Raw genomic sequence first — 57,671 nt, forward strand, 5'->3', positions numbered from 1 at the left:
ACCACCACCAATATGTCGGCCGAAGAAATTCATGCCATAGGACTGAAAGAAGTGAAACGAATTCAGGAAGAGATGGAAAAAACCAAAAAGTCGGTGGGCTTTTCTGGCGACCTAAAAGCATTCTTCCATTTTATAGAAAATGACCGACAATTTATGCCTTTCAAAACAGAAGCTGAGGTGATTGAAGGCTATTATGCCATTTATCGAAGAATGGAAAACAAGGTAAAAGGAATGTTTGGGGTAATCCCTAAATCTCAATTTGAGGTAAGAGCCACGGAAGCTTTTCGTGCTGCCAGTGCCGCTGCTCAATATAACCCGGGTTTAGCGGATGGTTCAAGACCGGGTATTTTTTATGTGCCTATTTTGGATGCGAGCAAATTCAACAACACTGGAATGGAAAGTTTATTCCTGCATGAAGCTATTCCAGGCCACCATTATCAAGTGAGTTTGCAAAGAGAAAATGCTAGCATCCCTGCCTTTCGCAGATTTGGCTTCAATGCAGCCTATGGTGAAGGATGGGGTTTATATGCCGAAAGCTTAGGCAAAGACTTAGGTTTATATACGGATCCATATCAATATATGGGTGCTTTAGGACACGAAATTCATCGTGCCATTCGTTTAGTCGTAGATACAGGACTACATTCCCAAAATATGAGTCGAGAAGAAGCCATCGAATACATGATGGCCAATGAACCGATTAGTCTTCAAAAAGCCACTGCCGAAATTGAGCGCTATATGACCTATACAGGACAAGCCCTTTCCTACAAGATCGGTGAATTGAAAATCAAAGAAATTAGAGCACGTCTGGAGAAAAAACTAGGCCAAAAATTCAACCTAAGCCAATTCCATGATGAAATTCTAAAAGATGGACGTTTACCTTTAGACCTCCTGTCTGAAAAAATGGATCGTTGGGCCAATAAACAATAAATTAATCACAAAAAAATAAACCATTATTCTATGAAAAAATTAATCATTATGTTGGCCTTGTTCCTATTTTGGGGCTGCCAAAACAAAGAAAATACGGCAACGATGCCCAGCCATGATGCCCTTGGAAAATTAGTTGATACATACTATGAAGATCAATTAAAACTAAACCCCGTTAACGCCACGGTAAACGGCGACAATCGTTACAATGATCAATTAACTTTTGATTTCACGGACAGTCACCGTGCCAAACTAAAAGACCTTTATCAAAAAACATTAGTACAACTGGAGGGAATTGATCGTGAAACATTGAATGATAATGATCAACTCACCTTTAATATTCTGAAACGAGAATTAAACCTAAACTTGAAGGGATTGGGCTTTAAAGATAACTACATACCACTAAATCAATTTTATAGCTTCCATTTAATTTTCGCACAATTAGGCAGCGGCTCTGTCATACAGCCGTTCAAGAACGTGAAAGATTATGATAATTGGCTGAAAAGAATGGAATTAGGCGCTGTTTATTTAGATAGCACTCAAACCTATTTTAGAAAGGGAATGGCCAACAAATTTGTATTGCCTAAAATTTTAGTGGAAAAAATGATTGGTCAATTGGAATCATTTACGACCAAAGACATCACTAAAAGTACCTTTTATGGACCTATTACCAATCTTCCCAAAAACTTCTCAGCTGAAGATAAAAAAAGGTTAACGGCAGCTTATACCTTAGTCATTCAAAATCAAGTAATTCCCGCTTACGAAAGAATAGCAGCATTCTTAAAAAAGGAATATTTGCCTGTAGCTCGAACAAGCGCTGGGATCAGTGAAGTGCCAGACGGGCAAGCTTATTATACCTATTTGATTGAAACAATGACCACAACAAAAAAACCTGCGGAAGAAATCTACCAAATGGGTTTGAAGGAAGTCAAACGTATTCAATCTGAAATGATTCGAATCAAAAACACCGTTGGGTTCAAAGGCGATTTACCTGCATTTTTTGAGTACATGAAAAATGATCCAAAATTTTATCCATACCAAAAACCAGAAGAAGTATTGGCTGCCTTCCATGCTATTCATAAAAAAATGGAGCCTAAATTGATGGAAATGTTTGCTAACAAACCTAAGACGCCCTTTGAAATCAGGCAAACTGAAGCATTCAGAGCCGCCAGCGCTAGTGCCGAATATTTCGCAGGTTCAGAAGATGGGACTCGTCCAGGTATCTTTTATGTTCCCATATTAGATGCCAAAAATTTCAACTACTCCAGTGGGATGGAAAGCTTATTTTTACACGAAGCCATTCCTGGTCATCACTATCAAATTAGTTTACAACAAGAAAATAAATCAATCCCTAAATACCGAAGATTTGGGGGCAATTCAGCTTATGCAGAAGGATGGGCCTTGTATACCGAAAGTCTAGGGAAAGAATTAGGCCTTTATACAGACCCTTATCAATACATGGGTGCTTTAGGCGATGAAATGCACCGGGCTATTCGGCTTGTGGTAGATGTTGGTATTCATGTTAAGAAAATGACCCGAGAAGAGGCGATTGATTACATGATGGCGAATGAACAAATCAGTTTGCAAGGTGCAACAGCTGAAATAGAGCGTTATATGGTCATTCCTGCTCAAGCTTTAAGTTATAAAATTGGCGCCTTAAAAATCCGAGAAATTAGAGAAAAGGTTAAAACTCAATTGGCTGATAAATTTAACCTAGCGAAATTTCATGATGAAATACTAAAAGATGGAAATATGCCCTTGGAGGTACTAGAGGCTAAAATGGATCGTTGGGCAAAAAAGCAATAAACATTCATGCAGTTTACTACTACTTTTACCATTCCAGAATCTTTCCAAAAAATAGAGCCTTCTTCTCATGTTCTCAGTATAGGTTCATGCTTTGCTGAAAACATGGGAAAGAGGATGGAAAATTTACCCTTAAATACCATCAACCAGCCATTTGGAACATTATTTCATCCCAATGCGATCTTAAAAGCCCTGCAAACAGACAAGCTTTCTCCGATAGAATTAGTGAATCAGCAGGGTATTTGGCTGCACCCAGATTACCATTCTAGTCTATGTGCCTCTGACCCCTCTGATTTGATGGAACTGATTCAGCAGCGCCAACAAAAGGTCAAAAAAAGCCTGGGACAAAGTCAGTTTTTGCTCATCACGTGGGGAACAGCTTATTATTATTGGGATAAAAAACTGAAAAGACCCATTGCCAATTGCCATAAACAAGCAGCCAATTCTTTTGAAAAAAGACTTTCCACTTTGGATGAAATCTTCTTGCCTTATCAAGAATTTATTCAAAAAATAAACAAGAAAAACCCAAATCTTCGCATTATTTTGACGGTTTCACCTGTCCGACATACCAAAGACGGTATTCCAGAAAATGCCGTATCTAAAGCCATTCTTCGTTTAGCCGCTGAAACTTTGAAAAACAAGTTTCCTCAAGTAGACTATTTTCCTGCTTATGAAATCATGCTGGACGAGTTACGCGATTATCGATTTTATACCTCTGATATGATTCATCCCAATGATACAGCAGAAGAATATATTTGGCAAAAGTTCACGGAATGTTATTTCAGTAAGGACTTAGTAAACATGGAGAAAAAATGGAAAGCTGCATACCAAACGCTTCATCATCAATTTCACCCAGCTAAAAAAACACTCTATTTACAAAGTTTAGAACAATGTAAAGCCGAATTTTCAAGCACTTCCCTTGGCTATGATACCAGCAAAATTCTACAAGCCATTCAAGCTCGAATTTTATCAATAAGTTAATTTTGAAAGGCTAACAAAGGTGAAAATACCTTATATTTGAGGTTTGATAGAGATAAAGCATTCATGGGAGAATTAAGTGTAAGTAAAGAAATCATTTTAGGTGCCTTAAGTACCGTTCAAGAACCTGATCTTAAAAAAGATTTGGTCACCTTAGGCATGATTAAAGATGTGGAATTAGGCGTAGGTGAAGTTCGTTTCACCGTCGTATTAACGACTCCAGCCTGCCCATTAAAAGAAAAAATCAGACAAGATTGCGAGGAAGCTATCCACCGTTTGGTGCATCCTGACCTAAAAATATCCATCAACATGACGGCAGAAGTAACTAGTTTAGCTTCTTCCGACCCATTGATCCCCGGGGTAAAAAATGTGATTGCTGTGGCTTCCGGTAAAGGAGGCGTAGGTAAATCAACCGTTACAGCTAACTTAGCCATGGCTTTAAAACAAAGCGGTGCTAAAGTCGGGATTTTAGATGCGGATATTTCAGGCCCTTCCATCCCTGTGATGTTTGGTGCGGAGGAATTACAGCCTTTGGTTCAAGAAGTCAATGGCAAAAACCGCATTCAACCCATCATGCAATATGGTATTAAGATGATTTCCATGGGCTTTTTAGCACCAAGTGATAGTCCTGTACCTTGGAGAGGTCCTATGATGACGCAAGCCTTGCGCCAGTTTTTTGGCGATACCAATTGGGATGAATTGGATTACTTACTCATTGACCTCCCTCCTGGAACCTCTGATATCCACCTAACCTTGGTGCAATTGATTAAATTGACTGGTGCGGTCATTGTTACCACACCACAAAAAGTAGCTTTATCAGATGCTACCAAAGGTTTGCAGTTCTTCAACCAAGCGGGTATCAATGTGCCCATTTTAGGTTTAGTAGAAAATATGGCCTATTTTACACCTGCGGAATTACCTGATAATAAGTATTATTTGTTTGGTAAAGATGGCGGCAAAAAATTGGCAGAAAAATATAAAGTACCATTTTTAGGTGAAGTTCCATTAATTCAAGCCATCCGGGAAGCGGGTGATGAAGGAAAACCTATTGCTGCCACAGAAGGACCAAGTGCCACGGCATTTGCGACTATTGCCGCTAATTTAGCCCAACAAATTGCTATTAGAAACGCATCTACTCCACGTCAATAATCCATGGAAAACCATCCTCTATACTCGAAAGTACAAGCAGCGCTTGATTCTATAAGGCCTTACCTCATTGCTGACGGTGGAAATGTGGAAATCATTGAAATAACAGAAGACAATCGTCTGAAGCTGAATCTATTAGGCGCCTGCAAGTCATGCAACATGTCCGCAATGACCTTTAAAGCCGGTGTCGAAGAGGCCATTCGCCGCGAAGTTCCCGAAATCACATTCGTAGAAGAGTTAAGTCAAACCGTACAATCTTAAGTGGCATGATGCGTATTGGAATATTTTTTGGGGGGCCAGCTCGTGAACGTGAAATTAGTTTTGCTGGTGGCAAAACAGCCATGGCACATATCAACAAAGCCCTTTTTCAGCCTGTGCCCGTTTTTGTAGATAGCTTGGGAAATTTTATTTTGATCCAAGAAGATCTCATTCATGCCAGCTCCATTCGTGATTTTTTTCCTCCCAAAAGATTTCAAGACGATATTTTTTCGGTATACATTGAATCGTTAAAAGATTTAACGGAGCAAGAATACCAACAAATCATTTCAGAGATTGGACAGATTATTCAGCCCCATGAATTCGCCCAACACTTCGAATTTGTATTTTTAGCCATGCATGGGCCAGCAGCTGAAGATGGCAGCATTCAAGGCTTATTGGAATGGTTTAACATGCCCTATTCTGGACCTGGTTTATTGGGTTCCTCCATTGGCATAGATAAAGCTAAGCAAAACGAATGGTTAAAAAAGAGTGTAGGTTTGGACAAAAAATTCTTTGTTCTTCAACGACAAGACTACGAGAAATACGGAAGAGAAACGCTTTTTGAACAAGTAAAAAAAGAAATTGGTATTCCATTCGTGGCAAAAGCACCCCACCAAGGATCATCCATTGGTTTAGCCTTTGTGAAGAAAGACTCCTTGGAGGACTTCGACAATGCCATCAAGAAATGCTTATTTATCCAAGAAATTTACCGAGAAGACTGGTTGAATTTGACGGAAGAAGATAAATTAGTTTTATTACAAAAAATGGTGAATCTCGACGAAGGAATTGGTTTCCCCGTTCGATTTAATCATCAAAATTATCAACACCCAGCCGACTTACTGGATACTTTGCAGGAATATTTCAAGCTCAGTGTCACCAAAGCTAGCATTCATTCCGTCCATTCGGAAGATGCTATATTATTGGAATCATTTGTCAATGGAAATGAGTTTAGCTGTGGCGTGATTCAAAGCCCAAAAAGCAAGACTGTTGCCCTACCTCCTACTGAAATAGTCATTGATGAGTCTGTAGAAGTATTTGATTTCAATGCCAAATACAAATCAAAAGCAACACGTAAGCGCATCCCGATGGATGCTAGTCTAGCCAACTTACAGCTCATTCAAAAGATGGTTTGTCAAGCCTTCGATGATTTAGGCTTTGGTGTTTGTACCCGAATTGATGGCTTCTTGTCGGAAGGTGGCGTAGTGGTTTTACATGACCCCAATACCATTCCAGGCATGTCTCCAAGTTCCTTGATTTTCAAACAAATGGCCGAAATAGGCTTAACGATAACTGATTCTATTACCTATTTCATTCGTCAATCCCTACGGGAGAGAATGCGTACTGGCAAAAACTACCATGCCATTCGCAAGCAATTGGAAGCATTGGATTCGGCCATCAAAATTGAACTAGAAGCTCAAAGACAACAAGAGAAAATTATCCTAGAGATAAGAGGTGCTAATTCAGATGAATTAGAAGCTAGTTTTGAAGCGATTAAAAAACAAGCACATGCTTTATCAGCTACAGGTAAGCAAGCATTTACTGTTCAAACGCCCATGCTGTTAGAAGAGGGTGAAATATTGATTACGGTCAATATTGCTCAATGGAACAAAGATTCTGCCGCAGAAATGCTGGAATCTATTTCCAAAGGAGTTCATCCATTGATTGCCCAAACCCATCAATTAGCACAGGAAATTACGGAGTTTTATACCAACATTAAAACGGCTTAATCTTATGGAAATCAACCCATTGCAATATCCCGTTGGCAAGTTTTCAGCACCTGAAAACATCACACCAGAACATAGAACAGCTTGGATTCAGACATTAGCTGACTTTCCAGAAAAACTAAAACAAGCTGTTGCAGGCATGTCGGATGAAACCTTAGGGAAACATTACCGTCCAGGTGGTTGGACTGCCCGTCAGGTCATTCACCACGTTAACGACAGCCACATGAATTCATTCATTCGTTTCAAAATGGCCTTGACGGAAGAAAATCCAATCATCAAACCATATTCAGAAGCAGATTGGGCGAATTTACCCGATGGCAATGAAGCTCCTATTGAATGGTCTTTGGAAGGCATTCAATATGTTCACTTACGTTGGGTGTATTTGTTGAACACCTTACAAGAAGCTGATTGGAAAAAGGCTTATATCAATCCTGAAAGAGGTATTACATATCCTTTAGATCGAGCCTTGGGTATTTATGCTTGGCATTGCGACCATCATTTGGCCCATGTTTTATCCGTTAAATAGCAAAAAGAAAGAGAGAATTAACTCTCTTTCTTTTTGTTTTGTTTGATGGTTTGCAGCTGGTTGACACTCATCATTTGCTGCATGGTTCTTTGCATATTATCGGCTGAACCATCTAAGAAAATCACGTTTCCGTTCGACTGCTCTCCAAATTGTTTGATGGCTTCCGTCCACATGGAAAACAAAATCACCGAAGTATCCAAATTAGCTTGTTGCATTTCTCGGGCGGCATCCGTCATCCCTTTGGCTACTTCTTGACGGAAAAGGGCAACACCTTGACCACGCAATTGAGCTGCTTCACGCTCCGCATTGGCAGAAATTTTGATGGCATTTCCTTCTGCCTCGGCAGCTTTAGTTTTGGTAATTAATAAAGCCTGACCTTCATTTTCAGCTGCGGCTTTTAAGTTATTGGACGCAACGACTTGGCTCATGGATTTTAGAATGACCTCGTCAAAAGTGATGTCATTCAATTGTAAATCTTGTAAGTGATAGCCCCATTCTTCCATCACTTGATCGATTTGGTCTTTTACATAAGAAACAATTTCCTTGCGTAAACTTAAGATTTCGCTTTGACGTTTGGTGGCCACAAAGGAACGAATGGAGCCCTCTACTGTTCTAACCAAAGTTTGCATGAGGCTTTGGGCATCGATGAATTTATAGGCCACATTTTTGATGGTTTCTTCTTCTTGGTTGATGACCGAATACAGCAACATGGATTTAAAGTACACATTGGCTTGATCAATGGTGATCGCCTGAAATTCCAATTCGATGGAGCGATTTTGGATAGAAATAACTTTGTAGACACTTTCTATCAGCGGAATTTTAAAGTTCAAACCTGGGTGCAGGATGCGCTGGTACTTTCCAAACATAGAAATAACGGCAATATTGCCTTGCTGGACTGTCACTAAACTAAAGAATATCAGCACGATGCCAATGATTCCAAAAATGAGTAAAGTAGTCATGGTTATTAGGGGGATTATAATTTACAAAAACAGCTTAAACTAGGGATTTTCCCCGATGATACTGGGCAATAAATGATGAGTGGTATTAGGGTTGGGGAAATGGGTTGAAAGTGAAACTAACTTAACTGAATACAATTATATATTTCAAATTGGTGCTCAATATATAATTATATTTGATAGCTATTTCATTTGAACCAATGTCTTAGATTTGAATTCAAATATTTTGTCTGCATTTGAAATCACAGATCCCCTATGTGTCACCATTAAAATTGCCATTTCACTTTTCAATTTCCCCAAAACATCAAATACAAATTTCTCTGTTTTTTCATCCAGTGAAGAGGTAGGTTCGTCCAACAATAATATTTTAGGCCTTCGATAAAGAGCCCTCACCAATCCCACTAATTGTTTTTGCCCTCCTGAAAGCTGAACACCATTTTCTCCTACAATAGTCATATAAGAATTTGGAAGTTTTTTAAAAAACATATCAAATCCCCAATATTCACAAAACTTAATTACATTTTCATGTTCACTCAACACATCATCTAAAATAATATTTTCTATTATTGTTGAACTGAAAATTTTAATTTCTTGTCCTACAATTCCTATTTGATTTCGCCAAAAAATACTATCTATTTGCCTTAACTCTTTATTATCAATTAAAATTGAACCAGAATCATAATTATAGATTTTTTGTAAAATTTGAAGTAAGATACTTTTACCAGACCCTATTTCTCCCAAAACTATTAGTAATTCTCCATTCTTTAGCTCTAAATTAATATGAGAAAAGAGCTCCAATCTCCCAGAGAACCTAAAAGATAAATTATTGATTTTCAATGATTCAAACTTAAATTCTGAACTTATTAATTCATTACTTTTTCCCCCATCAGTATTCATTAAATCATTAGAACTAAATTCATGCATTCGCTCTAATGCAATTGTAGCTTCTTGTAATCTTATATTACTATTAGTTAAACGAGAAACTGCATTTATTAAATTGGCGCCAATTGCAACAATTGCCATCATTTCTCCAAGTTTAATTTGATTATTCAAAACTGCAAGTGAGCAAAAACCAAGAATTATTGATATTATAATATTTGAAGCAAATTCACTCCATAACCCAAATGTATTGGCTATAAAACCTAAATTGAATACTTTATTTTGAAAATTTTGATAAAATTGTTTACCTCTTGCAATAAAGAAATTCTCTTTGTTTACAGCTTTAATGGAATGTATTCCAGAAATAACATCGACAAAGTGACTTTCAGCCATAGCAGAAGAACTCATTACTTCTTTTTGAGAATCAATAATTTGCCTATGAAAAATCGACATTAAACATATAAATAATGGAACTGTAAATAATGATATAAACCCAATAAAACTAGAATAATAAAATATGAAAATAACTGATGTGAATACTACTAATAAATCAATAATCAAGCTTCCAAATAAATAGCTTATTAATTCTTGAATACGTCTTGTATCATTGATACGAGTAATAATTTCACCAGTTTTTCTGGATATAAAAAAATCACTTGGCAATTGAAATAATTTCCCATAAAAATCATCCATGATTCTTATATTAAATTCACGAGCTTGACGAATTAGAAAAACACCTCTCAAATATCCAATTCCAGATTTAGCTAATCCAATCAATACAAATAGAAATAATCCCAAGTACAATTTTTTGAATTGAAATTCCGGTAGTATATGGTCTAATAAATTTTGAGTAAAAATTGCTGTAGACATTCCTAAAGCTGCTATAATAATTCCCATCACAGAAGCTATTATCAATAAATGAATATCATTTTTGATCAAATTCCTCATTAAAATTACCTTACTGAAACGAGTTTGAGGAGAATAAACAAAATGTTTGTTTGGCCTTAGGAATAATACAACACGAGACTTCCAATGGGATAGTATTTTTTCTTCAGTCCATTCTCGAAATCCAAAAGCAGGATCTCCAATAAGATAAAAATCAGATTTAGAAGTCGGAATTTTATAACAGATTACATAATGTTCCATATTACCTTCCATTAACAAATGAATAATACATGGCAAATCCGCTTTCATTTTAAATAAGTCAACATCTTCAATTTCATAAGCCTCAGCATCCATTCCAAGTTTCTCAGAAGCTTGCTTTAAGCCCAGCATACTTGTTCCCTGTAAAGTAGTTCCACTCAACTGCCTTAAATTCTCTATTTTATTATTTCCTCCAAAATATCTGAGAATAGAAAGTAAACATGCTACACCACAGTCGGAGGTCCCCTGTTGTTGAACGATAATAGGTTTTTTCATTAATGGGTTAGGTACTATTAAAAAATCAACTCGATAAAATCAAAAAATAAATTACTTAATATATTGAATTAAAGCCTCTATCTTAGTTTCACCTTTAAATTCTTTTATCAATAATTTTTCATTGTTATAAATGTAAATATGAGGTATTGTTACGTTACCAAAAATATTTGACAATTTATCAATTGGGATAAATCCAATACTCATTTGATCGATATTTCCTGGTAAATATTTGTTCTTAAAAGTTAGTATCTCGGTTTTCTTAGCATAAGAAATCCACCAAAAATTAACTCTAGAAAACTTCTCTCTATTTTTAAATATTTCAGTTGCTTCATACTTACAATAATCACAATCAGGATGAAATATGAGCACAATCAAAAAAAATTTATAATTTTCTCTTAAAGGTTTATTTTGAATCCAAATAATATTTTTAGACGTAGGTAGACCTCTTTGACCCCTTAATTCAACATACTTAAAATAAACTAGTAGTAAAATAAATATAATTAAGAATCCAATTGATACCATAAAAACAAAACTTCGTTTTTCGATCATTTTAAGCGATAATTAATAGCATAAAGGCAACAATTACAAGCCACAAAAGAAAAAAAGGAATATAACTAGATGATATTATTTTCAACCCTTCATCAAAATCTAATTTACAAGCTTGACTTATTTTCTTGCTTAAAATAATAACATATGCTATTTCAAATAGGTTAATTGATTGTAGTATATAAATAATCCCTTCTTCTAATATTTCGGGTTGAAAAACTTCTAATAATGAAAAAGGGGGGAAGTATTTAACATCATATATTCCATAATTTTTCTTAAATATGAGAAACCATAATAAGGTTATAATTGGTGATATTAAAAAAACATATTCAGACCAAATTATTGCTCTAAGAACTTGTTTGATACCTACTTTAATATCATATAAGTATAAGCCTATTTGAATAATCATATACACGCAAAAGATTTTTAACAATAGCAAAAAAGGTACTATAAAATCAATGTATGATTTAATCCAATTTATCTTTTCTAAAATCTGTAAAACTGTATTTTCTGAATATTGATTTAAGAGATAACCTTTATAAATCTCATCTGTCAAAATATACTTATTGGTTAAGATATACAGATAATAATCAAGAAAAAGCAATATTAATAGTGATAATCGAGTTTTTACCATTGTAGTATAATTCCATTTTTTGGTATTAAAAATTCTACTGTTTTCTAAATTTCTGATAAAAAGTTATTCCAGTTCTAAAAAATATCCCTTTACTCATGAAAGGCTCTTCAGGTTCAAATCCTTCAGTTTTGGCATGTAACGCGGCATCAATAGAAAATTTACCCTCTGTAAATTTTGGCATCCATTTGCAAAGAATATCAAAACTACCACCTGCGTTAAATTGCTTTGTTTTAAAACTAAATCCCGAAGGTTGACTCCAATAATTGGCTGCTAGATTTACATTCAAATTATTCGAAATTTTCTTATCAAATATGGAAATACCAAAACCAAAGGATTGATAATATTTATTCTGATACACTCTCAAGTCTGTTTGGAGTTTTAGCGTATTTTTTTTGATGTATATATTTTGTTCAAACATATCCCCAAATGGAGTTAGCAAATAACTTCCCCCTAACGATACTTTTGAACCTCTGACTGAAAACTTCACTTTGCCTGGCCCTAACAAATTCAATAATGAACTAATTGCTATTCTATTTAATTGGGCTCTTTCATCAGCTGTTAATTCATCAAACTGAATATATCGATGAAATGGGGCATCGGGCCGATTAATGTGTTTAATATACCCCCAAATATCATGACCAACAATATCATTATTAAGCTGATCTTCGCTTTCTTGAATTGAATATAGTTTAATAGCGCTTGAAGAAAGATAAAAAAATGAAGCCCAGATTCTTGTGGAATATTCTGGCCCTATATCCTTAACATTCGCGCCATTGAAAGCTATATCTGTCTTAATTTTGCGAATTATACCATAATCTGCTTCTAATCCACCAGTATGTAACCTGATATATGCTGGCAAATTTCTATCTCGAAGATTAATAAGAGTATTATCCATTACTCCTCCGACAATGGCTAATCCTGATGTATTCCATGTTGGAGTAATATAACTACCTATTCCCTCAGATAATAAAACATTTTGATGTCCAGCTTCATGTGTATAAACCATGCCAAATAGATGCCCAAAAACGAAAAACAATCTAGGTAATGTACCTTCTGGCTTATGATCCCACAAATAATTATGAATTGATAAATAGTTTTGATTAACCAATTGCATATTGTAAGCCTTATTATACGTATCAAAAAATAAAAATGGATAAGACTTAACTGTTGTGGAATCCCCCTGAGAAATACTTGATGTTAATTTTAAAAAACAACATATCGTACATATCAAAAATTTCCTGCTCATATTACTTGCTTTCTTTGAAAAAATAAAAAAGGGTCGAAATTTACCATTCGACCCTTTAATACATCCTATTTATGACATGGAGTTGATAACCAGTCAATATCAAATATTGCATCTGCTACGCAAGCTGTGGCAAATACCGCTGCAAATACTAACCAAAATGGCATTCCACCTTGAATAGAAACAATTTGATTGTCGTTTAACTTTTTCATTTTATAATAGTAGTTAGGTTGCCTTACAAAATCGTAAGATGATGCAATATTATCAACCTTCAATGAACTATTATTTCAGTTTTTGACAAACATCATTTTTATAAATAAACTGGATAAATTATACAATTCCCCCTCCCTGAAATTTGTAATTGAGAAGCTTCGGATAGTTTCTTGAATCCCATTTCCAACCTTCCTACTTCCGTATATATATAGCTATTGGAATGCTTACAATACTTAATGGGTACCTTTAAATCATTTACTAACTCATCACGAAAAAGATACCAAGCTCTTTCTGTAATACCCAATTTCTTTGCTAATTCTTTTGGACTTCCCGTTGACCGGGTCTGTATTAAATGATCTAGGTATTCCAACCTTTGGTAGATTTTCCAAAGCATAACTCTTATTAATGGTTAGTTTACAATATTTTACGAATGTAAACTTTTGCAAATTTACAGTCTCGAAATAAATGATGAGTGGTTTTAGGGTTGGGAAAATGGGCGAATTTCGATTAATCAGGATGAACTTTGAACTATTGAAGATTTGTCAACTGAAGATTTGTCAACTTTTAAAAAGTTGACAAATCTAAGCAACACCCTTCACTAATCCCTAATAACTAATCACCTCCCCTTTTCCACCTTCTTCTTATTCCAAGGTGCTGTGGTATTTTTAGCCATATCAATCGCTAAAGCCACCATCAATAAGGTGAACAAGATGAGTATCCAACGAAATATTTTTTGATTTTTATTCATTATACTACCTGTGGATTAAAATTAAAAACTAAATCTCCAGCACCCTTACTTAATTCCGAGGGCGAGTCGGCATACTGAAAACGTAAATAACAACAGCCGCCCGTTTCCATCTGAATTAATGTTCCTGAATAATAGGAAGCCACATAAGATATCGATGGATTATGCGCTACCAAATATATCACAGGCCTACTCTGCTTTTCAATCATCTTGACATAATCTGGACCTGAAGCCTGGTACCAGCAAGCATCTAAGTTTATAGGGCCCACAATTCCTAACTCACTTCGCAAAGCGGTGGCTGTTTCCGTGGTTCTATTGGCATCCGAACATAGCCATAATCCAGAAGGCAAATGAACCGATTTTAGCTTTTGAGCCAATAGGATCATCTCTTCCATCCCTTGTAAAGATAACTGCCGCTCTTTATCGGGTTGATCATAGGGCCCAGAATGAGCATGGCGTATTAATATGAGATCAATCATGATTCAAAATCGGCTTGAGTAATCAATGGGTATTCTCCTTGGGCATGTATTTCCCCCATTTTAATGTAATGAGATGGGCCATATTTTAATCGCTCTATCTGCGATTCATTCAGTGTTTTGACCACTTTGGCGGGTGTACCCAAAACCAAAGAATAATCAGGTATTTCCATCCCTTCCGTCACCAAGGCATGTGCCCCAATCAAACAATATTTACCAATTTTAGCCCGATTTAATACGGTGGCATGCATGCCAATCAAACTCCCCTCTCCCACCTCTGCGCCATGCACAATAGCAGAATGCCCAACGGTCACAAATTTCCCAATGATGGTTTTATCACCTTCATCAGCATGCAATACGGCATTATCTTGCACATTACAGCCTTCGCCCAAATGAATTTCTTCCACATCTGCTCGGATAACGGCTCCATACCAAATGGACACATCAGGTGAAATAAAAACACGGCCCATCACGGAGGCAGTTGGTGCAATGAAAATCGCCATAGGAGATTATGTAGGTTTAAATATAGCTACTTCCGAAAATTACTGATTAATTTCTGTCTTTCCATTTCCTTTAGTATTTTCTGTTATTTGAAAATAGGAAAAACCCTTTAGGTCGTCTAACGATTGAGATTCTGCCTTGTCCTAATATAGGTTGACAGTTTTTAGGAAGACTCAGCTGGTAGTTATCGAACATTAATATTTTGGATTTTCCGATATGTAATTATTGAATAAATACATGCTCTTTTATATCGCAGTCTACTTTAATGCCAATACTTAGGTATTTCTTTTTTTTAAAAAAAAAGAAACAAAAAAAACAGATGATTACGGTTAATCCTAAGACGAATTCCGCTACGCGGAACCGATGTTCACTCCGCATTCGGCAGTTAGAATGTAGAATGCTACATCCATTTATAATTTATAATTCATCATTTCCTTCCCGCCTACCGCTTCGCTCATGCTACGTTCCCATCTTTCGTTGGGATTAACCTCATCAGTTGTCTTTATTAGATTTTAGTTTTTACAATGAAATTTGTGATTTTTTGATAGAAAATACCGTCGGTCAGCAAGAGCGAAAGATGATGAACGCAGCGGTAGACGAGGTTTTGACCTTAGCAAAGGCGATGCGTGTCGGCGTCAAAAATATAGGCGATAGCGTAGTGAATCACGGTTTCGCGAAGCGAAATTCGCCTTTGCTGAGCGACAAGAAAAAAAGTTTTTTTGTTTCTTTTTTTTCAAAAAAAGAAATACTGTAAAACTGGATATAAAGTGATGTTATTTATGGGCTGATTCAAATTACAATAATCACACCATTTACCATGGCCTTTACTTTATATAAAATGAAAGACTTTAGAGGTTTTGAAACTGCTAAATTTATATTTACAAAGAATAATTAATGAACCCAAAGTCAACCTATATCAGGACAAGACATTTTACATTCTTCATTCTACATTTTCCATCAACACTAACAACAATTTTTCCTTTCTTTGACGCATGAAACAATTGCTCGAGCATTTTTCTTGGAAGCCATCTGACACCATACTCTCCTTAGGTTGTGGATCAGCCTGGTGGGAAGTGAATCTGCTACTGCATCGGCCTTGTCGGGATATCATTCTTGTTGACCCCAATACCCAAATATTGAGCATGGAAGCGGTACAAGAAAGCATTGATTACTTTGAAAAGAAACTAAGCTTAACTTTTTCCGCTCAGGTACAAATGTATCATTCACCCATGGCACAAGTCCCTATTGCCGCCCAAAGCGTAGATGGCCTTTTCGTTTTCAATGCTTGGCATGAATTAGCTCCCATAGAAGAAATTCTTCCAGCTTTGAAACGTATCATAAAACCCGGCGGCTGGATTTTACTAGAAGAAGAATTGTCGATAGATCATCGTCGTATCCATGAAGGCTGTGCCCAAGAGCTGTATTTTCAAGAAGAAATAGACCGTCAAATGGCAAGTATTAATTTTCAGTTCAATCAAAAACTAGTTAAAGAAATGCAGACCTTTTACTTAAAATATGTGAATTACTGAAAACATGTGTTTTTTTGAGGTATAATTAAATGCTTTTCGCAAATTTGTATTCGAATACGCAACATCAATGACCCCAATCAACGAAAGACCCTACATCATCGGAATCACCGGTGGAAGTGCCTCTGGAAAAACACTGTTTTTGCAAAGACTCATGGCCCAGTTCCCTTCCGAAGAAATTTGTCTTTTATCTCAAGATAATTACTACCGTCCCAAGCAGCATCAAACCAAAGACGAAAATGGGATTGAGAATTTTGATTTACCAGGTGCTATTGATGATGAAGCTTTTGCCAAAGATGTAGAAAAATTACGTTCAGGAGAAATTGTAACTCGAGAAGAATATACCTTCAATAACTCGACTAAGATTCCCAATATCCTACATTTTTACCCCCGCAAAATTTTGGTAGTAGAAGGGATTTTTGTTTTCCATTTTCCAGAAGTAGCCAAACTGCTAGATTTAAAAATATTCATTGACGCACAAAACAAAATCAAATTGAAGCGTCGCATCAAGCGGGATAACGAGGAACGAGGTTATGATTTACAGGATGTGATGTACCGCTGGAAATACCACGTAAAACCTACTTACGAGGAATTCATTCGTCCACACAAAAAAAGCTGTGACATTGTTATTCCGAACAACATCCATTTTGAAAAAGGGCTGGAAGTGATTGTTCACTACCTCAAATCACGCATTAAGTAAATCCAAATTGTAGTGCAAGCCCTTATTTTCCCTTTGTGCACGCGCATGCTTAATGATCAAATAAGCCACATTAATCATGTTTCTTAATTCACACAAAGGCACCGTGATTTTAGATTGTTTGTACAATTCTTCGTGCTCCAAATAAATCAACTCCAAACGATCATAGGCCCGTTTTAATCGTCGATCCGTACGTACGATTCCCACATAATTACTCATGATTGACTCCAATTCACGCGTCATCTCTGTCACCAATACCATTTCTTCAGGATTTCGAGTACCCTCATCATTCCAATGTGGAATACCGGCTGGTATAGTTTGTGTTCCAAATTCCCCAATGGATTTTTCAAAAGCACGGTGGGCATATACGATGGCTTCCAACAATGAATTGGAGGCCAAACGATTGGCGCCATGTAAACCTGTATGCGAACATTCACCAGCGGCATATAAATGCTCGATATTGGTTTGGCTGTATTCATTCACAATGATTCCTCCACACAAATAATGTTGGCATGGAACCACAGGAATCATTTCTTGCGACATATCTATTCCCAACTGGTCCAGACAATACTGGTAGATCATAGGGAAATGCGCCATGATTTCTTCCTTGGGAATATGTCGGGTGTCTAGGTAGACATGATCCGTACCATTTTTCTTCATTTCTGAATCGATGGCTCTGGCTACAATATCGCGAGGAGCCAAAGAAAGGCGCTCGTCATACTTTTCCATAAAGGTCGACCCATCCAAATTCTTCAGAATTCCTCCATGTCCACGCACCGCTTCTGAAATCAAGAAATTAGGTTTTTTGCCGGGCTGGTAGAGAGCTGTAGGATGGAACTGTATGAATTGCATCCCTTTAACAAAACCTTTGGCACGGTAAGCCATGGCAATTCCATCTCCAGTGGCAATGGTCGGGTTGGTAGTAGATTGATATACTTGACCAATCCCTCCAGTAGCCAATAAGGTCGTTTTCCCAATAAAGGTTTCTACTTTTTTGGTTTTCTTGTTTAAGACATATACTCCAAAACATTTTTTATGGGGGGTATCTTTAGTCACCTTATCCCCTAAATGATGTTGGGTAATAAGATCAACAGCAAAATAATGCGTGAAAAAATCCACTGAATCAAATGACTTGACTTTTTCTAACAATGCCCGCTCGATTTCATTTCCCGTGGAGTCTTTATAATGTAAAATGCGTTTATCTGAATGCCCTCCTTCTTTGACTAAATCAAAACTTCCATCTGATTTACGGTCAAAGTCGGTCCCGTATGAAATCAATTCCTTTAACCGCTCTGGAGCTTCTTTTACCACTAATTCCACCACCTTAGGGTCGCTCTCAAAGTCGCCAGCTACCAAGGTATCTTGCATGTGTTTCTCAAAGGAATCTTGATTATCCCAAACGGCAGCAATTCCGCCTTGAGCATATTTGGTATTGGTTTCTTCCGCAACCGTTTTGGTAATTAAAGCAATTTTGATGGGGATCTGTTTATCCTGGAAATATTGCGCTACCTTAACAGTATATGATAAACCAGCGATTCCAGAACCCACCACAATAAAGTCATACGTAGGCATATTCATGTCTTTCAGAGGCGCAAATTAACCAAAAGCCTATTTAAAAGAAAATATTGAATATTAATGTTAAATTTGCGAGGAATTAAACCCTTAAATAAACATTTGAACCCAATGGAAACATCCAACAACACCTCAAAGATTGCCTTGATTGTATTGGCTGTATTAACAGCAGTATTAGGCGTCTTGTATTTTCGTTCGAACCAATTGACCAAAGAACAAGCCGTCAATATTGAAGAAAAAGCCACTGAATTAGCAAATACGCGCATGAAATTGGATTCCATTTCTACGCAATTAGATGCTAAGATTGAGGAAATTAAAGCCTTGGGTGGACAAGTAAATGATTTAGAAGCATTGAAAGTGCAATTGGAACAAGATAAAAGCTCCTTGAAAAAAGCTAATCATGCGACTATTGCTTCATATGAGGCAAAAATCAAAGAATATGATTTAGTATTGACTCAGAAAGATGCGGACATTGTTGAATTGAAAAAGCAAAATGGTATTTTGACGGAAAACAACCAAGTGTTGACTACGCAAAATCAATCCTTGAATTCGGAGAATACAGGTCTAAAAACGGAGAACAAAACCTTAGTTGACACTTTATCTGAAGTAACAGCCAAGAACAAGGAATTAGCCAGAAAGGTGAGCATTGCAGCAGCTTTGAAAGCGCAAAGTTTACGTGTTTTATCTGTTAGCAGCAAAGGAAAAGAAGCAGAGAAATCTCGTTTTAATGGCAAGAAAATTGAGAAGTTGAAAATCACATTCAACTTAGCTAGCAACCCAATTACTAAATTAGAAAACAAAACCATCTTTGTACGTATGCTAGATGCTGATGGAGCTATCGTTTCAGACGAAGCTGCAGGTTCAGGTAAGTTTACTCAAGATGGCAAAGAAATGGTGTATACGTCTAAGCAAGTGGTGACCTATTCCAACAATAACCAGGCGGTAGATGTATTTTATTCTCGTGGTGGAGTGGCTTACAAACCAGGTAAATATACCATTGAATTATATTCAGAAGGCTTCGCGATTGGAACGGGTGGATTTGAGGTAAAATAAGAAAATAGGTTTTAGTTATTAGGTATTAGTGATTAGAAGGAACTGCGAAAGTGGTTCCTTTTTTAATGTAGAATGAAAAGTGTAAAATGTAGAATGAGGGCTTATAACTTTCCATAATGCTTCTCATAAAACACCAAGATGATTCCTAAGAATGGTGCGTTTAGGACAAGTACAATACGAATCAATTTATCAATGGGGGAATAATACCTTGATTTTAACGTGATAAATATGGAGATGACTAGGGCAATCAAATAAATAACAACAAAGAAAATTAATAGTCCTTCGAAAGGTCCTAAAAAACGGGGAAAAGAAATGCTCATAAGAATAAAAAATGTATGGTCGTGGGAATTAAATTCCAACTAGCATGGATTAAAAATGTTAAAATAAAAGCCTTGTTAGCATCAAATTCCTTTTTAGTGAAATAATATACCAGAGCCAATACTAGACCTGAATCAAATACCAAAAAGGGATAATAAGGATCATTGAAATAATGAGCTGCAGCAAACAAGATGCTGGAAATACCAATGGATAATATTCCAGATATACGTTCAGAGAATGTGGAAAATATACGTTGACAAACGTTAATAATTAACCATTGAGATAGCCAGGTTTCAAAAAAAGGCGCGATTAATACACAATGCAAAAACAAAAAAGAGTCAAGTTTATACTCATCGAAAACACCAACAATTCGATGTTGTAAGGTACGTTGGACATATAATGTTATAGTTCCAGTAAATAATAGATGAGGCAGAAAATAATACTTAATGATGAACCAAAGCCTAGGCCCATACAATGGCTTACCTTGATATATTTCCACCCATTGATACAATTTATTCTTCAACATATAACCTAAATCTGGCTTAAATATTGACTATTTATTTTTAAAAAAACTTGCGAAAACTCAAGAAATTTGTGCTTGAAAAATATCACTAGTTAAAAATAATACCCCTTCCAAAGGAAGGAATATCAATTCCTAAGGCTTTTCTTTGAAGCTATTCGACATGTTCTAAAAGGCATGTCGTAATGTTGATAAAAAGAATCTTCGATTCGCTTTCATCAGAGTATATAGGATGTTCTATGTTACAATTGGTGGGATTGTAGAACCCGTTGATTTGTAGTTCGACATAGCATATGTCGAACAGCGGTTCAAAAAACGATACATCACATTTTCTACATTCTACATTGAACGGTTAATCCTAACGAAAGATTAGAACGAAGCGGCAAGGAAATTATAAATGATGAATTATAAAGTATAAATGGTAGTGGCTCATTCTACATTTTTCATTCTACATTCTAACAGTCATAAGCGAAGAGACAATCGGTTCTGAGAAGCAGAATTCGTCTTAGGATTAACCATATTTCCTCTGTTTTTTTTGTTTCTTTTTTTATGAAAAAAAAGAAATACCATATGAATTAAATCTTCGGTAAAGCTATTTTGTAGGACTCTTTCTTGTTGTTTCAAAATAACACTTCGTTTCAGAATATACTTAGGCCTTTCTTTTTTTAAAAAAAAAGAAACAAAAAAACTTCTTTTTTTGTCGTTCAGCAAAGGCGGAAAGGAAATTGTAAATGATGAATTATAAATGATAAATGGATACGGCCATTTTACATTCTCCATTCTACATTAATCTCACTTCCCAAACAGCTTATTAAAGCTTCGGTTATACAACAAACTAGCTCCCATGGTTTGGTTAATTTGGTAGGAGTTTAAAGACCCCAGAAGGGTGGTTTGAACGTTACGATTGTACGTTTTCAAACGAAGAGAACCATCTCGTTTCACAAAATATTCCAAGGCCCAGTCGCCCAGTAAGATCAAAGGACTCGTCTGATTTCGAGCATCGGTAAAGCCCCCACTACGAGTAATCCGTAAGCGGTCATTCACATTATACGAGGCCCGTAATTGTAAATTGGATAAGATATCTTGATTCAAATTTCCTCCGCCTAAATACACATCAATGTTCAAATCCTTGTTGATTTGAGAAGCCAAATTACTCAATTGATTGGAAAGCATCTCGGTAAAATTACCCACTAAACTACCCAAGGCAATTCCACTTCCACCAAAGGGAGAAACCAATTGACCAAACAATAGGACATTGGAAACTTGTCGGGTTAACTCCTGCTCATCCGTCTTAATGCGATTGGTAAAGGCCGTAACGGCTCCATTCAGGTGAACATCTTTGGGATAATCACGGATACCAATATCAAAGGAAATATTAGGTGACAACAAGCGATTTTGCAGGTTGATGGTCACGTCCACGGGATAGCGTCTTTTGAATTCTGGCAAGTTGGATTTATTGGTCGTATCCAACAAAATAGGGAACAAGGAAGCGTACTGGGTATAGATCGCTTTGATATTGACATTGGCCTCCAAAGGATCGCCTGTCCAAGAAATCTTAGAGCCTCGCTGAATGGCAAATCGCTTATTGATTAAATTTTGCAGGGTAAAAGTATAGTCCCCTTGGTCAATGGCATAGTCGCCAATCATTCTAAACTGCCCCTTTTTGTCCAAGGTCATATTGATATTTCCCGTACCATAAATCCGCATCAAATCCCCCTTCTTTTTATCGATTTGCACCTCGCCATAGGCTTCAGGAGTAAATGCCAAATCCAAGTCTAAACTGATACCACCTTCCTTTAATTTGGATGTCAATTGTTGGTTCACTGCATTGATATCCACTTGCAAGGACTTACTAAAAAACTCATAATCCTCTTCATTTTCGGTACTACTTTCACGGTCTAAAGGAATATACAATCGGGTTCCTTTTTCACTTTTCAAGTCCGCGGTAATCAGTAAATCATGCAATGCACCACGGATGGAAATTGGTCCTGAGGTATAACCTGTCCCATAATAAAAGGACGTAGGGTCACGCTGGGTATTCAATAATTTAAACCGATTTAAGTTCGCCTCAATGTTCATCTCAAAGGGACTTCCAATGGGAAAAATAAAGTTGGCATTCAACTTTGCTGTATTACCTTCTGGGTCTGAAATTTTCCAATTTCGACCAATGATTTGTCGAGATTTAAACTCGACGGTATCCGAAAAAGCCAAGCTAGTTTTCAAGTAATCAAAGAATAATTTGGCCTTTTGAAGTGCTATTTTTCCTTCGATATCTGGATCGTTTAGGGTTCCTCTTACTTTCAATTTGCCCGATGCATCTCCTGCTAATCCAGAAAATACGCCTTGGGTAAAGGGTTCCAAGATACTCAGATTGGTCTTATTTAACTCCGCTGTAATATCCAGTTTATTCCTAGTTTCAAAAGGTTTATAGGTGCCATCAACTTCTACCACAGATTCCCCCAATCGGTTTAAATGGTAGTTTAAATCCATCGTTTTTAAATCCGCATTATAGGTTCCAACTCCTTGTAAATTACCGATGTAAAACGTATTCAAATGTAGTGAATCCACCAGTAGCCATGTGTCTAAACGGGTATGCTGATACCAATCTTGAATGTTGATTTCAGCATTTAATTCCCCTTGTACTTTCAAAGAAAACAAAGGAGCTAAGGTACCTAACTGAAACTTATTGGCTCGAAGGCGTAAGGTCTCCGTGGAGTCCATGGATAAGCTCCCTTGCAGGGCTATCGACTGTTTTTGATTCGAAATCAAAAAGTGTTCCGCATGCAATTCCTTGCCTTGAATGGATATTTTATTCTCGGGATCTACCGCCCAATCTTGTCCCAAAATACGCAAATAAGTATCCTTGAAACGAAGCGACAATCCATCTTTTTCAAAGCGCCAAATCCCTCCTAAATGGGCAGAATTATCATCCCCTTGCTGCTTAAAGTCCAATTCAAAATTGATTCGATCTTGATCCCAAAGCCCATCCAATTTAAGGTTTTCAGTTGGAGTTAGAAAATTCAAATGCTGTCTTCTGGATTGAAAAACCAAGCTACTAGAAACTTCGGGACCACCTAAAAACTTAGAACTTTGGAAGGAGAAAATGGACTGATAAAATTTATAACCACCCAATACCAAGGTGTCAGGATATGACTCCAAACTCAAAGAAACGGATCTCCCTTTATTGACACTTCCAGAAAAAACGGTATTCTTTGCTAAGTCGATAGTGGGAAACCAACGCGTTAAAATGGGTTTGGCATCATGGCAAATGACGGTAAAATCGGAGACATATTTCCGACTCGTCTCATGGGTTTTGGCAGCATAGTAAGCCGCTCTTTCACTCTCGTTTTTAGTAAAATACAAGGTGTATTCCTCCCACAATTGACCTAAATCTTTTTGCAATTGCGAAGGAACAAAATCCCCCTCTGCTTCCACAGATATCAAATCAGAATTTAATCGATAGTGACGTTTGGCTCCCTTTAAATCCGAACTAAAAGTCAATAAATGTATGGGCAAATCCAACTTCTTGGGCGTTCCCAAAATGGCTTCAGAAAAGGTGGCTTTCCCCTCTAAATCGTCCAAATCATTCATGGCGATATTGACTTGAAAATCACTAACTAGCTGCATCGGTGTATCCGTAATCCGCAACCTTCCCAAATCAACATGGTCAATACGTCCTTCCAAATTATAGACAGGTTTTTCCTGCCTTAAATTAATTTCACCGGACATTTGAGCCAACAAATTACTATCCTTAACTGAAACTAATCCTTTGAATAATTGACGTTGCAAATTCCCTTTCAAACTAACTCGTCGATAAGCATAGCGTTTGATATTGATTTCTGAAACTTGTCCATCAAAATCCACTTTGGCCGAATTACTCGAAAAACCTGATCCCTTTACTTGAGCTTCCAAATCAACTGTACCCAAATACTCCTCAAGACTGAACAATTTACCCAGTTTAAATTTCTTCAATTTCAACTTCCCTTGGTACTTAGAAAAGGCCATAGAATCACTCAAATTCATCACCACATCCCCTTCCATATACCCTAAACCCGTGTTTAGTTTACCCGAAGTACTGAAGTCTTTATTGGTTCCAGAAAATTTCCCACCAAAGGAGACTGGACCTAAAATATTCATTTTTTCTACCGCTGATTTCGACAAAAAGACTTGTAAATCTTGGGGGTGAAATTGGGAATTCACCATGTCAAAATTCATCACCGTTTTATCTATTTCGGGTAAACCTTTGAAACTAAAATCACCTCGGAGTACACTTTTACTACCAAAGGCCATTTCAAAATTCTTTAGATTCAAACGCGCCACAGGCCCTTCCAAATTACCCTTCAGTTTATACAAACCTTTGTATTGATACATATCCTCCACAAACCTACCCAAGTCTTCTCCGCGTATCAGGCTATTGTCAAAATAGGCCTTCATACTGACTTTTTTATTCCAAAGCTTGAAGTCTTGGGTACTGGAATAATCAAAAACAATTTGATTTTTTATCTGGGAATCATTGAAAAACAGATTCAATTGATCGAAGCGCATCTGCTTATCAGCATACATGAATTTCGTATCCAATGCCTTAATATTCAGCCCACTGACAGGATCCAATGCTTTCAACCCAATGGTCTGTAAACCCAAGGTATCTCCTTGCACATAGAAGTCCTTGACCTTGGCATTGATGTGTGTAAAAATCAAGTGATTCAGGTCAAAATGCCGAGATGTAGCTTCGCTCTTGATTTGTTGATCATCCAACATAAAAGAGCCATCCACTACTTCCGCATCCAATATTTCAAATTTGGAGCTAGGACCAGCCACGCTAGGACCCGGATTCAGCCAATGGTCTATCCGAACGATAAACTCATCCAAATTCATTTTCCCTGATTTTTTTTCAAAAATCAAATGAACTTTCGGTTGATACAATCGGGCATAATCTAGGTGAGGATTGTTTCCTTTGAACAGTAAATCGGATAAATTAAAATTGACATCCAATCGTTCAATGTAGACCATTTCCTTTCCCCAAGGGTCTTTGACGCGTAATCCCCAAAAACTTATTTCATCAAAAAACTTCAGTTGTATAGCCCGAACGGTGAGCGGGTAGCCAATAGCTTTCTCTATTTTGGGAGCAAAATACTGCGCTAATAAGGTTTGATTGGAGGGTACTCGAAGTAATAAGACTGTGACAAAAAACAACAAAAAAATCCCCACCAAACCGTAAAGAATGGATTTAGCGAAGATTTTGGTTGCTTTAATCATATTTTCTTTTTCAGAAAAGCCAACGATTACGGCATATTTTGCCTTATTTTTGCAGAGTTTTTATCCGATATGAATCTACTGGCTATTGAATCTTCTTGTGACGAAACCTCCGCTGCTGTTATGGTAAACGGAGAACTTCGGTCGAACATTGTATCCACACAACTGATCCATACCCAATGGGGCGGAGTAGTTCCGGAATTAGCCAGCAGAGCTCATCAAAAATCCATCATACCTGTCGTTCACGAAGCACTGCAAAAAGCAAATATAAACAAAAATGAACTGAATGCCATTGCCTTTACGCGTGGCCCAGGTTTATTGGGAGCACTATTAATTGGCACCTCCTTTGCCAAGGCTTTGGCATTGAGTTTAGATATTCCGCTCATTGAGGTCAACCACATGGAAGCTCACGTTTTGGCTCACTTTATTGAAGACCCAAAACCTCGCTTTCCATTTCTTTGTTTGACGGTCAGTGGCGGACATACTCAACTCGTTTGGGTGAAGAGTCCATTGAAGATGGAGGTCATTGGAGAGACGCAAGATGATGCCGTGGGAGAGGCGTTTGATAAGACGGCCAAACTCATTGGTTTACCTTATCCGGGTGGCCCCATGATTGATAAATTAGCCAAAGAAGGTAACCCCCATCGTTTCCCTTTTCCATTAGGTGAAATGCCTGGTTTAGACTTTTCATTCTCGGGAATCAAAACGGCCATTCTTTATTTTTTACAAAAAGAGCAAAAGAATAATCCTCAATTCATCGAGGAAAATAAGGCAGACATATGTGCTTCGGTACAAAAGACCTTGATTGATATGTTGCTTCGCAAAGTAAAAAAAGCGATGAAAGAAAAGAACTGTCAACAGATTGCTATTGCTGGAGGCGTGGCCGCCAATTCTGGATTAAGAAATGGAATTCAGGAACTAGGCGCTCAACAAAACTGGGAAGTATTTATCCCCGCTTTTTCTTATTGCACAGACAATGCTGGCATGATTGCTATGGCTGGTCACTTCAAAGCAGAGGCCGGTATTTTCTGTGGTCAAGACGTGAGTCCGCTGCCGAGGATGGACATGAAATAAATTATAAATTATAGATTATAATTTATAAATGGGGTTTGTGCCAACGTCACTCAGGCATTCATACTTCACAATTTATTTCAAACGACTGTACAATCTTTCGTTTAGATTAATCTGACAACGTAGCATGTGAAATGTATAGGATAGAATGAAAAACGGATAAAACAGTCAATGACATTCAGGCATTCACAACCTATAATTTATAAATTATAAATTATAATTTATAATTTCCTTCACGCTATTCCAAAACGCCAATTTCAACGGTTTTTCGGAGTCTTTTAGGCTGGAGATATAACGAGGGAAATAATAGATGGCCTTATTCCCGATTTGGCTGATTTTGCCTTCTGGCAGTTGTACTTTCCAAGCTGGGATTTGATCTCCTAGGAATACATAGATTTGCGCTTGAGTACCTTCTACAAATTCAGTTACAGAAAAAGAATCCATAGGTTCTAAGACCTGCCAATCACTCGGCTGAAGAGAAACGGGAGCAGCCGATAATACCAGTTGTAATCGCTCTTTTTCAGTAGGATTAATTTTACCTACTACAACCAATCGACAATTGACTTGAGGTAGGATTTGTGAATTTTGAGAATTGGAAGGTGCTGTTGCCTTTAGATCTTCCACTAGGCTAGCTTGCAAACCCGGTCCTGAAGGAGTAATGGGTTTTTCTTGAACAGGTATGCTGACTTTTTCCTCAACGATAGCTGCAACTGGCTTAGAAGGTTCCACTTCTAACGTGGTTGCTGAGCTTTCTGTTGGCGTAAAAGAGGCTTCGGATGGAATGTTAGGGCGATCTGCTGGAATCCAGTAAATCTCGTCGAACTTATACAATTCTGCCAAATCCATTCGATCCGAAGCCTTCATTTTTTGTTATGCCAATGATCCTCTCAAAACACAAGCCTCACGATCTGGGCCTGTCGAAATGAAGTTGATCGGTAAGTTCAAATGCTTTTCCAAAAAGGCAATGTAATTGGTCAGCTCAGCAGGTAATTCATTAAAATCACGCATTCCTTCTAAACTGCAATGCCATCCTGCTAGACTCGCATAAATGGGTTTTACTTTAATATCCGTAATCTCAAAAGGGATATGATCTGTGACCGTACCATCTGGCATTTCGTAAGCTGTACATACCAAAATCTCTTCAAAGATATTTAACACGTCGGCCTTCATCATAATCAATTGAGTCACCCCATTGATCATCATGGCATATTTTAAAGCAGGTAAATCTATCCAACCACAACGACGAGGACGACCCGTGGTAGAACCAAATTCACGACCTTCTTGGCGCATGGCTTCTCCCACTTCATCTTCCAATTCCGTCGGGAAAGGACCCGATCCTACGCGAGTAGCATAGGCCTTAAAAATACCAAATACTTCACCAATGTTTTTAGGCGCAACACCTAAACCCGTACAAGCACCCGCTGAAATGGTATTGGATGAAGTCACAAATGGATAAGAACCAAAATCCACATCCAATAATGAACCTTGTGCGCCTTCGGCCAAAATAGTCTTACCTAAATTAATGGCATTATTCACGGAATATTCGGAATCCACTAAGGCAAATTGCTTCATGAATTCTACCGCTTCAAAAAAGGCAGCTTCAGCTTCCGTCAAATCGTATTCGTATTTGTATACATCCAAAATCGCTTTATGGCGATCGACTAATGCTTTGTATTTCTCTGGGAAATTAGGCGAAATCATATCCCCTACACGTAATCCTTGACGAGAAATTTTATCTGTATAAGTTGGTCCAATACCTTTTAGGGTTGAGCCAATTTTTTCTTTTCCTTTAGCCAGCTCGTAAGCGGCATCCAATAAACGGTGTGTTGGTAAAATAATGGACGCTTTCTTGGAGATTTCCAAGTTTTTCTTCAAATCCAAGTTAAAATGAGCCAATCCCTCAATTTCTTTCTTGAAAATGATGGGGTCTAACACCACACCATTACCAATGATATTCTGTACTTCCTGACGGAAAATACCCGATGGAATCTGATGCAATACATGCTTAAAACCATCAAATTCCAAGGTATGACCTGCATTGGGTCCTCCCTGAAATCTTGCCACAACCTGATAACGGGGGGCTAAAACGTCAACAATTTTACCTTTTCCCTCATCTCCCCACTGTAAGCCTAATAATACATCAACTGCCATAAAAACTATTGTTAAAATCTTTTATTCTTGAGACCTCGCTTGGAAATTTGCTCGGTGTTCACAATTCTTGTTGGTACACGATCCATAGAAAATCAAGGAATGGTGCATCACATTAAAATGCAACATTTCTCCCACTAAACTTTGGATGGTTTGAACGCGGGGATCACAGAATTCGGTCACTTTGTGACAATCCGTACAAATTAAATGATCATGTTGCCTACGTCCATAAGACTTCTCAAACTGCGCCTGATTACGTCCAAATTGGTGTTTTACCACCAAATCACATTCTACCAATACATCCAATGTATTGTATACGGTGGCACGGGAAACTTGGTATTTCTTGTTTTTCATGGAGATATATAACTCCTCCACATCAAAATGGTCGTCGCGCAAATAGATCTCCTCCAAGATAGCAAATCGCTCGGGTGTCTTGCGCAGACCCTTGTTTTCCAAGTAGGCTGTGAAAATTTTCTTAACCGAATCGAACTTATCTATTTCTGTGGACATTTAGCGAAAAAAACGACGTAAAATAAGCTATAAAAACTGAAAAAAGCTATTATTCTTCTCTGGCAACCTCAATTACTCCTGCGACTCGTTCTAATTCACCCACAAGGGCTACCAAGTGATCCGTATCTTGAATCATGAGAGAAATCCGACCTTCAAAAAGTCCATCTTTCACCCCAATATTCAAAGCCGTAATATTGACTTTAAGTTCATCCGAAATCACTCGCGTTACATCATTCACCAATCCTACCCGGTCAATCCCACGAATCACCAAATCTACGACAAAAGACATAGCAATTTGACTCGCCCACTGTGCTTTTATCACTCGGTCACCATGTCGAGATAATAATTCGGGAGAATTAGGGCAATTGGTTCGGTGAATTTTAATCCCTTCATTGATGGTGACAAAACCAAACACATCATCACCAGAGATGGGATTACAGCATTTTGCCAAGGTATAATCTACCTTGTCCATATCTTCTCCAATCAACAAAATATCAGCATCCTTACGGTCGTGCTGCACACGTTTCATTTCTTTGGTGAAACTCTTATTGTCGACAATGGGAACCTGAATCGCCTTTTCTGCCTGCTTCCGCTCGTGCATTTCTTTGTCGGACTTCCAATGCTTCAATTGCTCGATAGCGACATAGCCTTTTCCGAAACGATAGAAAAGGTCATTGGCATCCTTGGCATTGTAATAGGCTCGAAGCTGATTGGTAATCTCCAAAGTCAAACTCGGATACCCCAAAATCTTCAATCTATGCTCAATCATATCACGCCCTTTGATGACGTGTGATTTATTCTCTTCTTTAATAAAATCTTTAATCCGGGCCTTTGCCTTGGTGGTGGTTACGATGCGCAACCAATCTTCCGAAGGTTTTTGCTTGGAAGATGTTAATATTTCAATTTGATCGCCATTGCTCAACTTGTGCGACAAAGGCACCAATTTTCCTCCGACTTTGGCACCAATACACTTAGCTCCAACTTCAGAGTGAATTTCAAATGCAAAATCTAGAGCCGTAGAACCCACTTGTAAAACCACCAATTTCCCTTTCGGAGTAAAAACAAATACCTCCTCATGGTATAAGGAATTTTTGATATCATCCACCAATTCCACAGCCGACTGGCTCCTATCATTGGTTTCTAGGGCTTCACGAACTTGACTTAACCAAGATTCAAATGCTTGACTAGTGCGAGTATCCGTTCCTTTGTATTTAAAGTGAGCAGCCACACCTTTCTCGGCTATCTCATCCATTCTTTTGGTTCGGATCTGCACTTCCACCCAACGTCCTTCTTTATCGTTGCCATAGGGCAAACTCATCACTGTGGTATGTAGAGACTCGTAGCCATTGGATTTTGGTGTAGATACCCAGTCTTTTAATCGACTTGGGTTAGGACGATAATGGTCAGTGACAATGGAATATACTTCCCAGCAATCGGCTTTCTCTCTTTCCAAAGGCACATCAATCACTACCCTAACCGCAAATAAATCGTAAATTTTATCAAAAGGTGTATTGCTACTTTTGATCTTGTTGTAAATAGAATAAATCGACTTTGGCCTACCTTTGATGGTATAATTCAAATGTAATTCATCCAAGGATTTTTTGATAGGACGGATGAAATGATCGACAAAGCTTTCGCGGTTACGCTTATTTACGGACAATTTATTGGCGATCTCTTTGAATGCTTCTGGTTCGGTGTATTTTAAACCCAAATCTTCCAATTCCGTTTTGATGGCATTTAAACCTAAACGATGTGCCAAAGGAGCGTATAAATAAATGGTTTCGGAAGCTATTTTCAATTGCTTTTCCTTGGCCATACTAGACAGGGTTCGCATGTTGTGCAAACGGTCTGCTAGCTTAATCAAAATCACACGAATGTCATCGGATAAGGTCAAGAGCATTTTACGGAAGTTTTCCGCTTGCTGGGATGTTCCATATTCAAATGTCCCCGATATCTTAGTCAGTCCATCAATGATGGAAGCTATTTTGGGACCAAAATCTTTCTCGATATCCGCTAACGTAGTATCCGTATCCTCGACCACATCGTGCAACAAAGCCGAAATAATGGAAGTTGTTCCAAGCCCAATTTCTTCAACGCAGATCTGGGCCACTGCCAAAGGATGGTAGATATAAGGTTCCCCAGATTTTCTACGCATATCTTTATGTGCCTCCGCAGAAATCAAAAATGCTTTTTTAATTTGCTTGGCATCATCATCTTTTAGAAAGGGTTTGGCCGTACGCAGCAGCTTACGGTACCTTTTTAAAATCTCTAATCGCTCTTTTTCTAAATTGATAGGCATAGCTTACTCAGCAGTAATTAGAGCCACTGCCATGGCCGATATTCCTTCTCCTCTTCCAACAAAACCCATCCCTTCTGAGGTGGTTGCTTTCAAGGTTATTTGATCCAAATCTACCGCCATCACTTGAGCTAAATTGGCCTGCATGGCTGGAATATGAGGATTTAAATGAGGTTGATCCAAAATGATGGTCACGTCCACATTTCCTACCTCCCATCCTTTTTCTCGAATCATTTCTAATACGCGCGTCAATAAGGCAATGGAGGAAACGCCTTTCCATTGAGGATCTTTATCCGAAAAATGGAATCCGATGTTACGTAAATTAGCCGCTCCTAATAGGGCATCACAAATCACATGACAAACCAAGTCGGCATCTGAATGACCCAAAGGACCCTTCAGTGATTCTATTTCAATACCTCCCAAAATACAGGGCCTACCCTCTACCCAGCGATGCACATCATACCCTTGTCCTACGCGTATCTTCATGACTATTTCTTTTCTTTCCTATACCATAAGGTATTCGATTTCCCATCAATAAACAAGCGTTTTGCCCAAGATTGTACTTCCTCTAGGGAAACAGCTTGGATTTTTTCAGCTTCCGTATTCACCCAATTCGGATCTCCTGCATTAGCAGCCATGGCGAGGTTCATAGCTCGGTTCAAAACCTCCACTTCCATAAATACTAAACTTGCCTCTGCTTGATTTTTTACTTTCTGCAAAGCTTTTTCTACGATTCCAGATTGTACAAACTCCTGGATAAGTTCTTCCAAAGCCTGATCCGCAACCTCAATGTCCACCCCTTCACATACTTGCCCTTGAATCACCAAAATCCCTGGGTCATCGGAACCCATTTGGTGGGCATTCAAGGAATCAAAAATGCGTTTATTCTGAACTAAATGCTCATATAAATAGGAAGACTCTCCTCTACCCATCAAATCTGCGAGCATATCAATGGCATGAAAACCTGGCTGATAGCGCCCCACCATGGGATAGGCTTTATATATCCTATTGGATGGCACATTCGCCGAAATTTCCATCTTCCGGTTTTCTTGCTGGACTGCTTCTTGAACCAATTGACGAACGGGTTTCACACCTCCTAGTATGGGTCCAAACCATTTTTCAGCTAACGCTTTTACCTCGTCAAATTTCACTCGACCAGCTACAACTAACACCGCATTGGCTGGGACATAATGCTGGTAAAAGAAGGCCTTCACGTCTTCCAGAGTCGCGTCCTCAATGTGCTTAATATCCGCTCCTATTGTGGCCCATCGATAAGGATGCTGTTGATAAATCAATGGTCGAAACTTGAGCCATAAATCACCATAAGGCTGGTTTAAATAGCGTTGTTTGAATTCTTCAATCACCACTTTTCTTTGAACTTCCAGCGAATTCGGATTAAAAGCCAACTGCTTCATCCGATCAGACTCCAACCAAAAAGCTGTTTCTAGATTTTGGTAGGGCAAACTGATGTAATAATTCGTTAAATCGGGTGTGGTAAATGCATTATTTTCACCCCCTACCCGTTGCAAAGGAGTGTCGTAATTGGGAATATTTTCAGAGCCTCCAAACATCAAGTGTTCAAATAAATGAGCGAATCCTGTTCGGCTGGGGTCTTCATCTCGAGAACCAACATCGTAAATCACATCCATCACAGCTAGTGTCGTGCTGGGATCTTCATGTACGATCACACGTAAGCCATTGTCTAAGCTAAATTCTTGAAATGAAATCATTCGGAAAGTTTAATGTTAAAATAGAAACAAAAGTAAAAAATTAGGCCTAAAAACCACAGTACTTACGTATTTTTGCAATTCAATTGAGTGTTTATGCGGCGATTTTTTATGGTGCTTTTTTGTCTTTGGTCTTGGAGTATTTCAGGACAAATATTAGCGGACAATCAAGCCAAGGAATGGATTTCAAGCGGCTTGAACCACATGTATAACCATGAGTTCAAAGAGGCTACGGATGATTTCAATGCGCTAAAAACAAAGTACCCGAAGCACCCCAGTAGTTATTTATTGTTGGCCATGCAATGGGAAAAACAATACTTTCCTTTAAAAGACCATCCCAATCAAAGCAAGGCCTATTTAGCTTATTTGGAACGAAGTTTCGATTTGGCAGAAACCGCCTACGAAAAAAATGAAAATGATTTAGAAGCTGTCTTTTTTTGTATCTCTTCCACAGGATTTTTAGCGGCATTTGAAGCGGATAACCAGAACTTCATGAAGGCTGTTTCGTATACCCGCAAGTCTTATTCCTTTCTGAAGATTGCGCTTAAAAATACTGATAAACAACCCGAATTCTTATACTCCGCGGGTATTTATAATTATTACCGTATAGTGTACCCAGAACTTCATCCAGTGATAAAACCTTTGATGGTCTTTTTTGAAGATGGAAATAAACGGGCTGGATTAAATTACCTAGATCAGAGCACCCGTAAAACGATTTTTGTAAAAAATGAAAGTCGTTTTTATCTGGGATATGTCTACAATAAATACGAAGGTACGCCTGCAAAAGCCCTAGGTCTCAATCAATCCTTATTGGAGGATTTTCCGGGTAATCATCTATTTTTACTTCAAAGAGCCGAATTATTGGCATTAACTAATAATTTTGAAGAAGGGGAAATTTACCATGAGAAATTAGATAAATTAAAAATTCCTTATTATTTGGGAGCCGTATGTGTGTTTAGAGGCATGGCTGATGAATTTGGCAAAAAGAAAATGGCTCAAGCAGAGGCGCATTATTTGAAATCCTTACAATATCCTTTTGAAGAAAGGTTTACCAAAGATATCCGAGGTTTATCCTATTTAGGATTATGCCGAATTGCTTATAAGTCGGGACAAAGAGCCAAAGCAAAAAAATACTTACACCTTTCTAAGGAGTATATTGAATATAAAAATTCGCAGGATGAGTACCATCGCTTATCCAAACTATTGTAATTATGGAAAGTAGAGAAGCTGGAGTGGAACGTCTGTATCCCAAAATTTGGGGAAGGATGTCGGCCCGTTATTATTACCTCATCCAATTAAGAAAGCAATTGGAACGGGTGGTTGAACTGTTTGTTAAAAACTCTCCACATCAATTGCTAGCCGACTATGGCTGTGGTAATAAGCCTTATGAACCACTGTTTGGTCCATTTGTAGAACAATACATTGGTTTAGACTTAGCCATCAACAGCAAAGCGGATGTGGTGGTAGATCCTAAAGGCATCATCGACATGCCCGATGAAAGCGTAGGCTTTGTCTTATCTACGCAGGTATTGGAGCATGTGGAAGATCCAACCTCCTATTTAAAGGAGGCTTGTCGGATTTTACAAAAAGATGGCAAATTGATTCTTTCTACTCATGGCTATTGGATGTTTCATCCTGACCCGACCGACTTCTGGCGATGGACTTCTACGGGTTTGCAAAAGATTGTGAAAGAAGCTGGCTTTGAAATAGTCTATTTTGAAGGAATTCTTGCTCGCTCTTCCATGGGACTCCAATTATTTCAAGATGGTCTTTTATTCAAATTCCCAAAAGTCCTTCGTCCTCTTTGGTCCATGCTCTTACAACCTTTCATCATCTTCTTCGATAAAATCGCTGGTAATAAATCCAGAAGAGAGGATGCTTGTACGTTTATTTTAGTTGCGAAGAAATTGTAATTTCATTTTCAATGTTGAATGAAGAATGTAGAAATAAAGTGATTAGGGTTTAGTTATTAGGGATTAGGGGGAAATTTAGATTGTAGAATTCTACATCCATTTATAATTCAAAATTCATCATTTGCAATTTCTTGCCTACCGCTTCGCTCAAGCTTCGTTCCAATCTTTCAATGTAGAATGGAAAATGGAGAATGGAGAATTTTGCATATTTAATCCCGTCGTTCTGCTAGCGAAAGGGAATGAACGAAGCGGTAGACGAGATTTTGACCTTGCGCACAAGCGATGCGCGTTGGCGTCAAAAGTATAGGCGATAGCGGAGTGAATCCCGGTTCTGCGAAGCAGAATTCGCCTTGGCGGAACGACAAAAAACAAGTTTTTTTTTGTTTCTTTTTTTTTCAAAAAAAGAAAACCCTAGATAATCTATGCTTAATCAAGTTAATCTTCTACAGTTTTAATCACTCGCTACTTTAAGGTCATTATATGTGTATTTCTTTTTTTAGAAAAAAAGAAACAAAAAAACAGGAAGGTTTTCGGTTAATCCAATACGAATTCCGCTTTCGCGGAACCGACGTTCACTTCGCATACGGCTTTAATCTTTGACGCTTAGCTTTAGCCAACGCACTGGGTCAAATATCCGCCTACCGCTTCGCTCATGCTACGTTCCCATCTTTCGTGGGATTAACCGTAAATTGTAGAATGGAAAATGAAAAAATAAAGTGATTAGGGTTTAGTGGGATTTAGAATTAAAAATGTAGAATCCCAAAAGAGATAAAACGGTCAACGTCATTCATGCATTCTGTCCCGTCGTTCTGCTAGCGAAAGGGAATGAACGAAGCGGTAGACGAGATTTTGACCTTGCGCACAAGCGATGCGCGTCGGCGTCAAAAATATAGGCGATAGCGGAGTGAATCCCGGTTCTGCGAAGCAGAATTCGCCTTGGCGGAACGACAAAAAACAAGTTTTTTTTTGTTTCTTTTTTTTTCAAAAAAAAGAAAACCCTAGATAATCTATGCTTAATCAAGTTAATCTTCTACAGTTTTAATCACTCGCTACTTTAAGGTCATTACATGTGTATTTCTTTTTTTAGAAAAAAAGAAAATCCATGTGAATTAATGAAACGAAAAGTATTTTAAGCTCTTTGAATTCATCACCTTTTCTGGAGCTTTACTTTCTTTGGCATTTCTTTTTTTTCATAAAAAAAGAAACAAAAAAAACAGAAGAAATACGGTTAATCCAATACGAATTCCGCTGCGCGGAACCGATTGTCACTCTGCATACGGCTTTAATCTTTGACGCTTAGCTTTAGCCTACGCACAAGGTCAAAGATGCGCCTGCCGCTTCGCTCATGCTACGTTCCAATCTTTCGTTGGGATTAACCGTTCAATGTAGAATTCAAAAATTGATAAAACGGTCAACGTCATTCAGGCATTCACAAATTATAATTTATAAACTATAACTTATAATTATAAATTTCCTTCTTCCCACTTCCACGTTCTCTCCAAGGCTTCATCAAATGGCGTTTTTTCAAATGGAATGAGTGATTCTAATTTAGAAATATCCAAGCAAACGTGCGGAACGTCAGTAGGTTTCGCTTCTTTGTACACTACCTGAAAACTAGGAATTAGGCCTTTGATCTTTTCTAAAATGGTCGACAATGAGATGGCTGAACCGTATCCAATATTGATGGTATCGTTTTTATGGCCCGACTGCCACAGTTGAAATATGGCCTTAGCAATATCTTCGGCAAAAATATAATCTTTGGTTTGGCTGCCATCTCCCCAGACAGTAAAAGTCTCTCCACGCAATGCCTTTCGCAAAGCAATGTTGATCACACCTTGTTGATCTGAATGATGGAAATACCCAAAAGGATTCGACAAGCGCAAAATCAAATAATCAATCTGATGGATGTTAGAATACAACTGAATATAATGTTCCACGGCCAACTTGATGATGCCATAGGATGAAATGGGCTTACAAGCCTGATTTTCATGGAGAGCCTCAAATCCAGCATGTCCATACACGGCACCACCCGAAGAAAAATATACTAAGAAGCGACAATCATGTTGCTTCATTACTTCCAACAATTGAATGGTAGGAGTTAAATTAGCTTCCAGATCTTCAGAAACATTTTGGGTAGAAGTGGCAGGAACAATGGTACTCGCAAAGTGAAAAACTTGAGTAAAATGCTCTTCCAGAAATAAACGATTCAATACATCAAGATCCCCGTAATCTCCTTGGACAAATTTCACCTGAGGAAATAGAGCTAAGTCGGCATGATGATGCCGCGATAAGACGGTCAATGCTACTTCTCGGCTAGCCACTTGATTTTCTAGAAATTGAATCCAATTCAATCCTAAAAAGCCTGCTCCACCAATGAGTAATATTTTTTCCATACCTGTAAATGCCTTGCAAAAATAGAGCTAAGATTTGATTAACCTAGTCGGGAAGGCTTTAAAATAATTTCGTATTTTCGTTAATTCATTCACCTCGAACCCCATTCGATGAAGCTACTCATTGCTCGATCCAATTACTTTTCTTATTCTGAAACTTTCATTGATGAGCAAATCAAACAGCTTCAACCGCATGCTGTACTGTATGAAGGATGGCAGCCGAGTCGATTGTACGACGGTGGTTCCATTTACCCCTTCCCATTGAATCAACTGCTTGTTCGAGGTAGCCTTCGTCGGCTTTTCCCTGATTTATACCAAAAGATTTACACGTATTTCTTAAGAAAATACCTTCAAAAAAATCAAATAGATGCCTTTTTAGCCAATTATGGCCCACTAGGAACGCATATTTCAGAGGCATGCTCGGCCGAAAACATCCCCTTTGGAATCGTTTTTTTAGGTTTTGATGCCAATGAAATCAAAACTTTGGAAGATTATGGCGCAAAATATGCCCAAGTCTTGCCCAAAGCTAAGGCCATTATTGTGGTAGCCTCCGCCATGAAACCGACCTTGGAAAAGATCTGCGGACCTTTGCCCAATCTACATGTCATTCCCTGTGGTGTGGATCTGAATCAGTTTTATCCGTTTAAACAAAAGCAAAAATCGACCACCTTTCAGCTTATTTCAGTTGCTCGTTTTGCTGCCAAAAAAGGATCTATATTAAGCATCAAATCCTTTGAAATCCTGTTGAAACAATTTCCAGACGCTCAATTCAATATGGTTGGCGATGGTCCATTATGGCAAGAGGCCAAAGACTATGTCGCATCCCAGCATTTAGAAAAAAACATCCATTTTTTAGGAGCTAAGTCGCCCGCGGAATATTTGCCGTTATTACAAGCAGCAGACGCCTTTATCCAACATTCCATAGTTACTCCATCAGGAGATTCTGAGGGCACACCCGTTGCAATTTTAGAAGCATCTGCCACAGGTTTGGCCATTGTATCTACTCGTCATGCTGGAATACCCGAGGCCGTGATAGAAGAAGTTACGGGTATTTTAGTGGATGAGCATGATGTAGAAGCCATGGGAAATGCCTTGATACGCTTGGCTTCGGATGCTGAATTATGTCAACAAATGGGAATAGCTGCAAGAAAGCATATGCAAGAACATTATGAGGTGGGAAAATTGAGTCAAAGCATTAAACAGTTATTGTCCTAAAAATTGAATTCGTTCAATGAAGGCAATTGTGTAAATTTGTTGATTATTCTAAAAAATTCGCATGGGGATCGTCATCCGACAAAGTTTAAAAGGCTCAATAGTTACCTATTTAGGTACGGCCATCGGGACGTTCAATGTCATTTTTCTTTACAATAAATTTCTTAGCCAAGCCGAGGTTGGTTTGATAGCCGGTGCTTTAGTCAGCATTCCCTTGATTTTTTCCTCTTTTACCCATTTTGGTATACCTCATATTGCCGTTCGCTTTTTCCCACATTTCGATAATCCGGAAAATCAGCATGGTGGTTTTTTTACTTTTTTGCTGCTTTCTCCTTTGGTAGGATTGGGCTTTTTTAGTTTGGGCTATATAGCACTTAGGGGACTTTTCAATCAATTTTATGCTGAGAACTCTCCTTTACTCCCGACTTATTTTTATTACATCATCCCCCTAACGGCCAGTTTTCTATACATGAGTGTGTTGGAATCTTACGCCAGAGTACATTTACGCATCGTGGTTCCTGCGATCATTCGGGAGCTTTATTTACGAATTGCCAATGCCTTATTAATTGTAGCCTATGGATGGGGTTATTTGAATTTTCATCAATTGGTTCAAGGAATCACGGTATCGTATATCCTAGCCGTTGTGGCGCTTTTACTTTACATTAAACAGTTAAAACGCTTTTACACCAAAATGGATTTCTCCTTTTTGAGAAAGCCTATTTTCAAAGAAATGATGGGCTATGGGGCTTGGGTGATATTAGCAGGAGCCAGTTTCACGCTGATTCAACATGTTGAAAAAATTATGTTACCCGCTTATGCAGGAGGTTTAGGGACAACAGCCATTTTTGATATTAACTCCCGTATGGCTTTAATGATTGCCATACCCAGAAACGTGATTGCGGCAATTTCTACACCCCTATTGGCCCAAGCTTGGAAGAGAAATGATACCAGCCAAATAGAAGAGATTTACAAGAAATCGTCTTTAAACTTACTCTTGGTGGGCTGCTTTTTGTTTCTTTTGGTCTGGGTAAATCTGGATCAAATTTACCAAATCATCCCTAGGAGTGAAGTCTATGAAACTGGCCGCTGGGTAGTCTTGATGGTGGGCATCAGTAAAATCATTGATATGGGCACAGGTTTAAATTCGGAAATTTTGATTAACTCAAAATTTTACCGCTACGACCTACTTTTTTATATTGTATTGGCCAGTATAGTAGTAGTGGGAAACCTCATATTTATTCCGCTTTACTCATTTAATGGTGCAGCATTTGCTAGCCTTTTGGCATTATTCATTTATAATGCCATCAAATTCGTGTTCATTTGGATCAAAATGGGCTTACAACCCTTTGAAATACGAAGCTTAGGTATTTTAGTGGTGAGTGGCATTATTTACTTATTAGTCAATCAAATACCTGAAATTGAGGGAGAAAAATGGATTAGCTGGTTTTTAAATCTTAGTGTAAAGACCATAAGCGTCAGCACCTTATTTTTATTGGCCGCCTGGAAATTTAATTTATCTCCAGACATGAACCAATTGATTAAAAATTATTTGAAAAAATGAAATTAATGTCACTGGCCGGCGGCCTTCCTCATTATTACAATTTGGTGCTGAATAAATTACAGCATGAATTTGGTGTGGAGGTAGTAGTCGTAGTACCATCAGGCAATGGAGCAACGTTGGGGGCTGGCGTTTTTGAGAGCAAAAGCGGCATTGAGTTCAAAGTAATCTATGCCGAAGAGTACACAAGCTACTATGGTAAAAAGTTTTTTAAGGGTTTAAAAGATTTAATACTTCAAGAAAAACCAGATGTTTTGATGGTCAATTGGCCCTACCAATTGGCTTATGTTTTTTATCCCTCATGGTATCGCTTTTTGCGCCAACAAAACGTAGCGCTGATTTCAAAAGAGATTCCATTTCAAGTACCAAGTTACCCTGATGCCCTTGATTACTATTTACGAGGAGGAGGAATTACGGAAAATAACCAACAACATCAGAAAAGCACATCGCTACTTGCCTACCTGAAATATTGGATGGTCAGGGAAAGTAGGAAACGTTTTGTTAACCTAGTGGATGCACATATCAACTATTTAGATGAAGCCAAACAAATCCACGCTAGCTATGGGGCATCTGAGGAAAAAGTCTTTGTAACGGCTAACTCCCCGGATACCGATTTCATCGCTCAGCAATATGCCGCAATAGAAAAAGAAGGATTACCCGAAACGCACCCTTATCGATTGCTGCATGTGGGAAGATTGGTCAAATGGAAACAGGTCGACTTACTCATTCAAGCAACGGTACAGCTTAAAGCTCAATTTCCACAAACAGAATTACACATAGTCGGCGATGGCCCAGAAATGGCTGCGCTCAAACAAGAAGCTGAAAGCCTGGGGGCAAATGAGTACATTCATTTTTGGGGCGGAATCTACGACATGCAAGAGTTAGGAAAAATCACCTTAGCATCAGGCATTTATGTATTGGCAGGCATGGGAGGTTTATCCATCAATGAAGCCATGTGTTTTGGTAAGCCCGTGGTTTGTTCGGTGGCTGATGGCACAGAAAAAAGATTGGTCAAGGAAGGCATCAATGGTCGATATTTTGAATCCGGTTCATTGAAAAGCCTAGTGGAAGTGATCGCTGACTTATTTCAAAATCCCCAAAAAATCACCGCCATGGGTTTAGCTTCCAAAAAGATTATTGAACAAGAAATCAATATCCATACGGTTTTAACTAATTATATGGAGGCCTTTAAATTTGCCATTAATCATCAAAAAAAGCGGTAGGGGATTCAATATTCAATTGTACTAATTTGAATTTTTGCTGTTTTGATTCCACTGGGATTCAAAATAAATTAACCTAATTCTAGCATATTAGATCGATGCTCGTTTTATTCACTAAAATTCATTTAAAATGCCCAAATGAAATACGTGACATACGTGACTTTGCAATTAACGCAATAATTTTTCATTGACAGTTATAAACTTTAAAACTTTGAGATGGTCTAATATCAAAGTTTATGAAAAATCTTTCCAAGCTCTATCTTCCATTAATTTATTTATTGGTTTTATCAAATTGTAAATCAGAGGAGCCTCAAACTCCACCCGTAGTATTAACTTTACCAGCAAGCGAAATCTCATTATCAAAAGCTAAAATCAATGGCGAAGTTACTAATGAAGGATTTTCTGCGGCTTCTGAAAGGGGATTTGTTATGAGTGAAACAAATCCTAAACCATCGGTTAGTGATACCAAACTTTCAGTGGGATATGGTAAAGGTACATTTGCAAAAGAATTAGATAATCTAAAAGTAAATACTAAATACTATTTTGCTGCATTTGCCACTAATACAAAAGGTACATCCTATGGAGAAATTTTAAATTTCACTACAGCAGATTATTTGCTTGCCACATTAACCATGGAGGAACCTAAAAATATAACCTACACTACAGTTCAATTAACTGGCACTGTGACAGATGAAGGGGGAACAGAAGTTACAGAAAGAGGTTTTTGTCTCAATAACGCACCAAATCCAACTACGACAAATATTAAAATTGTTAATGGTAAAGGTTCAGGAGCTTTCTCAACTGTTGTAACGCAATTAAAAGAAGACTCCACTTATTACGCAAGATCCTATGCTATTAATGGTAAAGGAACATCATACGGAAAAGAATATACGTTCAAGACCTTGACATTAAAAAAACCGAATATAGTAACAACAAATGCGACCAATATAGGAGCATTAACTGCTACTTTAAATGGAAATATTACGGACAACGGAGGCTCAGAAATAAAAGAAAAAGGATTTTTAATTGGAACAGACCAAAATCCAATAGGTAAAATTGAGGTTTCAACAAATGACTCAGTAAAGTACAATCATGATTTAAAAGATTTGAAATTTAATACCAAATACTATTTTAAAGCTTATGCGACAAATAAAGTGGGAACATCCTATGGTGAAACATTAAGCTTTACAACAGCAGATTACTTACTGGCTACATTAACCTCTGATGAGCCTAAAAACATCAACTATACTTCAGTTCAATTGACTAGTACTGTTACTGATGATGGTGGAGATGAAGTTTCGGAAAGAGGGTTTTGTCTAAATACATCTCCTAATCCTACGATATCAAATATAAAAATCCCTAATGGGAAAGGTAAAGGAGCTTATTCTACAGTAGTTACTCAGTTAAAAGACGAAACTACCTACTTTTTTAGAGCCTACGCTATTAATTCAAAGGGGGTTTCTTACGGAAAGGAATACACATTTAAAACACTAGAATATAAAAAGCCAACAGTTGAAACGGGTATTCCATTGAATATTGGGACTAGATCAGTTACATTAAGTGGCAAAATGGTAGACAATGGGGGCACAGATATAACTGAAAAAGGATTTTTATTCGGGACAAATCCAAATCCGTCAGACAAACTATTGGTTTCAAATAAGGAACCAGATTTGTATACAGTTGATTTGAAAGATTTAAAATCAAGTACAAAATATTACTTTAAGGCTTTTTCAACTAATAGTAAAGGGACTTCAATTGGACTCGAGAATTCATTTGTTACTTTGACTCCATCCTTTGCAAAAGTAGGAACTAACGATTTTGCAGAAATAACTGATAACACGGTAAGAGCTGGCCTTGAAATTGATAATGACGGCGGTAGTCCAATTACAGAATACGGTATTTGCTACTCCTCTACTAACTCAAATCCAACTATTTACGATACTAAAGTTTTGTTTGGAAATACGGTAAATCCACCCTTTGGAGAAATGCGTAAAATATCTGGACTAATTAGCTCTACTACTTATTACGTAAAAGGTTATGCCATAAATGAAAGAGGAGTGTCTTATGGCCCTGTAAAAACATTCTCTACATTAATTGATTTATCAAGTAGCGTTAAAAATAGTATAGTTGCTTATTATCCTTTTAATGGTAATTCTTTAGACAAAAGTGGAAATAATTTGCACTTGACAGAAACAAATATCACTTATACATTTGACAGGTATGGTAATAATAATCAAAGTGCATGCCAATTTAATGGTAGTACAAGTTATTTAATTGGCCCAAGTTTACCCTTAATAACTAGAGAATTAAGTATTGTAATTTGGGTAAAAAACACTAGAACTTCTTCTGGAACTTGGGGATGTTTAATCACTACACAAAATTCTACCAAACAAGGTTTTTTACTTCAGGATAATGAAAATCTTAGATATGATTTCTCTTTTGCTAATTTAAATGGAATTGGATATACGGATATTTGGACTAACTCTATCCTAAAAGCAAATTTTTGGGAAGTCATCATCTGTACGTATGATGGCAACAAAGTAAGTATTTATAAAAATGGACAATTAGAAACAGAAATGACCATTGGATCAAAAGCTGTAAGTTCAACGGCAAATTTGATGATTGGGTCTAGGTATTTTAATGAATTTTTCAAAGGCAATTTAGATGATATTGGAATTTGGAATAGAGTATTAAAACCGGAAGAAATAAATTATCTTTCAACCAATAGTATAAAATTTTAATCTTGAATTTTGATGAAATGAATTTAGCTAAAAATAAATTTCTGGTTATTTCATTCTTAATACTTTTCATTTCCTTCGAGTTATCGGCCCAAAATGTTGAGTTTACTTTTCTAAATAGCAATTCGAACAAAAGACTTCGGATCGACCTTTCTTCTCATTTAATCTTTGAAGAAATCTCGGCAAATAAATGGAATCCCTTGGGTGAACTTACTTTCGAAAATGTTGATTTAAAATTGATTTTACCTGTATATCAATTTAATGCCTTTAAAACAAAGTCCGATTTTATAATTACAATCCCAGGTACCGGCCAAGTTTATAAACTTTATATAAAAGATTTACTTTTAAAAAGAATAGATAAATCTTTTCATACTGGCTATAATTTCCAATCTGTTCAATTTCTTAGAAAAGATACACTTTTCAGTTTTGGTGGATATGGATTTTGGCAATACCATAATATTTTAACCTATTTTGATCAAAATAGCTCGGAATGGGAAACTTATACTCAACTCGACGAAAGCCCTGAAAGGTTCACTAATCGATTTTCCTGTTATTCACCAAAGAATGATAAAGTATATGCATTGGAATTACCCAGACCATTTCAATTTGCAAAAACAAAAAAATACACTTTTTGGGAATTTGATTTCAATACAAAAACTTGGAAACGAATTGGAAAAATTAATGATCGATTGGCATTAATGCTACCAGAAACAAAACCAGCAGGTCCATATTTTCTCTTTAAATATCAAAACTCAAATCTAATTGCTGATCCTGAATCTAATAAAGTTTATTCCTACGAAGGTCCGCATACAAAATTAACAGATGCCCTAGATCAAGAAATTACACATTACAATAAAAATAAAATATTCTCATATCAAAAATTTCTAGTTGGGAACAAGGTTAATTTTCTTATAGATTCCACATCAATAGATACATTATTTAAACAGTCCAAACTCTTATTTAAACTATATGAGACTGAGGACAACATTCTTTATGATTCCATTTTTATCACCTTTTCACTAATACTAATTTTAATAGCACTTTATTATTTCATTTACCAAAAAAGAAGAAGGATTAAAATTTACACTGATGATTTAAATTCCTTTTCAAATTTTGAAATTGAAATTTTACATAAAATGTACTCAAAAGGGTTTAATTATGAATTCTCTTCTGACGAACTAAATGAAATATTGGGAGCTGAAAAAAAACCAATTGAGACCCAAAGACAAATTCGTTCTAGATTCATTAGTACAGTAAATCAAAAAGCTAACCTACTTTTTCAAATATCAAATAGTATCAATCGACAAAAATCAAATTTAGATAAAAGATATACTATCTATAAATTAAGCGAAAACTTCTATCCATTGCTTGAGCCATTTTTTAAAGATTGATTTTGAATCAAAACAGTATCTTTGTAGAACATACCCATGCAAAGATATTTTAAATGAAAGTATTACAAATAGTAGGTGCCAGACCTAATTTCATGAAAGTAGCACCTCTACACCGTGCCATCCAACAAATGGAAGGTTGGGAATCCAAAATTGTACATACTGGTCAGCATTTTGATGCCAAAATGAGTGATGTGTTTTTCACGCAATTAGAACTTCCTAAACCCGACTTTTTCCTAGGTATTGGTGGTGGTACACAATCTGAAGTTACCGCCAAAATCATGTTGGCTTTTGAACCCATCGTTCAAGCTGAGAAACCGGATTTGATTATTGTAGTGGGTGACGTAACCTCTACTCTCGCATGCACCTTGGTGGCCATCAAAATGGATATCCCTGTAGCCCATGTAGAAGCTGGTTTACGCAGTGGCGACCGCAAAATGCCTGAAGAAATTAATCGAATTTTAACGGACTCTGTAGCTAATTACCTTTTTGTCACAGAGGAAAGCGGCATGCAACACCTTAAAAATGAAGGTGTGGCTCCCGAAAAAGTATTCTTTGTGGGAAATGTCATGATAGATTCCCTAGAACGCTACCGTGAAAAGGCCAAACAGAGTACCATCATGGCGGATTTGCAGGTTCAACCCAAGCAATTTATCGTGGTGACCATGCACCGTCCAGCCAATGTAGATACCGAACAAGGGCTTCATTCCATCTTGGAATTATTGGAATTGAGTACTTCTCAAACCAAGGTGGTATTTCCAATCCACCCAAGAACGAGAGCCCATATCGATAAGTTTCAGTTATCGAATCGACTGAATCAAATTCCGAATTTAATATTAACGGAGCCTTTGGGTTATTTGGAATTCATTCAATTGATGTCCAATGCCTCCGCTATCTTAACGGATTCGGGGGGAATCCAAGAAGAAACTACTTACCTAGGAATTCCTTGCCTAACTTTCCGAGATAGTACAGAAAGACCCATCACTGTTACTTTGGGAACAAATCAATTATTGGCAGATTTAGATCCTAAGAAAACCTATGCCGCCTTACTTGCCATTTTGAATGGTGAAGTCAAAAAAGGGGAAGTACCTCCGCTTTGGGATGGACATACAGCCGACAGAATTGCCGCCATTATTCACCAATTGTTCCCTCATTCATGAGCCCAAACAGACCCTTGAAAATCGTTTTACTCTCCTACCATAATCACAATGGTGGAGCGGCGATTGCCTGCGGTCGACTGCATGATGCTTTGGAGAAAGCGGGGCATCACGTTAAACTATTAGTTCAAGAGAAGTCGGGTGAAGATGCTAGTATTTCTCTCGCTTCCTCTCCTTGGAAAAAGTGGATGGCTTTCCTTCGGTTCGTTGCAGAAAGGCTCTATTTTGCCCGATTTGAACGAGATAAATCCATCCGCTTCCTATTTAATCCTGGCATTTTCGGCCAAGATATCTCCCAACATCCTGCTGTCCAAGAGGCTGATATCATTCATTTACATTGGGTCAACTTTGGTTTTCTTTCCATTGATTCGATAGAAAAACTCTTGCAATTAAATAAACCCATCTTCTGGACTCTCCATGATATGTGGGCATTCACGGGTGGATGCCACCATAGTGGCTCATGCCAAGGTTTTGAGCAGGCATGTGGTCACTGTAAGTTTTTAGCCAAACCGAAGTCACGAGATTTGTCACAACAATTGTGGGCTAAAAAAAATAAGCAATTTCATTATCCCAATTTGCACATCATCACCTGCTCCGACTGGCTTGGAAATCGAGCCAAATCAAGTAGTATTTTGCAAGGTGCTCCAATAAAAACCATCGCAAACCCCATAGATATCAACATCTTCCAACCAGGGGATGCAACTCAAGCCAAGATCTCTTTGGGACTTAATCCCGATAAACAGTATTTATTGTTTGTTGCCATGCGGGTCTCTGCCCCAGAAAAAGGCTTTAGCTATTTAAAAACCGCCATACAACAGTGGTCCGAACAACATCCAGACATGGCTAAACAAACGGAACTTTTGGTCGTGGGTGAAATTTCAGATCCAGATATCATGCAATCATTGGCATTGAACATACATACTTTGGGAAAAGTACAGGATGTCTCAACGATGATATTAGCCTACCAATCTGCCGCCATGTTTATTACCCCTTCTTTAGAAGAAAACCTACCCAATACCATCATGGAAGCTATGGCTTGCGGAACACCTTGCTTAGGTTTTCAAGTCGGTGGAATCCCCGAAATGATTGACCATCAGACAAATGGTTACGTGGCTCAGAAACTTGATGCGGCAGACCTTTGCCAAGGAATTACCTACATACTTGCTCTTTCCTATGAACTAGGTTTAGAGGCAAGAAAAAAAGTAATCACGCAATATGAGGCCTCCATCATTGCCCAAAAACATCTTCAGTTCTATCAAACCAGCCTTTAAGTATGTCGAAACTTCTTAGTATCATCACCGTCACTTACCAAGCTGAAGATTACATTGAAAATACCTTACGCAGTATTTTTTCTCAAGGGGAATTGGACTTTGAAGTCATCATCATCGATGGTGGCTCGCGTGACCGCACGTTGGAGTTGGTCAATCATTACGCCTCGCAGATAGCACATGTTGTATCTGAGCCAGACAAAGGCATTTACGATGCCATGAACAAGGGAATGCAACTGGCTAGTGGTAAGTACCTCTATTTTTTAAATGCTGGTGATACTTTTGCGGATCCAGATACACTCCGACAAATCTTGATCGACTTACAAAAAGATCCTGATGTATTGTACGGAGATGCCATATTTGTCAATCCAGCTGGAAAGGCCATTGGTTTACGTTCAGAAGTTAGCCCCCATCCACTTCCCCAGAACTTGACTTGGAAAGACTTTGACAAAGGCATGTTGGTTTGCCATCAATCTTTCATAGCCAAAAGGGAAATAGCTCCGCCATTTTCTATGGATTATCGGATGAGTTCCGATATTGATTGGGAGATCAATTGTTTAAAATTGGCCCAAAGCATCCAAAAGACACAATATCCCATTTGTCGGTATTTAATGGGTGGTGCCTCCGTAAAAAATCTAAAAACAACCTGGAAAGAACGATTTCAAATACTAAGCAAGCACTTTGGATTTTTCACCACTTGTATCAACCATCTGATTATCATCATACGTGGCCTACTTTTTACTTGGCAAAAAAAAGGTAAATACTGGTAATCTTTTATAATTTTATAAGAATATGAAAAAACTAAACTACTTACTTATACTATGTTTGCTTTTATCTGGGCCCATCAGCTGGGGACAAAAGTTCAAATTAGAAACCAGTGTAGGTAGTAGCCATGTTATGTGGTATGAAAATCAACAAACCATAGATTTCTCCACACAAATCACGTTTCAAAAGCCCAATTCCAAAAAACTGTTTTTCGTGAGGCTAAAAACTTACGGCAATACCCATCATTCTCCTGTGGACCTCGCCAATTATAGCTTTATTGAACCTCAAAATGCCCCTTCTAATTTAAACAATTTAGAATCAGCCTACCGTGGCGGAGAGGCTGAATTGGGTATTAAATGGCAACATAAAGCAAAAAAAGTGGAGCCTTTTCTCTTTCCTATGGTAAGTATTTACAGTAAATCTTTAGCTAGAAGAATTTCAACGCCCACTTATAAATACATAGAAGAAGAAAAATACAGCTTGCATGGAATCACAGCAGGTTTTGGATTGAAAATTCCCGGAAAAAGTGATTTTACTGTTTCTGCTCAGGTTTTTGAACCCATCATCCGAGAAGTAACACTATTTGGGCGCTATGTGGGTGTTCCCTTTCAAACACTGAGTACAGCCAATGATTTATCTTTTAAAGGGAAAATTGAATATAAACGCCAACAAATCGGGGCAACTTTCATGTATGAATTACTTAACTTGGGCTCATCCTCGAATCCAAATTCTAAATCAATTCCTGCTTCGAGTGTACATTTTCTTTCTGCCTACCTTACCTACTATTTTTAATGAAAATACGCTTTACTTCTATCATCAGGATTTGTATTTTTCTACTTATCCCTACTTTAGCTTGGGCACAAACTAAGGACGAATTTTCGAATAAAACATTAGCGAATGTAGAAGTACAAGCCTTTGAAAAGAAACGTAATCCTCTACGTTCTCCAGATGCCATAGTTTTACTAGATTCTAGTAAACTACAGGTAGGAAATGCCCTAAGTTTCTTGCCCGCATTAAATTCGCAGGCAGGTATTCGGATGGAAGAACGCTCACCAGGTAGTTATCGTTTAGCCATCCGCGGTAGCTCACTTCGTGCTCCATTTGGTGTAAGAAACGTGAAAATATATTGGAACCAAATGTCTTTTACCGATGCGGGAAATAATTCCTATTTTTCCTTATTGGATCCTGAGCAATTTCAACAATTAGTGGTCTCCAAAGGTCCGAGTGGTGGCTTGTATGGAGCTGGAACAGGTGGTGTGTTGCTACTTTCAAGCCAGGCATACCGTGCCCCATCTGTTCAGCATCAAGAACTTTTCCATTCCTTAGGAGGATACAAGCAATCCTGGGACATCCGATTAGGAAAACCTAGCAGCTCTCACCGTTTTTATACTTCATTTTGGCAACAACAAGGATACCGTGATCAGTCGGCCATGAAAAAGCAATGGTTCTCCTATGAATGGAACAAAAGTTTTGGGACAACCGGAGCCATCAATTTAATCGCCTATTATGGGGATTTGGCCTATCAAACTCCTGGTGGTTTGACCTTAAAGCAATACCAAGAAAACCCCATTCAGGCCAGACCTGCCGCGGGAATCAACCGAGGGGCTATCGAACAAATGGCCACATTTAAGTTGAAAAGTTATTTTGTAGGAGCTCACATTTCCAATGCTTGGAATGCCAACTGGGCCTGGGATGCCATACATGCTGTACAAGTGAACAGCATAGAAAACCCGACCATTCGAAACTATGAATTCCGTGAAGAACCTAACCTGAATAACCGAGGTGTTATCCATTACAAACAAGCTGCTGGAAAAGGTCAATTTACCTGGGATCTAGGATATGAATTTCAGGTGGGACAATTTGATAGCCGCACGTATGGTAACCGAAAAGGGGTGAAAGACACCTTACAATTTGAACAAAATACACGCGTGCAGCAAGGTGGTATTTTTACCCAATTGGAATATGACGGTCTGAAAAATTGGGCCTTTACGTTGGCAGGTAGTTACAATAAACTGTGGACCGAGTTTCAATCCAGTGAAGGTATTTTTTCTCCCAGACTGGCCATCATAAGAAGGATAGGAGCAAATCAAAATCTAGTAGCCAAAGTAGCCCATGGATTTTCACCTCCAAGCATCGCTGAAATTAGACCATCTACCAATGTCATCAATCGTTCTTTGAGAGCAGAAAAAGGCTGGAATTATGAACTTAGTTATCGCGGATGGAGTCCTACTGCTAATTTAACCTGGGATCTTAGCCTATACCAATTCAATTTAGATGAAACTATCGTCTTGAGAAGAGCGGCTGATGGGGCTGATTTTTATGACAATGTAGGGAAAACGACCCAACAAGGAATGGAATTAAGCCTACAATGGACAGCTACTCCTTTCCTTCAAGTACTATCCGCAACTACTTGGCAAAATTTTAGATTTACGGATTACAGCAGTGCAGGAAGAAGCTTTAATGGCAATTTCTTGACAGGCACCAGCCCTTTCCAGCAATCCTTACTCTTTGTTTGGAAAATATTACCAGGTTTAAACTGGAACCAGCAGTTCCTAATGACTGATTACTTGTATCTGAACGATGCCAATACGGACATCCTTCCTTCGAGTCGGGTTTGGAATAGCAAGATCTCTTACCGCAAAAATAGGACTAAATACACCTGGGAATTATGGCTTGCCGCGGATAATATTGGAAACGAAAAATACAGTGCGGGTCCCGATCTAAATGCTGTGGGTGCCCGATATTTTAATGCTTCACCCGGAAGAAATTTTTCAGGAGGACTTACTTTGAACTTCTTTTAATTAAGACGGGCGAGTAAAATTCAATTTTTCCATTAAATCACTAGCATGTGAATCACTGACAGGTATTTCAAATGTACCAATTTTGATTCTTTGTTGCTTGATGGATTCAATTTTCCGCATGTTCACAATAAAGGACTTATGAACGCGCATGAAAGAATGATTAATCACTTTGGCTTCCATAGACTTCATGGTCAGTTTCGTCAAGATTGGTCTTCTCTCTCCTTCCAAATAAATTTTGACATAATCCTTTAAACCCTCGATATGGGTGATTTGGGGAATGGATATTCGAACCAAGGCATACTCCACATTCACAAAAAAGAAATCTTCCTGAGGTAGTTCAGAATTAGCCGCTTTGGGGCTAGCCTCCAATTTATTTTTCTTGTTTTGAAATAAGTCCAAAGCTTTATGTGCAGCTAAGCTAAATCGCTCAATACTAACCGGTTTCATCAAATAATCCACCACATCCAATTCATAGCTTTCCACAGCATAATGATCATAGGCCGTAACCAATATGGTCAATGGTTTTTCTTTCAAGGTCTGCAAAAATTGGGTACCCAACATACCCGGCATTTGAATATCCAGAAAGATTAAATCCACCGTTTGTGTTTGTAACACTTCCATGGCTTCAAAAGCATTTTTGCAAGATGCTACCAAATGCAAGAAAGGCAATTGTCTAACATTCTCTTCCAATAACTTTCTGCCCATGTTTTCATCATCGACAACAATACACTGTAGCTTTTCCATATGCCTATATTTTATGCAATTTCATGCGTAATCCTACTTTAAAATCCTTTTCTACATCTTCGATAACCAATACGTGTCTACCTTTATAGAGTAGCTCTAATCGACGACGAACATTTTTTAATCCAATACCTGAGCTTTCATCTTTTACCCTGGGATCATGGTCACCTTTCTTATTTTCTACCTTAAATTCCAAAATACCATCTTCAATCCCAAAGCTTATTTTTATAACTGGGTTAATGACAAATCCAACCCCATGTTTAAAAGCATTTTCCACAAATGGAATCAATAACATGGGTTCAATGACGCAATTATTCACTTTACCCTTGACTTCAAATTCTATTTTCACATCGTCATCAAAACGCATTTTTTGTAAGTCAATGTAATTCTTTAAGTATTCCAATTCCTTATTCAATGGAATCATGGATTGATCTGAATCATACAACATGTAGCGCATTAAATTCGATAAGCGAATGGTTACATCCTCAGCTTGTTTATCGGCTTTGGTACGTATTAAATACACAATGCTATTTAAGACATTGAAGATGAAATGGGGAGAAATCTGAGAACGAAGAAAGGATAATTCCGACTTCATTTGCTCGTTTTTCGATTCCTCATTGCGCGCTTCAATGGTAATAAACTCCAACAATAATCCATAAGTAGAGGCAATTCCCGTAATCATGATCAAGGGAAAAAAGCCCTTGATGGTAGGCCATTCCAAAGCACTGTCGTCAAAAGGCAATACATAGGCCATCACGAAATACTGGATAAACCAAAAGGATATCACCAATAAAATTACGGATACGATGTAGGAGAACACGCCGCCTTGCCTAAAGACAATAGGAATCAACACTAAAGTAATGGTATAGAACATGGGCACTACGGTGCAAATTTCCACCCAAATATGCTCTGTGAATTCCGGGTTTTGATGTGGATGAGGATGCTCGTTGGAGTGCGATTGATGTACAGGACTTAATAAGGGTAAACCTATCCACAATCCCCATAAAATAAGGTTGAAAAGTATTTTAAAAGTTCGTTGAGATTTAGGTTGTAATAAAGCCTTCCACATATATGTAATATATTGTACACAAAGCTAGCCAATCTGCACCAAATTAGAAATCCACTCTTCTAGTCAGCAAAATGCATCGACGAATAGCCGAATTTCGACTTCAAGAGAAATTACGAAGGCTTATCGACAAAATAAGGGTATACATCCTCCTTTCAACTAGGCTAATCGAATAAACAAATTAACTTAAGAAAAGCTATTTACCTTCGGAACATCAAGTCAAACCAACATTATATGAAGCTTTATTCAATCCGCCCCTTAATCCTCTGTTTATCCGTGTTCCTGTCTAATGTTGCTTTAGCTCAAACAACGCTATCTTCCCAAGATAGTAAAGAGAGTAAAAATGCTTCTGAAACCAAAACTTTACTTAAAGGAGGAGTCTCTCCCAAAATCAAAAGTTTTGGTTTATCCTTTTCACCCCTAGTTCAATTTGGACAATTGGGTCCTCAGCAAGGAGGTATTTTAGCCTTGCATCTCAATAATAAATGGGAAATTGGCGCTGGTTTTTTAGGAAGTATGCGACACAGAAATGAAATTTATTCCAATGATTTAAGACAACAATTCTCTGCTTTATCCTTGGCTTACACCCCTAATGCAAACAAATTAGTCCATCTAAGTTTTCCTTTGATGATTGGAGTTATTCGTTATCAAGATGAAATGATGTTGGCAAGTATGCCAGGCCCAGGTGGAAGATATGATAATTTTTATTGGAGAAATGGACGTAATGCTTTTGGCTTACAACCGGGTATCAATGCTGAGCTAAATGTGCATAAATACATTCGCTTGTTCGCTGGTGCTAATTATCGATTAGCCATAGGGAAAGATGAGCTACCAGAACTTTCAGGACTTTCAGGCCAAGTAGGTTTAAAAGTAGGATTCTTTAATCATAAGATTAACCATAAAAAATAATATCTGCTCTCTGAATATAAAAAAAGGCGAACCGTGTGGTTCGCCTTTTTCTTTGTGATCTAGTGACCTTAGAAATTTCTTTCTCCTGCTTCTCTTTTACCTAATAGCACCGCACCTACCATCGCTACAAAGAACAAGATCGAAACCAATTCAAAGGGAAGTAAAAACTCTCCATAAAGAACTTGACCTAGGTTCTCAACCATACCCGTTTGTGAATTAAACTTCTCCAAAGCAGGCCCTGGAATAGTATTTTTACGAATAATCGCTATTAGAATCACCAATAAAGTACCTGCCACAACAGAACCCGCCAATTTGGTCAATGAACTCTTAGATTCAGGAATGTTTTTCTTTAAATCAAACATCATGATCACAAACAAAAACAGTACCATGATGGCTCCCGCATAAACGATGATGTTAACTGCCATCAAAAACTGAGCGTTCAGCAAAACATAATGCGCTGAAATACAGAAAAAGGTAAATACTAAATACAAGACACTGTGAATGGGATTTTTAGAAATAATCACCATCAGCGCACTTAATAAAGTCAAGGCCGATAAAAAGTACCAAATATTAGAAATCTCCATACATCAATTTATTTCCAACCATCGCGCAAATAGCGATGATCCATTTTTTCAACTAATTTATCTTTACCCCAAATCACTTCATCACGTTGGTGGAATACAGGTACCATGGTGTCATGTCGCAAGAAAATAGCCTCTTTAGGGCAAGCTTCTTCGCATAATCCACAAAAAATACAACGCAGCATATTGACCTCATATACCTTGGCATATTTCTCTTCACGGTATAAAGTCTCCTCTCCTGCTTTTCTCTCTTCAGCTACCATCGAAATAGCTTCGGCTGGACAAGCCACGGCACATAGACCGCAAGCAGTACAACGCTCCGCTCCTGCTTCATCACGCTTTAAGATATGCTGACCACGGTACACTGGACCTAAATAGCGTGTTTGTTCTGGGTAGCGAATAGTAACAGGCTTCGAAAAGAAGTGTTTTAAGGTAATGGCCATACCTCCTACAATGGCAGGTAAGTACATGCGCTCTGCTAGGGTCATTTCCCCTTGCTCCAACACCTTGGTTTTATTGCTTAATTTCATATACCTAAGCTATTTTTTTCTTAACTAATAATTGATCATACACGAACAATGCTGCGATTAATAGTACTAATCCAGCAATGGACACCATGAAGGGTTTACCTACCAAAATTCCAAAACCTGTGACAACCACATTGTACATGGCCAATGGTATTAAGCCTGTCCAACCCAAGTTCATCAATTGATCATAACGGAATCTTGGAATGGTCCAACGAACCCACATAAAGACAAAAACAAAGCCTAAAGACTTTCCTATCAAAGCTCCAACACCTACAAAGCTAGCTACATTACTTCCAAACTGCTGAGTAACAAAATCTACCCCGGGATAATCATATCCTCCGAAGTACAAAGTTGCCATCACTGCTCCTGAAATAAACATATTGATGTATTCCGCAAACAGGTAGAAACCTAATTTCATAGAAGAATACTCGGTATGGTAGCCTCCAATTAATTCTGTCTCACATTCTGGTAAATCAAATGGCGTACGATTACACTCGGCAAAGGCACAAATAATAAAAATTAGGAATCCTAAAGGCTGATAGAATATATTCCAATGTCCATTTTGTTGGACTTCTACAATCTCTTTGGTAGATAAAGATCCCGTAATCATCAAAATGGTGATGATGGCCATACCCATCGCCAATTCATAAGAAATGTTTTGGGAAGCGGCACGAATAGCTCCTAACAGCGCAAATTTATTGTTAGAAGCCCAGCCTCCAATCATGATGCCATAAACACCTAAAGAAACAATACCGAATACCCACAAAATACCGATGTTCACATCAATTCCTTGTAGATCAAATGTTGCACCTCCTATGGTGACCGTATCACCAAAAGGCACAACTGCAGAAGTCATCAAAGCTGTTAACATAGATAAACAAGGTCCGGCAATGAACAACCATTTGTTGGAATTTGCTGGAATAAAATCCTCTTTCATGAACATCTTCACGGCATCTGCCAAAGGCTGTAAAATACCAAAAGGACCTGCGCGGTCTGGACCAATACGATCCTGCATGAACGCGGCAATCTTTCGTTCAAAATAAGTTGAATAAGCAGCCACGCCCAAGGTAATCGCAAATACGACTCCAACGATGATGGCTTTTGCTATAAAAACGGTATTAATTAATTCCATAATTATTATTTCTTTTCTGAACTGGGAAGACTCTTTCTAGCAGGTAAAAAACTACGATCACGATCATCATCAATAAGCTTATACGCTAAAGCCGCTTGCTTGATCGGGAAGGATGGATTAATCAAATTAGCTCCATATTTATTGGCTGAAATAACCGAATGCCGGGCTATTTTGGTAGGACCTTCAATCACCCAATCCGAGGTTTTTTTACGCTCAAAACGACAAGTATTGCAAATGAATTCCTTCACTTCTCCCCACTCATTTTTACGTCCCGTAACTCGGATTACCTCATCTCCACGATACCACAAAGTCACATTTCCGGAACATTTATCGCAGTCGCAATGCGCATCTTCAGGTTTAGAAAACCAAACTCGACTCTTAAATCGGTACGTTCTATCCGTTAAAGCTCCAACCGGGCATACATCAATCACATTACCTGAGAAATCATTATCAATGGCCTTTTCAATGTAAGTACTAATCTCCGCATGGTCACCACGGTGCATCACACCATGAACACGGCCTTCGGTTAATTGGTCTGCAGCATATACACAACGGTAACATAAAATGCAACGATTCATGTTTAGTTTGATGTAAGGACCTAAATCAACGGGTTCAAAGGTATTTCTATCTTCGATAGTTCGGG

General features: G+C 37.9%; 51 protein-coding genes (2 of these 51 cut by a window edge). 25 read left to right on the plus strand and 26 right to left on the minus strand.

The features are described from left to right. From U0R11_RS00410 to U0R11_RS00440, 7 genes are all read left to right on the plus strand, one after another. Positions 1 to 927, plus strand: partial view of a DUF885 domain-containing protein gene (locus U0R11_RS00410; RefSeq protein ID WP_406749290.1) — the 3' portion only. Its footprint begins 831 nt before the window's first position; only the last 927 of its 1,758 coding nucleotides appear in the window; its start codon lies beyond the left edge, outside the window; it ends in the stop codon at positions 925 to 927. A gap of 30 nt (positions 928 to 957) precedes the next feature. Next, on the plus strand, positions 958 to 2,730 hold the full coding sequence (locus U0R11_RS00415) for a DUF885 domain-containing protein (protein WP_406749291.1): 1,773 nt from the start codon (positions 958 to 960) through the stop codon (positions 2,728 to 2,730). A 6-nt stretch (positions 2,731 to 2,736) separates the two neighbouring features. Further along, positions 2,737 to 3,708, plus strand: a complete 972-nt coding sequence (locus U0R11_RS00420; RefSeq protein ID WP_406749292.1) for a GSCFA domain-containing protein — start codon at positions 2,737 to 2,739, stop codon at positions 3,706 to 3,708. 63 nt (positions 3,709 to 3,771) lie between these two features. Continuing rightward, positions 3,772 to 4,854: an Mrp/NBP35 family ATP-binding protein gene (locus U0R11_RS00425; RefSeq protein WP_406749293.1), complete on the plus strand. Its 1,083-nt coding sequence runs from the start codon at positions 3,772 to 3,774 to the stop codon at positions 4,852 to 4,854. Positions 4,855 to 4,857: 3 nt separating this feature from the next. After that, positions 4,858 to 5,112, plus strand: a complete 255-nt coding sequence (locus tag U0R11_RS00430; protein WP_166232535.1) for a NifU family protein — start codon at positions 4,858 to 4,860, stop codon at positions 5,110 to 5,112. A gap of 5 nt (positions 5,113 to 5,117) precedes the next feature. Beyond that, positions 5,118 to 6,836, plus strand: a complete 1,719-nt coding sequence (locus tag U0R11_RS00435; RefSeq protein ID WP_406749294.1) for a D-alanine--D-alanine ligase family protein — start codon at positions 5,118 to 5,120, stop codon at positions 6,834 to 6,836. A gap of 4 nt (positions 6,837 to 6,840) precedes the next feature. Then, positions 6,841 to 7,359 (plus strand): YfiT family bacillithiol transferase, encoded by a 519-nt coding sequence (locus U0R11_RS00440; RefSeq protein WP_406749295.1) that lies wholly within the window; start codon positions 6,841 to 6,843, stop codon positions 7,357 to 7,359. A 17-nt stretch (positions 7,360 to 7,376) separates the two neighbouring features. Here the strand turns inward: U0R11_RS00440 and U0R11_RS00445 are convergent, their stop codons facing one another. The 9 genes from U0R11_RS00445 to U0R11_RS00485 all read right to left on the minus strand — a co-directional run bounded on the left by U0R11_RS00445 (position 7,377) and on the right by U0R11_RS00485 (position 14,973). Next, complete coding sequence (locus U0R11_RS00445) at positions 7,377 to 8,318, minus strand: SPFH domain-containing protein (protein ID WP_166232541.1); 942 nt, start codon at positions 8,316 to 8,318, stop codon at positions 7,377 to 7,379. Between the two features lie 180 nt (positions 8,319 to 8,498). Continuing rightward, a complete protein-coding gene (locus tag U0R11_RS00450) occupies positions 8,499 to 10,613 on the minus strand; it encodes a peptidase domain-containing ABC transporter (protein ID WP_406749296.1) in 2,115 nt (704 codons plus the stop codon). 51 nt (positions 10,614 to 10,664) lie between these two features. Beyond that, on the minus strand, positions 10,665 to 11,162 hold the full coding sequence (locus tag U0R11_RS00455; protein WP_406749297.1) for a hypothetical protein: 498 nt from the start codon (positions 11,160 to 11,162) through the stop codon (positions 10,665 to 10,667). Between the two features lies 1 nt (position 11,163). Then, on the minus strand, positions 11,164 to 11,793 hold the full coding sequence (locus tag U0R11_RS00460) for a hypothetical protein (protein ID WP_406749298.1): 630 nt from the start codon (positions 11,791 to 11,793) through the stop codon (positions 11,164 to 11,166). Positions 11,794 to 11,827: 34 nt separating this feature from the next. Continuing rightward, positions 11,828 to 13,039 carry a hypothetical protein gene (locus U0R11_RS00465; RefSeq protein WP_406749299.1) on the minus strand — a complete coding sequence of 404 codons (1,212 nt, stop codon included), beginning with the start codon at positions 13,037 to 13,039 and terminating at the stop codon, positions 11,828 to 11,830. A 65-nt stretch (positions 13,040 to 13,104) separates the two neighbouring features. Beyond that, the gene (locus tag U0R11_RS00470; RefSeq protein WP_276344951.1) at positions 13,105 to 13,248 is read right to left on the minus strand and encodes a hypothetical protein; all 144 of its coding nucleotides are present in this window, start codon (positions 13,246 to 13,248) and stop codon (positions 13,105 to 13,107) included. Between the two features lie 617 nt (positions 13,249 to 13,865). Next, a complete protein-coding gene (locus U0R11_RS00475; protein ID WP_262887529.1) occupies positions 13,866 to 13,997 on the minus strand; it encodes a hypothetical protein in 132 nt (43 codons plus the stop codon). Continuing rightward, complete coding sequence (locus U0R11_RS00480; protein ID WP_269010369.1) at positions 13,997 to 14,473, minus strand: SixA phosphatase family protein; 477 nt, start codon at positions 14,471 to 14,473, stop codon at positions 13,997 to 13,999. The genes U0R11_RS00475 and U0R11_RS00480 overlap by 1 nt, the downstream gene beginning before the upstream one ends. Continuing rightward, on the minus strand, positions 14,470 to 14,973 hold the full coding sequence (locus tag U0R11_RS00485) for a gamma carbonic anhydrase family protein (protein WP_406749300.1): 504 nt from the start codon (positions 14,971 to 14,973) through the stop codon (positions 14,470 to 14,472). The genes U0R11_RS00480 and U0R11_RS00485 overlap by 4 nt, the downstream gene beginning before the upstream one ends. A gap of 494 nt (positions 14,974 to 15,467) precedes the next feature. Between U0R11_RS00485 and U0R11_RS00490 the strand changes: the two genes are divergently transcribed. The 3 genes from U0R11_RS00490 (at position 15,468) to udk (ending at position 17,197) form a co-directional block, all read left to right on the plus strand. Beyond that, a complete protein-coding gene (locus U0R11_RS00490) occupies positions 15,468 to 15,725 on the plus strand; it encodes a hypothetical protein (protein WP_406749301.1) in 258 nt (85 codons plus the stop codon). A 238-nt stretch (positions 15,726 to 15,963) separates the two neighbouring features. Then, positions 15,964 to 16,500, plus strand: coding sequence for a class I SAM-dependent methyltransferase (locus tag U0R11_RS00495; protein WP_406749302.1), 537 nt, complete (start codon positions 15,964 to 15,966; stop codon positions 16,498 to 16,500). A gap of 67 nt (positions 16,501 to 16,567) precedes the next feature. After that, positions 16,568 to 17,197 carry a uridine kinase gene (gene udk / locus U0R11_RS00500; RefSeq protein WP_406749303.1) on the plus strand — a complete coding sequence of 210 codons (630 nt, stop codon included), beginning with the start codon at positions 16,568 to 16,570 and terminating at the stop codon, positions 17,195 to 17,197. Here udk and nadB read toward each other — a convergent pair. After that, positions 17,183 to 18,766: an L-aspartate oxidase gene (gene nadB, locus U0R11_RS00505; RefSeq protein WP_406749625.1), complete on the minus strand. Its 1,584-nt coding sequence runs from the start codon at positions 18,764 to 18,766 to the stop codon at positions 17,183 to 17,185. The two genes, udk and nadB, sit on opposite strands and share 15 nt — an antisense overlap. A gap of 111 nt (positions 18,767 to 18,877) precedes the next feature. Between nadB and U0R11_RS00510 the strand changes: the two genes are divergently transcribed. Then, positions 18,878 to 19,819: a hypothetical protein gene (locus tag U0R11_RS00510; RefSeq protein ID WP_406749304.1), complete on the plus strand. Its 942-nt coding sequence runs from the start codon at positions 18,878 to 18,880 to the stop codon at positions 19,817 to 19,819. Positions 19,820 to 19,920: 101 nt separating this feature from the next. Here U0R11_RS00510 and U0R11_RS00515 read toward each other — a convergent pair whose 3' ends face one another. The 3 genes from U0R11_RS00515 to U0R11_RS00525 all read right to left on the minus strand — a co-directional run bounded on the left by U0R11_RS00515 (position 19,921) and on the right by U0R11_RS00525 (position 25,913). Next, on the minus strand, positions 19,921 to 20,139 hold the full coding sequence (locus tag U0R11_RS00515; RefSeq protein WP_406749305.1) for a hypothetical protein: 219 nt from the start codon (positions 20,137 to 20,139) through the stop codon (positions 19,921 to 19,923). Then, a complete protein-coding gene (locus U0R11_RS00520; RefSeq protein WP_406749306.1) occupies positions 20,136 to 20,663 on the minus strand; it encodes a CPBP family intramembrane glutamic endopeptidase in 528 nt (175 codons plus the stop codon). The genes U0R11_RS00515 and U0R11_RS00520 overlap by 4 nt, the downstream gene beginning before the upstream one ends. A gap of 786 nt (positions 20,664 to 21,449) precedes the next feature. Continuing rightward, the gene (locus U0R11_RS00525; RefSeq protein ID WP_406749307.1) at positions 21,450 to 25,913 is read right to left on the minus strand and encodes a translocation/assembly module TamB domain-containing protein; all 4,464 of its coding nucleotides are present in this window, start codon (positions 25,911 to 25,913) and stop codon (positions 21,450 to 21,452) included. Positions 25,914 to 25,982: 69 nt separating this feature from the next. Between U0R11_RS00525 and tsaD the strand changes: the two genes are divergently transcribed. Further along, the gene (tsaD, locus tag U0R11_RS00530; protein ID WP_406749308.1) at positions 25,983 to 26,984 is read left to right on the plus strand and encodes a tRNA (adenosine(37)-N6)-threonylcarbamoyltransferase complex transferase subunit TsaD; all 1,002 of its coding nucleotides are present in this window, start codon (positions 25,983 to 25,985) and stop codon (positions 26,982 to 26,984) included. A gap of 204 nt (positions 26,985 to 27,188) precedes the next feature. On the opposite strand, the gene U0R11_RS00535 is transcribed toward tsaD, so the two are convergent. The 6 genes from U0R11_RS00535 to U0R11_RS00560 are packed head-to-tail and all read right to left on the minus strand — an operon-like array spanning position 27,189 to position 33,665. Further along, on the minus strand, positions 27,189 to 27,845 hold the full coding sequence (locus U0R11_RS00535) for a hypothetical protein (protein ID WP_406749309.1): 657 nt from the start codon (positions 27,843 to 27,845) through the stop codon (positions 27,189 to 27,191). Positions 27,846 to 27,851: 6 nt separating this feature from the next. Beyond that, positions 27,852 to 29,132, minus strand: coding sequence for an adenylosuccinate synthase (locus U0R11_RS00540; RefSeq protein ID WP_406749310.1), 1,281 nt, complete (start codon positions 29,130 to 29,132; stop codon positions 27,852 to 27,854). A gap of 21 nt (positions 29,133 to 29,153) precedes the next feature. Continuing rightward, positions 29,154 to 29,639, minus strand: coding sequence for a Fur family transcriptional regulator (locus tag U0R11_RS00545; protein ID WP_109322291.1), 486 nt, complete (start codon positions 29,637 to 29,639; stop codon positions 29,154 to 29,156). A 49-nt stretch (positions 29,640 to 29,688) separates the two neighbouring features. Next, a complete protein-coding gene (locus U0R11_RS00550; protein ID WP_406749311.1) occupies positions 29,689 to 31,938 on the minus strand; it encodes a RelA/SpoT family protein in 2,250 nt (749 codons plus the stop codon). Positions 31,939 to 31,941: 3 nt separating this feature from the next. After that, complete coding sequence (ispF, locus tag U0R11_RS00555; protein ID WP_406749312.1) at positions 31,942 to 32,421, minus strand: 2-C-methyl-D-erythritol 2,4-cyclodiphosphate synthase; 480 nt, start codon at positions 32,419 to 32,421, stop codon at positions 31,942 to 31,944. Between the two features lie 2 nt (positions 32,422 to 32,423). Then, positions 32,424 to 33,665, minus strand: a complete 1,242-nt coding sequence (locus tag U0R11_RS00560; RefSeq protein ID WP_406749313.1) for a M16 family metallopeptidase — start codon at positions 33,663 to 33,665, stop codon at positions 32,424 to 32,426. A 93-nt stretch (positions 33,666 to 33,758) separates the two neighbouring features. Between U0R11_RS00560 and U0R11_RS00565 the strand changes: the two genes are divergently transcribed. Both U0R11_RS00565 and U0R11_RS00570 read left to right on the plus strand, forming a co-directional pair. After that, the gene (locus U0R11_RS00565) at positions 33,759 to 34,871 is read left to right on the plus strand and encodes a hypothetical protein (protein ID WP_406749314.1); all 1,113 of its coding nucleotides are present in this window, start codon (positions 33,759 to 33,761) and stop codon (positions 34,869 to 34,871) included. A 2-nt stretch (positions 34,872 to 34,873) separates the two neighbouring features. Beyond that, on the plus strand, positions 34,874 to 35,575 hold the full coding sequence (locus tag U0R11_RS00570) for a class I SAM-dependent methyltransferase (RefSeq protein WP_406749315.1): 702 nt from the start codon (positions 34,874 to 34,876) through the stop codon (positions 35,573 to 35,575). Between the two features lie 1,463 nt (positions 35,576 to 37,038). On the opposite strand, the gene U0R11_RS00575 is transcribed toward U0R11_RS00570, so the two are convergent. After that, positions 37,039 to 37,968, minus strand: a complete 930-nt coding sequence (locus tag U0R11_RS00575; protein ID WP_406749316.1) for an NAD-dependent epimerase/dehydratase family protein — start codon at positions 37,966 to 37,968, stop codon at positions 37,039 to 37,041. Positions 37,969 to 38,076: 108 nt separating this feature from the next. Here U0R11_RS00575 and U0R11_RS00580 point away from each other — a divergent pair, with 108 nt between their 5' ends. The 10 genes from U0R11_RS00580 (at position 38,077) to U0R11_RS00625 (ending at position 52,072) form a co-directional block, all read left to right on the plus strand. After that, positions 38,077 to 39,180, plus strand: coding sequence for a glycosyltransferase (locus U0R11_RS00580; protein WP_406749317.1), 1,104 nt, complete (start codon positions 38,077 to 38,079; stop codon positions 39,178 to 39,180). Positions 39,181 to 39,241: 61 nt separating this feature from the next. Then, complete coding sequence (locus tag U0R11_RS00585) at positions 39,242 to 40,738, plus strand: polysaccharide biosynthesis C-terminal domain-containing protein (protein WP_406749318.1); 1,497 nt, start codon at positions 39,242 to 39,244, stop codon at positions 40,736 to 40,738. After that, positions 40,735 to 41,958 carry a glycosyltransferase family 4 protein gene (locus U0R11_RS00590; RefSeq protein WP_406749319.1) on the plus strand — a complete coding sequence of 408 codons (1,224 nt, stop codon included), beginning with the start codon at positions 40,735 to 40,737 and terminating at the stop codon, positions 41,956 to 41,958. The genes U0R11_RS00585 and U0R11_RS00590 overlap by 4 nt, the downstream gene beginning before the upstream one ends. Positions 41,959 to 42,191: 233 nt before the next feature. Further along, positions 42,192 to 44,696, plus strand: coding sequence for a LamG domain-containing protein (locus tag U0R11_RS00595; RefSeq protein WP_406749320.1), 2,505 nt, complete (start codon positions 42,192 to 42,194; stop codon positions 44,694 to 44,696). Positions 44,697 to 44,713: 17 nt separating this feature from the next. Further along, a complete protein-coding gene (locus tag U0R11_RS00600; RefSeq protein ID WP_406749321.1) occupies positions 44,714 to 46,084 on the plus strand; it encodes a hypothetical protein in 1,371 nt (456 codons plus the stop codon). A 53-nt stretch (positions 46,085 to 46,137) separates the two neighbouring features. Then, a complete protein-coding gene (gene wecB / locus U0R11_RS00605; protein ID WP_406749322.1) occupies positions 46,138 to 47,241 on the plus strand; it encodes a non-hydrolyzing UDP-N-acetylglucosamine 2-epimerase in 1,104 nt (367 codons plus the stop codon). After that, positions 47,238 to 48,509 (plus strand): glycosyltransferase, encoded by a 1,272-nt coding sequence (locus U0R11_RS00610; protein ID WP_406749323.1) that lies wholly within the window; start codon positions 47,238 to 47,240, stop codon positions 48,507 to 48,509. The genes wecB and U0R11_RS00610 overlap by 4 nt, the downstream gene beginning before the upstream one ends. Before the next feature lie 2 nt (positions 48,510 to 48,511). Then, positions 48,512 to 49,276 (plus strand): glycosyltransferase family 2 protein, encoded by a 765-nt coding sequence (locus U0R11_RS00615; protein ID WP_406749324.1) that lies wholly within the window; start codon positions 48,512 to 48,514, stop codon positions 49,274 to 49,276. Between the two features lie 22 nt (positions 49,277 to 49,298). Beyond that, positions 49,299 to 50,063 (plus strand): hypothetical protein, encoded by a 765-nt coding sequence (locus U0R11_RS00620; protein ID WP_406749325.1) that lies wholly within the window; start codon positions 49,299 to 49,301, stop codon positions 50,061 to 50,063. Beyond that, positions 50,063 to 52,072 carry a TonB-dependent receptor gene (locus U0R11_RS00625; RefSeq protein ID WP_406749326.1) on the plus strand — a complete coding sequence of 670 codons (2,010 nt, stop codon included), beginning with the start codon at positions 50,063 to 50,065 and terminating at the stop codon, positions 52,070 to 52,072. The genes U0R11_RS00620 and U0R11_RS00625 overlap by 1 nt, the downstream gene beginning before the upstream one ends. Here the strand turns inward: U0R11_RS00625 and U0R11_RS00630 are convergent, their stop codons facing one another. Further along, entirely contained in the window at positions 52,073 to 52,816 is a 744-nt protein-coding gene (locus U0R11_RS00630) for a LytR/AlgR family response regulator transcription factor (protein ID WP_406749327.1), read from the minus strand. A gap of 4 nt (positions 52,817 to 52,820) precedes the next feature. Next, positions 52,821 to 53,882: a sensor histidine kinase gene (locus tag U0R11_RS00635; RefSeq protein WP_406749328.1), complete on the minus strand. Its 1,062-nt coding sequence runs from the start codon at positions 53,880 to 53,882 to the stop codon at positions 52,821 to 52,823. 231 nt (positions 53,883 to 54,113) lie between these two features. Here U0R11_RS00635 and U0R11_RS00640 point away from each other — a divergent pair, with 231 nt between their 5' ends. Further along, on the plus strand, positions 54,114 to 54,788 hold the full coding sequence (locus U0R11_RS00640) for a hypothetical protein (protein WP_406749329.1): 675 nt from the start codon (positions 54,114 to 54,116) through the stop codon (positions 54,786 to 54,788). A gap of 68 nt (positions 54,789 to 54,856) precedes the next feature. On the opposite strand, the gene U0R11_RS00645 is transcribed toward U0R11_RS00640, so the two are convergent. The 4 genes in view from U0R11_RS00645 to U0R11_RS00660 are tightly spaced (at most 8 nt apart) and all read right to left on the minus strand, a layout consistent with a single transcriptional unit that may run on beyond the window. Continuing rightward, entirely contained in the window at positions 54,857 to 55,372 is a 516-nt protein-coding gene (locus tag U0R11_RS00645) for an NADH-quinone oxidoreductase subunit J family protein (RefSeq protein WP_166232608.1), read from the minus strand. Positions 55,373 to 55,380: 8 nt separating this feature from the next. Next, positions 55,381 to 55,899 carry a NuoI/complex I 23 kDa subunit family protein gene (locus U0R11_RS00650; protein ID WP_406749330.1) on the minus strand — a complete coding sequence of 173 codons (519 nt, stop codon included), beginning with the start codon at positions 55,897 to 55,899 and terminating at the stop codon, positions 55,381 to 55,383. Positions 55,900 to 55,903: 4 nt separating this feature from the next. Continuing rightward, positions 55,904 to 57,028, minus strand: a complete 1,125-nt coding sequence (gene nuoH, locus U0R11_RS00655) for an NADH-quinone oxidoreductase subunit NuoH (protein ID WP_205753270.1) — start codon at positions 57,026 to 57,028, stop codon at positions 55,904 to 55,906. 5 nt (positions 57,029 to 57,033) lie between these two features. Further along, on the minus strand, positions 57,034 to 57,671 hold the 3' portion of the coding sequence (locus U0R11_RS00660; RefSeq protein ID WP_406749331.1) for a 2Fe-2S iron-sulfur cluster-binding protein. The gene runs 394 nt beyond the window's last position; only the last 638 of its 1,032 coding nucleotides appear in the window; its start codon lies beyond the right edge, outside the window — the gene reads right to left on this strand; its stop codon occupies positions 57,034 to 57,036.

This window comes from Aquirufa salirivi (genome assembly GCF_045310485.1).
GTDB lineage: Bacteria > Bacteroidota > Bacteroidia > Cytophagales > Spirosomataceae > Aquirufa > Aquirufa salirivi.

What these genes read in the sequence shown, in the direction of transcription:
- U0R11_RS00535 (WP_406749309.1), bottom strand. Translation starts at nt 27,845, where the DNA reads ATGAAGGCTTCGGATCGAATGGATTTGGCAGAATTGTATAAGTTCGAC.
- U0R11_RS00470 (WP_276344951.1), bottom strand. Translation starts at nt 13,248, where the DNA reads ATGAAAAAGTTAAACGACAATCAAATTGTTTCTATTCAAGGTGGAATG.
- U0R11_RS00645 (WP_166232608.1), bottom strand. Translation starts at nt 55,372, where the DNA reads ATGGAGATTTCTAATATTTGGTACTTTTTATCGGCCTTGACTTTATTA.
- U0R11_RS00570 (WP_406749315.1), top strand. Translation starts at nt 34,874, where the DNA reads ATGGAAAGTAGAGAAGCTGGAGTGGAACGTCTGTATCCCAAAATTTGG.
- U0R11_RS00585 (WP_406749318.1), top strand. Translation starts at nt 39,242, where the DNA reads ATGGGGATCGTCATCCGACAAAGTTTAAAAGGCTCAATAGTTACCTAT.
- tsaD (WP_406749308.1), top strand. Translation starts at nt 25,983, where the DNA reads ATGAATCTACTGGCTATTGAATCTTCTTGTGACGAAACCTCCGCTGCT.
- U0R11_RS00435 (WP_406749294.1), top strand. Translation starts at nt 5,118, where the DNA reads ATGATGCGTATTGGAATATTTTTTGGGGGGCCAGCTCGTGAACGTGAA.
- U0R11_RS00630 (WP_406749327.1), bottom strand. Translation starts at nt 52,816, where the DNA reads ATGGAAAAGCTACAGTGTATTGTTGTCGATGATGAAAACATGGGCAGA.
- U0R11_RS00560 (WP_406749313.1), bottom strand. Translation starts at nt 33,665, where the DNA reads ATGATTTCATTTCAAGAATTTAGCTTAGACAATGGCTTACGTGTGATC.
- U0R11_RS00545 (WP_109322291.1), bottom strand. Translation starts at nt 29,639, where the DNA reads ATGTCCACAGAAATAGATAAGTTCGATTCGGTTAAGAAAATTTTCACA.
- U0R11_RS00480 (WP_269010369.1), bottom strand. Translation starts at nt 14,473, where the DNA reads ATGATTGATCTCATATTAATACGCCATGCTCATTCTGGGCCCTATGAT.
- U0R11_RS00520 (WP_406749306.1), bottom strand. Translation starts at nt 20,663, where the DNA reads ATGTTGAAGAATAAATTGTATCAATGGGTGGAAATATATCAAGGTAAG.
- U0R11_RS00420 (WP_406749292.1), top strand. Translation starts at nt 2,737, where the DNA reads ATGCAGTTTACTACTACTTTTACCATTCCAGAATCTTTCCAAAAAATA.
- ispF (WP_406749312.1), bottom strand. Translation starts at nt 32,421, where the DNA reads ATGAAGATACGCGTAGGACAAGGGTATGATGTGCATCGCTGGGTAGAG.
- U0R11_RS00495 (WP_406749302.1), top strand. Translation starts at nt 15,964, where the DNA reads ATGAAACAATTGCTCGAGCATTTTTCTTGGAAGCCATCTGACACCATA.
- U0R11_RS00610 (WP_406749323.1), top strand. Translation starts at nt 47,238, where the DNA reads ATGAGCCCAAACAGACCCTTGAAAATCGTTTTACTCTCCTACCATAAT.
- U0R11_RS00525 (WP_406749307.1), bottom strand. Translation starts at nt 25,913, where the DNA reads ATGATTAAAGCAACCAAAATCTTCGCTAAATCCATTCTTTACGGTTTG.
- U0R11_RS00540 (WP_406749310.1), bottom strand. Translation starts at nt 29,132, where the DNA reads ATGGCAGTTGATGTATTATTAGGCTTACAGTGGGGAGATGAGGGAAAA.
- U0R11_RS00580 (WP_406749317.1), top strand. Translation starts at nt 38,077, where the DNA reads ATGAAGCTACTCATTGCTCGATCCAATTACTTTTCTTATTCTGAAACT.
- U0R11_RS00445 (WP_166232541.1), bottom strand. Translation starts at nt 8,318, where the DNA reads ATGACTACTTTACTCATTTTTGGAATCATTGGCATCGTGCTGATATTC.
- U0R11_RS00640 (WP_406749329.1), top strand. Translation starts at nt 54,114, where the DNA reads ATGAAGCTTTATTCAATCCGCCCCTTAATCCTCTGTTTATCCGTGTTC.
- U0R11_RS00565 (WP_406749314.1), top strand. Translation starts at nt 33,759, where the DNA reads ATGCGGCGATTTTTTATGGTGCTTTTTTGTCTTTGGTCTTGGAGTATT.
- U0R11_RS00425 (WP_406749293.1), top strand. Translation starts at nt 3,772, where the DNA reads ATGGGAGAATTAAGTGTAAGTAAAGAAATCATTTTAGGTGCCTTAAGT.
- U0R11_RS00650 (WP_406749330.1), bottom strand. Translation starts at nt 55,899, where the DNA reads ATGAAATTAAGCAATAAAACCAAGGTGTTGGAGCAAGGGGAAATGACC.
- U0R11_RS00550 (WP_406749311.1), bottom strand. Translation starts at nt 31,938, where the DNA reads ATGCCTATCAATTTAGAAAAAGAGCGATTAGAGATTTTAAAAAGGTAC.
- udk (WP_406749303.1), top strand. Translation starts at nt 16,568, where the DNA reads ATGACCCCAATCAACGAAAGACCCTACATCATCGGAATCACCGGTGGA.
- U0R11_RS00600 (WP_406749321.1), top strand. Translation starts at nt 44,714, where the DNA reads ATGAATTTAGCTAAAAATAAATTTCTGGTTATTTCATTCTTAATACTT.
- U0R11_RS00515 (WP_406749305.1), bottom strand. Translation starts at nt 20,139, where the DNA reads ATGAGCATTTCTTTTCCCCGTTTTTTAGGACCTTTCGAAGGACTATTA.
- U0R11_RS00415 (WP_406749291.1), top strand. Translation starts at nt 958, where the DNA reads ATGAAAAAATTAATCATTATGTTGGCCTTGTTCCTATTTTGGGGCTGC.
- U0R11_RS00430 (WP_166232535.1), top strand. Translation starts at nt 4,858, where the DNA reads ATGGAAAACCATCCTCTATACTCGAAAGTACAAGCAGCGCTTGATTCT.
- U0R11_RS00485 (WP_406749300.1), bottom strand. Translation starts at nt 14,973, where the DNA reads ATGGCGATTTTCATTGCACCAACTGCCTCCGTGATGGGCCGTGTTTTT.
- U0R11_RS00625 (WP_406749326.1), top strand. Translation starts at nt 50,063, where the DNA reads ATGAAAATACGCTTTACTTCTATCATCAGGATTTGTATTTTTCTACTT.
- wecB (WP_406749322.1), top strand. Translation starts at nt 46,138, where the DNA reads ATGAAAGTATTACAAATAGTAGGTGCCAGACCTAATTTCATGAAAGTA.
- U0R11_RS00590 (WP_406749319.1), top strand. Translation starts at nt 40,735, where the DNA reads ATGAAATTAATGTCACTGGCCGGCGGCCTTCCTCATTATTACAATTTG.
- U0R11_RS00460 (WP_406749298.1), bottom strand. Translation starts at nt 11,793, where the DNA reads ATGGTAAAAACTCGATTATCACTATTAATATTGCTTTTTCTTGATTAT.
- U0R11_RS00635 (WP_406749328.1), bottom strand. Translation starts at nt 53,882, where the DNA reads ATGTGGAAGGCTTTATTACAACCTAAATCTCAACGAACTTTTAAAATA.
- U0R11_RS00615 (WP_406749324.1), top strand. Translation starts at nt 48,512, where the DNA reads ATGTCGAAACTTCTTAGTATCATCACCGTCACTTACCAAGCTGAAGAT.
- U0R11_RS00510 (WP_406749304.1), top strand. Translation starts at nt 18,878, where the DNA reads ATGGAAACATCCAACAACACCTCAAAGATTGCCTTGATTGTATTGGCT.
- U0R11_RS00465 (WP_406749299.1), bottom strand. Translation starts at nt 13,039, where the DNA reads ATGAGCAGGAAATTTTTGATATGTACGATATGTTGTTTTTTAAAATTA.
- U0R11_RS00475 (WP_262887529.1), bottom strand. Translation starts at nt 13,997, where the DNA reads ATGAATAAAAATCAAAAAATATTTCGTTGGATACTCATCTTGTTCACC.
- U0R11_RS00455 (WP_406749297.1), bottom strand. Translation starts at nt 11,162, where the DNA reads ATGATCGAAAAACGAAGTTTTGTTTTTATGGTATCAATTGGATTCTTA.
- U0R11_RS00450 (WP_406749296.1), bottom strand. Translation starts at nt 10,613, where the DNA reads ATGAAAAAACCTATTATCGTTCAACAACAGGGGACCTCCGACTGTGGT.
- nuoH (WP_205753270.1), bottom strand. Translation starts at nt 57,028, where the DNA reads ATGGAATTAATTAATACCGTTTTTATAGCAAAAGCCATCATCGTTGGA.
- U0R11_RS00620 (WP_406749325.1), top strand. Translation starts at nt 49,299, where the DNA reads ATGAAAAAACTAAACTACTTACTTATACTATGTTTGCTTTTATCTGGG.
- U0R11_RS00440 (WP_406749295.1), top strand. Translation starts at nt 6,841, where the DNA reads ATGGAAATCAACCCATTGCAATATCCCGTTGGCAAGTTTTCAGCACCT.
- U0R11_RS00575 (WP_406749316.1), bottom strand. Translation starts at nt 37,968, where the DNA reads ATGGAAAAAATATTACTCATTGGTGGAGCAGGCTTTTTAGGATTGAAT.
- nadB (WP_406749625.1), bottom strand. Translation starts at nt 18,766, where the DNA reads ATGCCTACGTATGACTTTATTGTGGTGGGTTCTGGAATCGCTGGTTTA.
- U0R11_RS00595 (WP_406749320.1), top strand. Translation starts at nt 42,192, where the DNA reads ATGAAAAATCTTTCCAAGCTCTATCTTCCATTAATTTATTTATTGGTT.